37 protein-coding genes and 1 riboswitch are annotated in these 41,330 nt (G+C 71.8%); of the genes, 12 read left to right on the top strand and 25 right to left on the bottom strand.

Annotation, left to right across the window (positions count from 1 at the left end):
• Nucleotides 1–271: 271 nt before the first annotated feature.
• The 16 genes from AB0K36_RS30415 to rsmH all read right to left on the bottom strand — a co-directional run bounded on the left by AB0K36_RS30415 (nt 272) and on the right by rsmH (nt 18,706).
• Nucleotides 272–1,366, bottom strand: coding sequence for a DivIVA domain-containing protein (locus AB0K36_RS30415; RefSeq protein WP_364600416.1), 1,095 nt, complete (start codon nt 1,364–1,366; stop codon nt 272–274).
• 49 nt (nt 1,367–1,415) lie between these two features.
• Nucleotides 1,416–1,712, bottom strand: coding sequence for a YggT family protein (locus AB0K36_RS30410; protein ID WP_005318710.1), 297 nt, complete (start codon nt 1,710–1,712; stop codon nt 1,416–1,418).
• Between the two features lie 70 nt (nt 1,713–1,782).
• Nucleotides 1,783–2,388 (bottom strand): cell division protein SepF, encoded by a 606-nt coding sequence (locus tag AB0K36_RS30405; protein ID WP_159692903.1) that lies wholly within the window; start codon nt 2,386–2,388, stop codon nt 1,783–1,785.
• Nucleotides 2,389–2,513: 125 nt separating this feature from the next.
• The gene (locus AB0K36_RS30400) at nt 2,514–3,233 is read right to left on the bottom strand and encodes a YggS family pyridoxal phosphate-dependent enzyme (RefSeq protein WP_364600414.1); all 720 of its coding nucleotides are present in this window, start codon (nt 3,231–3,233) and stop codon (nt 2,514–2,516) included.
• On the bottom strand, nt 3,230–3,979 hold the full coding sequence (gene pgeF, locus AB0K36_RS30395; RefSeq protein ID WP_364600412.1) for a peptidoglycan editing factor PgeF: 750 nt from the start codon (nt 3,977–3,979) through the stop codon (nt 3,230–3,232). The genes AB0K36_RS30400 and pgeF overlap by 4 nt, the downstream gene beginning before the upstream one ends.
• Nucleotides 3,976–5,184: a cell division protein FtsZ gene (gene ftsZ / locus AB0K36_RS30390; RefSeq protein ID WP_364600410.1), complete on the bottom strand. Its 1,209-nt coding sequence runs from the start codon at nt 5,182–5,184 to the stop codon at nt 3,976–3,978. Before ftsZ ends, pgeF begins: the two co-directional genes overlap by 4 nt.
• Nucleotides 5,185–5,468: 284 nt before the next feature.
• Complete coding sequence (locus tag AB0K36_RS30385) at nt 5,469–6,284, bottom strand: cell division protein FtsQ/DivIB (RefSeq protein WP_364600408.1); 816 nt, start codon at nt 6,282–6,284, stop codon at nt 5,469–5,471.
• A gap of 13 nt (nt 6,285–6,297) precedes the next feature.
• Nucleotides 6,298–7,392: an undecaprenyldiphospho-muramoylpentapeptide beta-N-acetylglucosaminyltransferase gene (murG, locus tag AB0K36_RS30380; RefSeq protein WP_189475473.1), complete on the bottom strand. Its 1,095-nt coding sequence runs from the start codon at nt 7,390–7,392 to the stop codon at nt 6,298–6,300.
• 6 nt (nt 7,393–7,398) lie between these two features.
• Nucleotides 7,399–8,817, bottom strand: coding sequence for a putative lipid II flippase FtsW (gene ftsW, locus AB0K36_RS30375; protein WP_435877964.1), 1,419 nt, complete (start codon nt 8,815–8,817; stop codon nt 7,399–7,401).
• Nucleotides 8,818–9,515: 698 nt separating this feature from the next.
• Entirely contained in the window at nt 9,516–10,943 is a 1,428-nt protein-coding gene (murD, locus tag AB0K36_RS30370) for a UDP-N-acetylmuramoyl-L-alanine--D-glutamate ligase (RefSeq protein ID WP_364600404.1), read from the bottom strand.
• The gene (gene mraY / locus AB0K36_RS30365; RefSeq protein WP_159692889.1) at nt 10,925–11,995 is read right to left on the bottom strand and encodes a phospho-N-acetylmuramoyl-pentapeptide-transferase; all 1,071 of its coding nucleotides are present in this window, start codon (nt 11,993–11,995) and stop codon (nt 10,925–10,927) included. Before mraY ends, murD begins: the two co-directional genes overlap by 19 nt.
• Nucleotides 11,992–13,407 (bottom strand): UDP-N-acetylmuramoyl-tripeptide--D-alanyl-D-alanine ligase, encoded by a 1,416-nt coding sequence (locus AB0K36_RS30360; RefSeq protein WP_364600402.1) that lies wholly within the window; start codon nt 13,405–13,407, stop codon nt 11,992–11,994. The genes mraY and AB0K36_RS30360 overlap by 4 nt, the downstream gene beginning before the upstream one ends.
• A 4-nt stretch (nt 13,408–13,411) precedes the next feature.
• A complete protein-coding gene (locus AB0K36_RS30355) occupies nt 13,412–15,094 on the bottom strand; it encodes a UDP-N-acetylmuramoyl-L-alanyl-D-glutamate--2,6-diaminopimelate ligase (RefSeq protein WP_364600400.1) in 1,683 nt (560 codons plus the stop codon).
• A gap of 13 nt (nt 15,095–15,107) precedes the next feature.
• Nucleotides 15,108–17,087 (bottom strand): peptidoglycan D,D-transpeptidase FtsI family protein, encoded by a 1,980-nt coding sequence (locus AB0K36_RS30350; RefSeq protein ID WP_364600398.1) that lies wholly within the window; start codon nt 17,085–17,087, stop codon nt 15,108–15,110.
• A gap of 4 nt (nt 17,088–17,091) precedes the next feature.
• Nucleotides 17,092–17,694 (bottom strand): cell division protein FtsL, encoded by a 603-nt coding sequence (ftsL, locus tag AB0K36_RS30345; protein ID WP_364600396.1) that lies wholly within the window; start codon nt 17,692–17,694, stop codon nt 17,092–17,094.
• A gap of 55 nt (nt 17,695–17,749) precedes the next feature.
• Nucleotides 17,750–18,706, bottom strand: coding sequence for a 16S rRNA (cytosine(1402)-N(4))-methyltransferase RsmH (gene rsmH / locus AB0K36_RS30340; RefSeq protein WP_364600394.1), 957 nt, complete (start codon nt 18,704–18,706; stop codon nt 17,750–17,752).
• A 272-nt stretch (nt 18,707–18,978) separates the two neighbouring features.
• Between rsmH and AB0K36_RS30335 the strand changes: the two genes are divergently transcribed.
• The 4 genes from AB0K36_RS30335 to AB0K36_RS30320 all read left to right on the top strand — a co-directional run bounded on the left by AB0K36_RS30335 (nt 18,979) and on the right by AB0K36_RS30320 (nt 24,659).
• Nucleotides 18,979–19,524 (top strand): beta-class carbonic anhydrase, encoded by a 546-nt coding sequence (locus AB0K36_RS30335; protein ID WP_364600392.1) that lies wholly within the window; start codon nt 18,979–18,981, stop codon nt 19,522–19,524.
• A gap of 199 nt (nt 19,525–19,723) precedes the next feature.
• Nucleotides 19,724–20,770, top strand: coding sequence for an AAA family ATPase (locus tag AB0K36_RS30330; RefSeq protein WP_364600390.1), 1,047 nt, complete (start codon nt 19,724–19,726; stop codon nt 20,768–20,770).
• Nucleotides 20,770–22,128 carry a DUF58 domain-containing protein gene (locus tag AB0K36_RS30325; protein ID WP_189475489.1) on the top strand — a complete coding sequence of 453 codons (1,359 nt, stop codon included), beginning with the start codon at nt 20,770–20,772 and terminating at the stop codon, nt 22,126–22,128. Before AB0K36_RS30330 ends, AB0K36_RS30325 begins: the two co-directional genes overlap by 1 nt.
• Entirely contained in the window at nt 22,125–24,659 is a 2,535-nt protein-coding gene (locus tag AB0K36_RS30320; RefSeq protein WP_364600388.1) for a transglutaminase TgpA family protein, read from the top strand. Before AB0K36_RS30325 ends, AB0K36_RS30320 begins: the two co-directional genes overlap by 4 nt.
• 308 nt (nt 24,660–24,967) lie before the next feature.
• Here AB0K36_RS30320 and AB0K36_RS30315 read toward each other — a convergent pair whose 3' ends face one another.
• The 3 genes from AB0K36_RS30315 to AB0K36_RS30305 all read right to left on the bottom strand — a co-directional run bounded on the left by AB0K36_RS30315 (nt 24,968) and on the right by AB0K36_RS30305 (nt 27,402).
• Nucleotides 24,968–25,363 (bottom strand): SCO2097 family morphological protein, encoded by a 396-nt coding sequence (locus tag AB0K36_RS30315; protein ID WP_159692875.1) that lies wholly within the window; start codon nt 25,361–25,363, stop codon nt 24,968–24,970.
• Between the two features lie 247 nt (nt 25,364–25,610).
• Complete coding sequence (locus tag AB0K36_RS30310; protein ID WP_435877965.1) at nt 25,611–26,327, bottom strand: class I SAM-dependent methyltransferase; 717 nt, start codon at nt 26,325–26,327, stop codon at nt 25,611–25,613.
• 502 nt (nt 26,328–26,829) lie between these two features.
• A complete protein-coding gene (locus AB0K36_RS30305; RefSeq protein ID WP_364600384.1) occupies nt 26,830–27,402 on the bottom strand; it encodes an SAV_6107 family HEPN domain-containing protein in 573 nt (190 codons plus the stop codon).
• 162 nt (nt 27,403–27,564) lie between these two features.
• Between AB0K36_RS30305 and AB0K36_RS30300 the strand changes: the two genes are divergently transcribed.
• From AB0K36_RS30300 to AB0K36_RS30280, 5 genes are all read left to right on the top strand, one after another.
• Nucleotides 27,565–28,563, top strand: a complete 999-nt coding sequence (locus tag AB0K36_RS30300) for an ATP-binding cassette domain-containing protein (RefSeq protein ID WP_364600382.1) — start codon at nt 27,565–27,567, stop codon at nt 28,561–28,563.
• Nucleotides 28,535–30,622, top strand: coding sequence for a YhgE/Pip family protein (locus AB0K36_RS30295; protein ID WP_364600380.1), 2,088 nt, complete (start codon nt 28,535–28,537; stop codon nt 30,620–30,622). The genes AB0K36_RS30300 and AB0K36_RS30295 overlap by 29 nt, the downstream gene beginning before the upstream one ends.
• Nucleotides 30,623–30,651: 29 nt before the next feature.
• Nucleotides 30,652–31,263, top strand: a complete 612-nt coding sequence (locus AB0K36_RS30290; RefSeq protein ID WP_159692869.1) for a TetR/AcrR family transcriptional regulator — start codon at nt 30,652–30,654, stop codon at nt 31,261–31,263.
• A 476-nt stretch (nt 31,264–31,739) separates the two neighbouring features.
• Nucleotides 31,740–32,360, top strand: coding sequence for a DUF4126 domain-containing protein (locus tag AB0K36_RS30285; RefSeq protein ID WP_364600378.1), 621 nt, complete (start codon nt 31,740–31,742; stop codon nt 32,358–32,360).
• Between the two features lie 122 nt (nt 32,361–32,482).
• On the top strand, nt 32,483–33,979 hold the full coding sequence (locus AB0K36_RS30280; protein ID WP_364600376.1) for a phytoene desaturase family protein: 1,497 nt from the start codon (nt 32,483–32,485) through the stop codon (nt 33,977–33,979).
• Nucleotides 33,980–34,019: 40 nt separating this feature from the next.
• On the opposite strand, the gene AB0K36_RS30275 is transcribed toward AB0K36_RS30280, so the two are convergent.
• From AB0K36_RS30275 to AB0K36_RS30250, 6 genes are all read right to left on the bottom strand, one after another.
• Complete coding sequence (locus AB0K36_RS30275; RefSeq protein ID WP_364600374.1) at nt 34,020–34,889, bottom strand: hypothetical protein; 870 nt, start codon at nt 34,887–34,889, stop codon at nt 34,020–34,022.
• Nucleotides 34,890–34,941: 52 nt separating this feature from the next.
• Nucleotides 34,942–35,859, bottom strand: coding sequence for a methylenetetrahydrofolate reductase [NAD(P)H] (metF, locus tag AB0K36_RS30270; protein ID WP_364600372.1), 918 nt, complete (start codon nt 35,857–35,859; stop codon nt 34,942–34,944).
• 111 nt (nt 35,860–35,970) lie between these two features.
• Nucleotides 35,971–36,621, bottom strand: a complete 651-nt coding sequence (thiE, locus tag AB0K36_RS30265; protein ID WP_364600370.1) for a thiamine phosphate synthase — start codon at nt 36,619–36,621, stop codon at nt 35,971–35,973.
• An 84-nt stretch (nt 36,622–36,705) separates the two neighbouring features.
• A complete protein-coding gene (locus tag AB0K36_RS30260; RefSeq protein WP_189475512.1) occupies nt 36,706–37,071 on the bottom strand; it encodes an Rv2175c family DNA-binding protein in 366 nt (121 codons plus the stop codon).
• A 44-nt stretch (nt 37,072–37,115) separates the two neighbouring features.
• Nucleotides 37,116–38,381, bottom strand: a complete 1,266-nt coding sequence (locus AB0K36_RS30255; RefSeq protein ID WP_435877963.1) for an NAD(P)/FAD-dependent oxidoreductase — start codon at nt 38,379–38,381, stop codon at nt 37,116–37,118.
• A 42-nt stretch (nt 38,382–38,423) separates the two neighbouring features.
• The gene (locus AB0K36_RS30250) at nt 38,424–38,765 is read right to left on the bottom strand and encodes an avidin-fold protein (RefSeq protein ID WP_364600368.1); all 342 of its coding nucleotides are present in this window, start codon (nt 38,763–38,765) and stop codon (nt 38,424–38,426) included.
• Between the two features lie 51 nt (nt 38,766–38,816).
• Nucleotides 38,817–38,929: riboswitch (TPP riboswitch) on the top strand.
• Here AB0K36_RS30250 and thiO point away from each other — a divergent pair.
• From thiO to AB0K36_RS30235, 3 genes are all read left to right on the top strand, one after another.
• A complete protein-coding gene (gene thiO, locus AB0K36_RS30245; RefSeq protein WP_364600366.1) occupies nt 38,927–40,090 on the top strand; it encodes a glycine oxidase ThiO in 1,164 nt (387 codons plus the stop codon). It overlaps the preceding riboswitch by 3 nt.
• Nucleotides 40,087–40,377: a sulfur carrier protein ThiS gene (gene thiS, locus AB0K36_RS30240; RefSeq protein ID WP_364600364.1), complete on the top strand. Its 291-nt coding sequence runs from the start codon at nt 40,087–40,089 to the stop codon at nt 40,375–40,377. Before thiO ends, thiS begins: the two co-directional genes overlap by 4 nt.
• 6 nt (nt 40,378–40,383) lie before the next feature.
• Nucleotides 40,384–41,178 carry a thiazole synthase gene (locus tag AB0K36_RS30235; protein ID WP_189475521.1) on the top strand — a complete coding sequence of 265 codons (795 nt, stop codon included), beginning with the start codon at nt 40,384–40,386 and terminating at the stop codon, nt 41,176–41,178.
• Nucleotides 41,179–41,330 lie beyond the last annotated feature (152 nt).

The following is a 41,330-nucleotide window of genomic DNA, read 5'->3' as shown; positions in this document are numbered from 1 at the left end:
GCTGAAGTTGCCTGGCAACGTCAGCCTCGCCGGCGATTGAGGCGCGGGGGTGCGGGGGCGGAGCCCCCGAAACACCGCGCGCAGCGCGGTGGCGGGTCCGGGCGGAGCCCGGTTTCGGGAAGGGGCGGGGAGGGGAACAGCCCGCCGCAGGCGTCACCCGCCCAACGAACCCGCACCCGCCCACGCAAAAGGCCGGGCCCGGAGTGCTTTCGCACCCCGGGCCCGGCCCCGCAGTCTGCCGACGGCTACGCGCGCTGCGCGCGCGAGCCCGTCAGTTGTCGTCCTCGTCGATCAGGAAACCGCGCATCGGCGACGGCGCCTGCTGCATCGGCTGCGGCGCCTGCGGCCGCACCGGTGCCATCGGCTGGGTCATCGCCGGCGACATCTGCTGCTGGCCGCCGTACGACGGGCCGGACGGCGACGGCCCGTGGCCGCCCATCGTCTGGTTGCCGTAGGACGGGGCGCTCGCGCCGGCCGGTGCCATGGAAGGCGCCGGGGATGGCGGCAGCGACGCGGCCGCGGGCTGGCGCGGCGGGGCCAGGGAGTCGTCCGCCTGGGTCTCCAGCTGACGCAGCTGGCTCTCCAGGTAGGACTTCAGCCGGGTCCGGTACTCGCGCTCGAAGCCCCGCAGGTCCTCGACCTTGCGCTCCAGCGTGGCGCGCGCGGACTCGAGGGAGCCCATGGCGACGCGGTGCTTCTCCTGGGCGTCCCGCTCGAGGGCGTCGGCCTTGGCGCGGGCGTCCCGCTCCAGGCCCTCGGCGCGCGAACGAGCCTCGCCGACGATCTTGTTGGCCTCGGAACGGGCCTCCGCGATCGCCTGGTCAGCGGTCTGCTGGGCCAGCGAGAGCACGCGCGCGGCGCTGTCTCCGCCGGGTCCCTGACCCATCGGACCGGGGCCCTGCGGGCCGCCGTGTCCGCCCATGGGGCCGCCCATCGGGCCTCCCATGGGTCCGCCCTGCATCGGGCCGGGGCCCATCGGGCCTCCAGGACCCTGGGGGCCACCGTGGCTGGGACCGGCCGGCAACTGCGGTGCTCCGCCCGGCAGCTGGGGCGGACCCATCTGCGGGGGCTGCTGCTGGACCGGCGGTCCTGATATGGCGGCGGGCACGGGGGCACCGGGACCGCCCTGGCCGCGGCCGTCCTGCGGCTCAGGCGGTTTACGCATGCCCTGTTGCTGCTGGTTCTGCGCGGCGGCACGCGTCGCCGCGGCCAGCTTCGCGCGCAGGTCCTCGTTCTCGCGGAGCAGACGGGTCAGCTCGGACTCGACCTCGTCGAGGAAGGCATCGACCTCGTCCTCGTCGTAGCCTTCTCGGAGGCGGACGGTCGTGAACTGCTTGTTCCGCACGTCCTCGGGAGTCAGCGGCATCTCTTCTTCACCTCTACGTAGTCGTCGGCAGTCGGCAGGACCGTATCGCTCACATCGAGTTCCCCAAGCCGCGCACGATGGAGATCAGGATGTAGACGATGATCATCAGAACGAAGAAGGACAGGTCGAGTGCCACGCCCCCGAGACGCAACGGCGGGATGAATCGCCGCAGAAGCTTGAGCGGTGGATCGGTGACAGTGTAGGTGGCCTCCAGAACGACCACCATCGCCTTGCCGGGTTGCCATGAACGGGCGAACTGGAAGACGTAGTCCATGACGAGCCGGAAGATCAGCACGACAAGGAAGCACATCAGCGCGATGTAGACCACATCCAGTGCGACGCCCATCCCGCGCTTCCCTCTCCCCTGACTCTCGTCTTCGCCGGCCGTTCGGCCGGGTCGTTCCCGGTGTCTTTTCTCAGCTCTGGTTGAAGAACCCGCCCTCTGCGATGCGGGCCTTGTCTTCCGCCGTGACATCGACGTTAGCAGGCGACAACAGGAACACCTTCTGCGTCACTCGCTCAATGCTGCCATGCAGACCGAAGACGAGTCCCGCGGCAAAGTCGACAAGTCGCTTCGCATCCGTGTCGTCCATCTCCGTGAGGTTCATGATCACGGGGGTGCCCTCGCGGAAGTGTTCCCCGATGGTACGGGCCTCGTTGTAGGTCCGCGGATGCAGCGTGGTGATGCGGTAGGGCTCCCGCTCGGACACGACCTTGGGCATGATCACCGGTGCACTCTTCTCCATGCTCGGGCGTTCAGGTGTGATGGATGCCACGGGGGCGATCCGCGCCGGGCGTCCACTGTCGACCGGGAGGGAAACCGGCTCGCGCGGTGCGGGCGGCGCCGCCACCCGCACCGGCTCCTCACGCTCGATCTGGCGGGGAGGCTGGTGCCGCCGGTGCTCCCGCTCGGGCTCCGGCTCGGGTTCGAAGTCGTCATCGGGGTCGAAACCCCGGCCGTCGTACCCATCGTCCTCCACGAGGCCGAGGTAGACCGCCATCTTGCGCATCGCGCCGGCCATTCTCTGAGTCCTCCGCTCTGTGGTGGATCGGCATTCGTCACCAAGTGCCCGCGATCCACTCGGTCTGCCCCGCTTTGGGCGGGAATGACCATATTTTCTACTGTGGTCCGACTTGCTTCGCGACGTTACCCGAGCCGGGGTCGGACTCCGAGTACCGCCGTACCGACGCGCACATGTGTCGCTCCGGCCGCGACGGCCTGCTCGAGGTCCGCACTCATCCCTGCTGACACCATGTTCGCAGCCGGATGGGCCGCGCGCAGGCTTGATGAGAATTCCATCAGCCGCTCGAACGCCGCCTGTTGCCGTCCCGCGTACGGTCCGGCCAGCGGCGCGACGGTCATCAGTCCGTCGAGCCGCAGTCCTGGCGAGCCGGCGACCGCCGCCGCCAACTCCTCGATCCCGTCCGGCGCGACGCCGCCGCGCTCCCCCTGCCGGCCCGACTCGGCGTCCAGCGCGACCTGGATCAGGCAGCCGAGTTCGCGTTCCGCCCGCACCGCGGCGGCGGAGAGGGCGGAAACGAGCTTCGGGCGGTCGACGGACTGCACCACATCGGCATAACTCGCGACAGAACGGACCTTGTTGGTCTGCAACTGACCGACGAAGTGCCAGCGAAGGTTCAGATCCGCGCAAGCGGCGGCCTTCGGGGCCGCGTCCTGGTCACGGTTCTCCGCCACATGACGCACACCGAGTTCATGGAGCAGTCGCACATCGCTCGCCGGGTATGTCTTGGTGACCACGATGAGGGTCACCTCGTCCCGTTCACGGCCCACTGCCGCGCAGGCGGAGGCGATACGTTCCTCCACCGCCGCCAGATTCTTGGCGAGTTCGGTTCTGCGGTCGGTCATGGGGTCTTCCGGTCCTCCAGCCAGACGTATCCGGCGAGCCGTCCGGTCGTGCGGTCACGCCGGTAGGAATAGTGGTCGCTCGATTCCAGTGTGCAGACCCCGGACTGCCGGCGGTCGCGCACCCCGAGCGCCTCGAGCTGTGCGTGCACCCCGGCCGTGACGTCGACGGCCGGGGTCCCCCAGCTCGTCTCCGACCAGGCGGCCGGCTCGACGGCGGCCACTTGCGACCGCATCTGCTCGGGTACTTCGTAGCAGCGACCGCAGACGGCCGGTCCGGTACGGGCGATGATGCGCTCCGGTTCCGCGCCGAGCTTCCGCATCGCCTCGACGGCGGCGGGCACGACGCCCGCGATCATCCCGGGACGTCCCGCGTGCGCCGCCCCCACCACCCCGGCGACCGGGTCCGCGAGCAGAACCGGTGTGCAGTCGGCGGTGAGCACGGCGAGGGCGAGGCCGCGCCGTGCGGTGACCAGCGCGTCGACCGCCGGCACGTCCGGGGTCGGCCACGGCCCGTCCACCTGGGCGACGTCGTTGCCGTGCACCTGGTTCATCCAGACCACCGACTCCGGGGAGAGCCCCAGGGACCTGGCCGCGATCTCCCGGTTGGCCAGCACGGCTCCGGGGTCGTCGCCGACGGCGCCGCCCAGGTTGAGCTCCTCGTACGGAACGGCGCTCACCCCGCCCCACCGGTCGGTGAAGGCGAAGTGCGCGCCGCTCTCGTGTATCGCGTCGTGCTGCACCGTCACTTCAGGAAGTCCGGAACATCCAGCTCTTCCGCCTGGCTGTCCGGGTACGGACGGGCCGTCGGAACCTGCGCCGGGCCGGCCTGCGATCCCAGGTCGCTCGCAACCGGAGCCGGCTCGACGGGCGTGGGCTCCTCGCGCACGGGCACGGTGCCGAGCCCGGTGGAGCGCGGGCCGTCGCTACCGCGGGTCGGGGCCGGGGCCGGCTCGTCGCGCTTGTTGGAGGCGGAGCCGATCACGTTCTCCCGGCGGGTCGGCGGCTGACCGCCGTCGAAGCCGGCCGCGATGACCGTGACCCGGACCTCGTCGCCGAGCGCGTCGTCGATGACGGCGCCGAAGATGATGTTGGCCTCGGGGTGGGCCGCCTCGCTGACGAGCTGGGCCGCCTCGTTGATCTCGAACAGGCCGAGGTCGGAGCCGCCGGAGATCGAGAGCAGCACGCCGCGTGCGCCGTCGATGGACGCCTCGAGGAGCGGCGAGGAGATCGCCATCTCCGCCGCGGCCACCGCACGGTCGTCGCCGCGTGCGGAGCCGATGCCCATGAGGGCGGAGCCGGCCTCGGACATCACGGACTTGACGTCGGCGAAGTCGAGGTTGATCAGACCCGGGGTGGTGATGAGGTCGGTGATGCCCTGGACACCGGACAGCAGTACCTGGTCCGCCGACTTGAAGGCGTCCAGAACACTGACCTGGCGGTCCGAGATGGACAGCAGCCGGTCGTTCGGGATGACGATGAGGGTGTCGACCTCTTCGCGGAGTTCGGCGATGCCGTCCTCCGCCTGGTTCGCGCGCCGCCGGCCCTCGAAGGTGAACGGGCGGGTGACCACACCGATCGTGAGGGCACCCAGCGAGCGGGCGATGTTGGCGACGACGGGAGCGCCGCCGGTGCCGGTGCCGCCGCCTTCGCCGGCGGTGACGAAGACCATGTCGGCCCCCTTGAGGACCTCCTCGATCTCCTCGCGGTGATCCTCTGCCGCCTTGCGACCGACTGCCGGATTCGCTCCGGCGCCGAGGCCTCGCGTGAGTTCGCGGCCGACGTCGAGTTTGACGTCGGCGTCGCTCATCAACAGCGCCTGAGCGTCCGTGTTGATAGCGATGAACTCGACGCCCTTGAGACCGACCTCGATCATTCGGTTGATGGCATTGACACCACCGCCGCCGACACCGATGACCTTGATGACTGCGAGGTAGTTCTGCGGTGCTGCCACGTCGAAGGCCTCTCGCCTCGAGTTACGTGTCGCCGCCTCGCGGGGCCGCGCTGCGACGACTGATGTCGAATTGGGACGGCCCGACCAGCCGGCTGCCGACCCGAACCCTAACGCTGAAGTTTAGGGTTACCAGTGTGTCTGTTCCCTGGACTCTTCCGAACAGGACACTAAGTCGACAAGTGGCGCCCGTTCAACGAACACGCCGAACCTCCCGTTTTTCTTTTCACCCTATGTGATCACGCACAGCAATGACCAACCAGGGTGCTGGCCAGCACAGATGCGCGTCAACTCCCCGATGAGGCAGGGGCGCTGGGCGCGCTCACATCGAAGTGCCCGGCCTCGGGGGCTGCTTTCATGAGTGCTTCGAGCGCCCGCGCCTTCACCCCGCCCTCCCCCGAGCTGCCCCACACCACGGTGCGATTGCCGCTCAACTCCAGGGAGATGTAGTCGTATGAGACTACTTTCATGCTCTGCAGATCGGCTGCGACTTTCGCGGGAAGTTCACTTCTGACCCTGACCGCTTCCGCCACGAGCCGGTCCGGCCCGAATCGGTTCAGGCTTGGCGAGCCGTCAACTTCCATCCGTAGCAGGGGAACACCCGCGGGCGCCTTGCCGACCGTGGCGAACCGCACTCCGTTCGCGTCCACTTCGACGAACTTTGTTCCCTTTTCGAGCAGCAGGACCGGCTTTCGTTCGGTCACGACCAGTTCGATACCGTCCGGCCACGACCGTTCGACCGCCACGGAGTCGATACGCGGCAGTTCCTGCCGCAGCCTGGCTTCGATGGCGTCGGTGTCGACGGAGATGAGCGGCGCGCCCATCGGTACCGCCGCCGCGGCCCGGACCTCGCCGGGCGTGAGGACGTCGGTGCCTCTGGTCGCCACATGCTCGGCGCGCAGCCAGGAGGAGCCGTAGAGCAGCCAGACCGTACCGGCGATCAGGGCGATCGCGGCGAGGGCGATCAGCAGGGAGCGGGGGCCGGGCCGCCGGAAACGTCCGGCGGGAGTGTCCTCGCGGCGCGGGCGGGCCTTGCCGTCCGGTCCTTCCGGTCCGTCCGGGGGCTTGCGCGCACCGCGTTCCGCGGTGGTCGGTCCGGCCACGCTCCCTGCCTTCTCACGCCTGCCGGCGTGCAGCAATCGCCTCGTACACCATGCCGACGAGCAGATCGTCGGCGTCCCTGCGGCCGAACTCGGCGGCCGCACGCGACATCTCGTACAGCCGGTGCGGATCGGCGAGCACCGGAAGGACGTTGCCCTGGACCCACTCGGGGGTCAGTTCGGCGTCGTCCACCAGCAGTCCGCCGCCCGCCTTGACCACCGGCTGGGCGTTGAGCCGCTGTTCGCCGTTGCCGATCGGCAGCGGTACGTAAGCGGCGGGCAGGCCCACGGCGGAGAGTTCGGCGACGGTCATCGCGCCCGCGCGGCACAGCATCATGTCGGCCGCGGCGTACGCGAGATCCATCCGGTCCACGTACGGTACCGGCACATAGGGCGGCATTCCCGGCATGTTGTCCACGCGCGGCAGTTCGTTCTTCGGGCCGACCGCGTGCAGGATCTGGATCCCGGAACGCTGGAGCACCGGAGCGATCTGCTGGATCACCTCGTTGAGGCGGCGGGCGCCCTGCGAGCCGCCGGAGACCAGCAGCGTCGGCAGGTTGGGGTCGAGGCCGAAGGCGGCACGCGCTTCGGGGCGGACCCTCGCGCGGTCGAGCGTCGCGATGGTGTGGCGCAGCGGGATGCCGATGTACCGGGAGTTGCGGAGCTTGCTGTCGGGCGTGGCGACGGCCACGCCGGCGGCGTAACGCGAGCCGATCTTGTTGGCCAGGCCGGGGCGGGCGTTGGCCTCGTGGATGACGATCGGCACGCCGAGGCGCTTGGCCGCGAGGTAGCCGGGCAGCGCGACGTAACCGCCGAAGCCGACGACGCAGTCGGCCTTCGTCCGCTCGAGGATCTGCTCCGCCGCCTTGATGGTGCCCCGGAGCCGCCCCGGGACGGTGATCAGCTCAGGGGTGGGTTTGCGCGGCAGTGGAACGGCGGGGATGAGCGCCAGCTCGTAGCCGCGCTCAGGCACAAGCCTGGTCTCGAGACCGCGTTCCGTGCCGAGGGCTGTGATGCCCACGCTCGGGTCCTGCCTGCGCAGGGCGTCCGCGAGGGCGAGCGCGGGCTCGATGTGGCCGGCGGTCCCCCCACCGGCGAGTACGACATGCACCGAAATTCACCGCTCTCCGGACGGACGCTTCTTGACGCGCCGTCTCATCGTCTTCCATCTCACCCCGGGCCTCCGCACGGCCAGGGCCGCCTTTGCCGCGGGATCCTCTCGCGCGAAGGCGATCAGCAGCCCGACGGCGAACATCGTCGGCAGCAGCGCGGACCCTCCGTAGGAGAAGAGCGGCAGCGGGACGCCGGCGATCGGCAGCAGACCGAGCACCGCACCGATGTTGACCACGGCCTGGGCCGTGATCCACGTGGTGACGCCTCCCGCCGCGTACCTCACGAAGGGGTCCTCCGTGCGTCCGGCGACGCGGATACCCGCATAGCCTAGAGCCGCGAACAGGGCGAGCACCGACAGCGTCCCCGCCAGGCCCAGTTCCTCCCCGGCGATGGCGAAGATGAAGTCGGTGTGCGGTTCGGGTAGTTGGCCCCATTTTTCCACACTTGCACCGAGGCCGGAACCGAACCATCCGCCAGACGCAAGAGCATAGATGCCGTGGACGGCCTGCCAGCACTCGCCTTCCGGTCCGAGGTCGATCGCACCGATGCAGGACAGCCGGGACATCCGGTTCTCGTTGGTCCTGATCAGCAGCAGACCGACGAAACCGGCGATACCGAGCACTCCCGCGAAGAGACGGGTCGGGGCCCCCGCGAGCCACAGCAGACCGAAGAGGATCGCGGTGAGGATGATCGCCGTGCCCATGTCCCCGCCGAGCATGATCAGGCCGAGGAGCAGGAAGGCGACCGGGACCAGCGGCACCAGCAGGTGCTTCCACTGGGTCAGCAGCCGCCGGTCCTGTTTACGGGCGAGCAGGTCCGCGCCCCACAGGATCAGCGCCAGCTTGCCGAACTCACTGGGCTGCAGCTGGAAGGGGCCGCCGAGGTAGATCCAGTTCTGGTTGCCGTTGACCGCGTGCCCTATCCCGGGCACCTGCACCAGCACCATCAGGAAGACGGTGATCACCAGGAGGGGGTAGGACAGCGCCCGGTGCAGTTTGACCGGCATCCGGGAGGCGACCAGCAGCAGCACGGTGCCGATGACCGCGGCGACGAACTGCTTCTGGAAGAAGTACGAGGCGGGCAGCGAGTACTCCAGCGCCTGGATCATCGACGCGGAGTAGACCATCACCAGCCCGAGAACGGTGATCAGCAGGCTGCTGCCGAGGATCAGGTAGTAGGCCGTGAGCGGCCGGTCCCAGGCCCTGCGGGCCTGCTCGTACAGCCGCCGTGGCCCGCGGGGTCCGCCGACGCGGGGGGTACGCGGGGCACGTGCCCCGCCGCCCCGTACACGGGGCGCCCGCCGGACGTCCCCGCCGGTGCGGCTCCGCAGCGCGATGCCGGCTCCGCCGGCGAGGGCGGGCACGCGGCCTACAGACACGGCGCCGGCCGCCCCCGCGAGGGCGGGCACCGGCCCTGCGGGCACGAGCCCGGCGATCCAGGCTCCCGCGGCGCGTACCGCGCTCCCGGCGGCGGCTGCCCGGCCTGGCGCACGCCGGCGGGCCGCCGTGGCCACGCCCCGGGCAGGAACGTCCCCGTAGGCGGTGTCGGAAGCCGAGGGGACGGCAGGCGCGCGAACCGGAGCTGACCGCCGGGCGACGGTGGCGTCAGAGGCCGAGGGGACGGCAGGCGCATCCGCGCGGGGCACCGGAGCCGGCCCCCGGGCGTCGGCGGTATCAGGGGCCGAGGGGACGGCAAGCGCATCCGACGGGCGAACCGGAGCCGGCCGCCGGGCGTCGGCGGTATCAGGGGCCGCAGGCGCATGGTGCGGCGGCAGGGAAGAAACGTCCGCAGTCGCCCGCGCCACGGCGCTGGCCGCGTGCGGTGCCGCCGTGGCGGCAGCAGGCCCCTCCCCGGCCGCCCGCACCACGACGTCGGCCGCGTGCGGGGCCACCGTGGCAGGTGCGGACTCCCCGGTGGTCCGCACAGCGGCGTCGGTGGCAGGCGGGGCCACCGTGGCGGGAGCGGGCCCCTGCGGGGTGGTGCGGGCCGGCCGTCGCGGCGGGGCGGTCCCGGCTGCGGCGGGGACGGAGAGGGCGTCTCCCGGGCCCAGGGGCCCCTCGGTGGCCGGCATGGTCGCTGTCCCCTCCAGTCGTGCCCGGCGGCAGCCGGATCCCGCGGCTGTCAGGCGTGCTCGTCGGCGAGGGCCCGGACCGCTTCCGCGAAGGCCTCGCCCCGCTCGTTGTAGTTGGTGAACATGTCCATCGAGGCGCAGGCCGGTGCCAGCAGAACCGTGTCTCCGGGCCGGGCGAGCGAGGCCGCCTCCCGTACCGCCGCGGACATCGCCCCAGTGTCGGTCCGCTCGAGGTCGACGACCGGGACCTCGGGCGCGTGTCGCGCCAGGGCTTCGCGGATCAGCGCGCGGTCGGCGCCGATCAGGACGACGCCCCGCAACCGCTTCGCCGACGCGGTGACCAGTTCGTCGAAGGTGGCGCCCTTGGCAAGTCCCCCGGCGATCCACACGATCGGTTCGTAGGCGGCCAAAGAGGCCTCCGCCGCATGGGTGTTGGTCGCCTTGGAGTCGTCGACGTACGCGACCCCCTCGACCTCCGCGACGTGTTCGATGCGGTGCGCGTCGGGCCGGAAGGCGCGCAGCCCGTCCCGTACGGCCGCCGGCTCGACGCCGAACGCGCGGGCCAGCGCCGCCGCCGCGAGGGCGTTGGCGATGTTGTGCGGCGCCGGCGGGTTCACGTCCGCGACCTCGGCCAGCTCCTGCGCCTGCTTGTGGCGGTCGGCGACGAACGCGCGGTCCACCAGGATGCCTTCCACGACGCCCAGTTGGGACGGTCCCGGCGTCCCGAGGGTGAAGCCGATGGCCCGGCAGCCCTCTTCGACGTCCGCGGCACGCACCAGTTGCTCTGTCGCGGGGTCTGCGGCGTTGTAGACGCAGGCGACCGTGTTGCCCTCGTAGATGCGGCCCTTGTCGGCGGCGTACGCCTCCATGGAGCCGTGCCAGTCGAGGTGGTCCGGGGCGAGGTTGAGCACCGCGGCGGAGTGCGCGCGCAGCGAGGGCGCCCAGTGGAGCTGGTAGCTGGAGAGCTCGACGGCGAGCACGTCGTACCGCTCGTCGCCGAGGACGACGTCGATGATCGGTGTGCCGATGTTGCCGATCGCGGCGGTCCGCAGGCCGGCCGCCGTCAGGATCGAGGCGAGCATCCGGGTCGTGGTCGTCTTGCCGTTGGTGCCGGTGATCGCCAGCCAGGGCGCCGCGTCAGGGCCGCGCAGCCGCCATGCGATCTCCACGTCGCCGACGACGTCGACACCGGCGGCCGCCGCGGCGGCGAACAGCGGACTGGACGGCTTCCAGCCGGGCGAGGTGACGACCAGGTCGGTGCCGTCCGGCAGGGTTTGGGCGTCACCGAGCCGCACGACGACGCCCGCTGCGGCCAGTTCGGCCGCTCGCGCCTCGTGCGTCTCGCCGGCTCCGCCGTCCACGACGGTGACCCGCGCGCCGAGCCCGGCCAGGGCGCGGGCGGCGCTGACGCCGCTCACGCCGAGGCCGGCGACGGTGACGTTCATGCCCTGCCAGTCGCTCACTTGTCGGCTGCCCATCCCGCGTAGAAGAGACCGAGGCCCACGATGACGCACATGCCCTGGATGATCCAGAACCGGACCACCACAAGGACTTCGGACCACCCCTTCAGTTCGAAGTGGTGCTGGAGCGGCGCCATCCGGAAGACCCGCTTGCCCGTCATCTTGAACGAACCGACCTGGATCACCACGGACATCGTGATGAGGACGAACAGGCCGCCGAGGAGGGCGAGCAGGAATTCGGTACGGGAGCAGATCGCCAGGCCCGCGAGTGCGCCGCCGAGTGCGAGCGAGCCGGTGTCGCCCATGAAGATCTTGGCGGGAGAGGTGTTCCACCACAGGAAGCCGAAGCAGGAGCCCATCAACGCGGAGGCGACGACCGCGAGGTCGAGCGGATCCCGCACTTCGAAACACGCGTTGGGGTTCGTCAGGGTCACCGCGTTGGCGCAGGACTCCTGGAACTGCCACAGCCCGATGAACGTGTACGCGCCGAAGACCATCACCGAGGCGCCGGTGGCGAGGCCGTCGAGACCGTCGGTCAGGTTCACGCCGTTCGACATCGCGAGGATCATGAACAGCGCCCAGACGACGAACAGCACCGGGCCGATGGACCAGCCGAAGTCGGTGATGAACGACAGCTTGGTCGAGGCCGGGGTGTTGCCGCGCTGGTCGGCGAACTGCAGTGACAGCACGGCGAAGGCGATGCCGACGATCAGCTGGCCGGCCATCTTCGCCTTGGCCCGCAGACCCAGCGAACGCTGCTTGACGATCTTGATGTAGTCGTCGAGGAAGCCGACCAGGCCCATGCCGGCCATCAGGAAGAGCACCAGGACACCCGAGAACGTCGGGTCCTCACCGGTGATCACCTTGGCGAGCGCATAGGCGATGAGCGTGGCCAGGATGAAGGAGATGCCGCCCATGGTGGGCGTGCCCTTCTTCCCGGCGTGGCCGCGCGGGCCGTCGTCGCGGATGAACTGCCCGTATCCCTTGCGGGCCAGGAGCTTGATCAGCAGCGGAGTACCGATCAGGGTCAGGAAGAGACCGATGGCTCCCGCGAAGAGGATCTGCCTCATCGGACGGCACCCTCACCCTCGGGACCCTCGAGCAGCGCTTGTGCGATCCGCTCCAGACCGACCGACCTGGAAGCCTTCACCAGCACGACGTCTCCCGGGCGCAGCTCTCTGCGCAACAGGTCGACCGCCGCCTGCGCGTCGGACACGTGCACCGACTCCTCACCCCACGAACCCTCGTTGTATGCGCCCAGCTGCAACCAGGACGCTTCCCTGCCCCCGACCGCGACGAGCTTGCCGACATTGAGCCGGACGGCAAGCCGCCCGACCGCGTCGTGCTCGACGAGTGCCTCGTCACCGAGCTCGGCCATCTGCCCGAGCACCGCCCACGTACGACGTCCCTTGCCCATGGCGGCCAGCGCTCGGAGCGCGGCGCGCATGGACTCGGGATTCGCGTTGTAGGCGTCGTTGACGACCGTCACGCCGTCCGGACGCTCGGTGACCTCCATACGCCAGCGGGAGAGGGTGCCCGCCTCCGAGAGCGCGAGGGCGATCTCACTGGCGGACATGTCCAGCTCATGGGCGACGGCGGCCGCGGCGAGCGCGTTCGACACGTGGTGCTCACCGTACAGCCGCATGGTCACATCGCTGCACCCGGTGGGTGTGTGGAGCGTGAAAGTGGGTTGTCCGAGTTCGGTGAGACGGACATTCTCGGCGCGTACGGCGGCGTCGTCGGCCTCACCGAACAGCAGCACGCGGGCTTTTGTACGGGAGGCCATGGCGCGGACCAGCGGATCGTCGGCGTTGAGGACCGCGACTCCGCCGTCCTCTCCCGCCGGGGGAAGCGACTCGACCATCTCGCCCTTGGCCTGCGCGATCTGCTCGCGGCCGCCGAACTCCCCGATGTGGGCGGTGCCGACGTTCAGCACGAGACCGATCCGGGGCGGGGTCAGCTCGGTGAGGTAGCGGATGTGGCCGATTCCGCGCGCTCCCATTTCGAGCACCAGGTGCTCGGTCTCCTCGGTGGCGCGGAGCGCGGTGAGCGGCAGTCCGATCTCGTTGTTGAGGGATCCGGGCGTCCAGACGGTGGGTCCCTTGCGCTGGAGCACCTGCGCGATCAGGTCCTTGGTGCTGGTCTTTCCGGCCGAGCCGGTCAGCGCGACGACCTTGGTACCGAGGCGCTTGACGACGTGACGTGCCAGGCGCCCCAAGGCGCTCTGCACGTCGTCGACGACGATCGCGGGCACCCCGAGGGGGCGGGTGGCCAGCACGGCTGCCGCGCCTGCCGCCACCGCCCGCTCCGCGTAGTCGTGCCCGTCGACTTTCTCGCCCTGGAAGGCGGCGAAGAGGCTGCCGGGCTCGACCGCCCGGGAGTCGATGACGACGGGGCCGGTGACCGGTGTGGCCGGATCCGGTATGTCGTGCGACTGCCCGCCGACGATTTCGGCGATCTCGGCGAGGGAGAGGGCGATCAATGGGTCATCCCTGATTCTTCTTGGCGGCTGCGCTGCCGACGGCGCGTTCGATGGCGGCGCGCAGTACCTGGCGGTCGTCGAACGCGCGGACCACACCGGCGATGTCCTGGCCCTGCTCGTGGCCCTTGCCCGCGACGAGCACGGTGTCGCCGGCCTCGGCACGGGCGACCGCCGCGGCGATCGCCTCTGCCCGGTCCTCGTAGACCATCACGTCGCCGCGCTCGTGGACCGGCACCTCCGCGGCGCCCGCCAGCATCGTGGCGAGGATCGCGAGGGGGTCCTCACCGCGCGGATTGTCGGAGGTCAGCACGGCGGTGTCGGCCAGCCTCGCGGCGGCCGCGCCCATGGGGCCGCGCTTGGTCCTGTCACGGTCGCCGCCGCAGCCGAGCACGATGTGCACCTTGCCCTTGGTGACCTTGCGCAGGGAGCGCAGCACCGACTCCACGGCGTCGGTCTTGTGGGCGTAGTCCACGACCGCGAGGTACGGCTGGCCGGCGTCGACGCGCTCGAGCCGGCCGGGCACACCGGGTACCGCGGCGATGCCGTCGGCCGCGGTCTGCGGGTCGAGTCCGGCGACGGCGAGCGTGACGACGGCGGCCAGCGTGTTGGCGACGTTGAAGGGGCCGGGCAGCGGCGCCTGGGCGCGTACCCGCTCGCCCGCCGGGCCCACCGCGGTGAACGTCGAGCCGTGGGTGCCGACTTCGACGTCCTCGGCCCGCCAGTCGGCGTCCGGGTGGCCCTCCGCGGAGAAGGTGGTGACGGGCACGGTGGCCTCGTCGACGAGCCTGCGGCCGTACTCGTCATCAAGGTTGACGACTGCCTTCCGGCTGCGCTTCGGCGTGAACAGCTGCGCCTTCGCCTGGAAGTAGTCCTCCATGTCGGAGTGGAATTCCATGTGCTCGGGGCTGAGGTTGTTGAAGACCGCGATGTCGAAGACACAGCCGTCGACCCGGCCGAGCACCAGGGCGTGGCTGGAGACCTCCATGGCGACCGCGTCGGCGCCGCGCTCGCGCATGACCGCGAACAGCGCCTGAAGGTCGGTGGCCTCCGGGGTGGTGCGCTCCGACTTGATGCGCTCGTCGCCGATCCGCATCTCGACCGTGCCGATCAGGCCCGTGGAACGCCCGGCCGCCTTGAGGCCGCCCTCGACGAGGTAGGCGGTCGTGGTCTTGCCCGAGGTGCCGGTGATGCCGATCTGCAGCAGATCGTCGCCGGGGTGCCCGTAGATCTCGGTGGCGAGTTCGCCCATCCGGCCGCGCGGATTGTCCGTGACGAGGACCGGGAGGCCGGTCGCGTCGGCGCGTTCGGCGCCGCTCTCGTCGGTGAGGATCGCGGCCGCGCCCAGGTCCGCGGCCTGGGCGGCGAAGTCGGCGCCGTGGAAGCGGGCGCCGGGCAGGGCGGCGTAGAGGTCGCCCGGGCGTACCGCCCGGGAGTCATGGGTGATGCCGGTGATCTCCGCGGCGCCCGGTGTCTGCACCCCCAGTCGGGCCGCGAGCTCCGCGAGCTTCGTCGGGCGGGGCCGTTCCGGACGGGGCGCTCCCGTCTGTTTCGCGGGGGCGTCCTGCGGGGCGGTTCGGTACTGATCAGCTTGTGGCACGGCGGTGAGCGTACCGGGCGCACCGGGCCCGGGCGAAAATGAGGGGCGCTCCCCTGGCCGGTTCCCGGGATCGGGGGTGATCGTCGTCACTGGGTACCTCCGGTCACTCGCCGGGTTCGAAGGTCACGGGCAGCCGGGCCGGGCCCTTGCCGGTCGGGGCGACCTGCAGGGTCTTCAGCGCGAACTCCATGACCTTTTGGTAGATGGGACCGCAGATCTGACCGCCGAAGTAGCTCCCCTTGGTGGGGTTCTGGATGGCGCAGTAGACGGTGACCTGCGGGTCGTCGGCCGGTGCGAAACCGGCGAACGAGGCGGTGTAGCCCTTGTAGACGCCGAGTTCGGGGTCGACCCGGTTCGCCGTTCCGGTCTTGCCGGCGACGCGGTAGCCGGGGATGCGGGCCTTGGTTCCGGTGCCCTCCTCGTCGTCGACGACGGACTCGAGCATGGTCGCCAGGGTGTCGGCGGTCTTCTCGCTGACGACCCTGGTCCTCTCCGGTTCCTCGGCGGGGGTGAAGCGGCCGTCGGGGCCCCTGGTGCCGCGCACCAGCGTGGGTTCGACGCGTACGCCGCCGTTGGCGACGGTGGAGTACACGGAGGCCGCCTGTACGGCGTTGACGGACAGCCCCTGCCCGAACGGGATCGTGTACTGCTGCGAGGTGGACCAGTCCTTCGGCGGGGCGAGGATGCCCGGGGTCTCGCCCGGGTAGCCGAGCCCGGTGGGGCTGCCGAGGCCGAACTTGCGCAGGTAGGAGTGGAGCACCTTGTTGGCCTCCGGCTGCGACGTGCCGAGCTGCCCGGTGGCGAGGATCGTGCCGATGTTGCTGGACTTGGCGAGGACGCCGTTGAGCGTCAGGTACCAGGTGGGGTGGTCGATGTCGTCCTTGAAGAGCCGGTCGCCGCGGTGGAGCCGGTTGGGGACGACGACGTGCGTCGCGGGGGTGGCCTTCTTCTCCTCGAGCACGGCGGCCATGGACACCACCTTGGCGGTGGAGCCCGGTTCGAACGCGTCCTGCAGGGCGGCGTTGCCGAGGGAGGCGGAGGTGGCCTGGCCGAGGTCGTTGGGGTCGTACCCGGGGGCGTTGGCCATGGCGAGGATCTCGCCGGTACGGGTGTTCTGCACGATCACGTAGCCGCGGTCGGCCTTCGACTTGCCGACCTGGTCCTCGATGGCCTTCTGCGCGGCCCACTGGATGTCGCGGTCGATGGTCAGTTCCACGTCGGACCCGGGGACCGCGGGGACCTCGCGCGAGGTGGCGGTGGGCACGCGGCGGCCGCCGGACTGGGTGTAGGTGACGGTGCCGTCCTTGCCGGCGAGCGTCTCGTCGAGCATGGACTCGATGCCCCCGCCGCCCCGGTTCGAGGCGTTGACGAATCCCAGTATCCCGGCGGCGAGGTCGCCGTTGGGGTAGACGCGTTTGCTGCTGGGCTCCTGGAAGACGCCCGCCAGCACGTTCGCCCCGGGGCCGCCCTTGCTCTTGTCCGCGGAGGCCTTCTGCGCGTAGACGCTCTTGAGGTCCTTGATCTGGTTCCACACCTGCGGTGTCTGGCGGCGGGCCAGCACGGCGTAGCGGGAGCCGGGCTTCTTGAGCTTCGCGGCGAGCTCGCCCGGCTCCTTGCCGAGGATGGGGGCGAGCAGCTGGGCGGCCTGTTCCGGCGCGTCGGGGGCCTTGCTGTCCTCGGGCGTGAACATCTTCGGGTCGGCGGTGATGTCGTAGGCGTCCACGCTGGTGGCGAGCGCGACTCCGGCCCGGTCGGTGATCTCGCCCCGCTCGGCCGCGAGTGTGCGGCTGAGGTAGCGGTTCTTCTCGGCCTTGGCGGCGTAGGCGCTCGCGTCGACGGCCTGCACCTGGAGCAGCCGGACCACGAAGGCGAGCATCACCAGTGTCAGGCCCAGGCTGACCAGCCTCAGCCGGGGGCGCGGATTGCCGAGCCGTACGCGCCGGGGCGCCGGACGCCGGCCGGGGCGCGGCCTGCCGGCGGAGGGCCGCTGACCGGGCCGCTGCCCGGAGCGCTGGGGGGCTTGCGCGGAGGGCCGCCGGGCGGGACCTGGCACCCGGCGCCGCGGTGGTTCCTTGGGGGGCACTGCGTCACCTGCCGGGGATCGTCGGGTTCGGCTGCGGGGACGTACGGACGGACGGGGCGGAGCCGGGAGCCTCGGGAGCGGCGGGCGGTCCGGAGAGCCCCTGCGTGCCGGTGGAGCCCGCCGGCGCGGAAGGGGGTGGTGTCCGGACGGACGGCGACGGCGCTGCGGAGGGCCCGCCGGCCGCCGTGCCGGAGGGCTCGGCGGAGGGCTGCGCCGGGGGCGGGGGCGGCAGGGGCTCCGCGGTGGCCTTGCGCGGTACGCCGAGCACCTTGCCGTCCGGGCCGAGGAAAGCGGGACCGCCGCCAGGGACCATGCCGAGCTCGCGGGCGCGCCGCTCGAGGGCGTTGGGGGCCGAGTGACGGTCCACGTCCCGCTGGAGCGCCTGCTGCTCGTCGGTGAGTTCGGTGGTCTTCTTCTTCAGTTCGCTCAGCTCGAAGGAGCCCTGGCTGAGCGAGGAGTTCAGGAGCAGGAGTGTGATCAGCCCACCGGACAGCAGGAGCACGACCAGCAGGACGAAGGGGGTACGGGCCGCGGTGCTCGGCCCCGACGGCATCAGCCGCGTGAGCCGTACGGCCCTTCCCTTCAGCTGCTTGGCCGCTGTGCTCAAGGTGTCCTCCGGTTCGCTTCTCCGCCGGCCGTGCGCGGTCGCCCGCGCGCTGTGCTCACGCCACGTCCTCCCGGATGCGCTCCGCCCCCCTCAGACGTGCCGGGGCCGCCCGGCGGTTCTCGGCGACCTCTTCGTCGGTGGGCAGCTCCGCCCCCCGGGTCAGCAGCTTCAGCCGCGGCTGGTACTGCTCGGGCACCACGGGCAGGCCGGGCGGGGCGGTGTTCGCGGCACCGGCCGCGAAGACCTGCTTGACCAGCCGGTCCTCGAGGGAGTGGTACGACAGCACGGCGATCCGTCCACCGACGGCGAGCGCGGACACCGCGGCGGGAACGGCCCGCTCGAGCACCGCCAGTTCTCCGTTCACCTCGATCCGCAGGGCCTGGAACGTGCGCTTGGCCGGGTTGCCGCCGGTGCGCTTGGCGGCCTGTGGCAGCGCGTCGCGGATGAGCTCGACGAGCCGGGCGCTGTTGGTGAACGGTTCCTTCTCCCGCTCCCGCACGATGGCGGACACGATCCGCTTGGCCTGCTTCTCCTCGCCGTAGGCGCGCAGGATCCGCACCAGGTCGCCGGGGGGATAGGTGTTGAGGACCTCGGCGGCGCTCATGCCCGTCGTCTGGTCCATCCGCATGTCGAGCGGGGCGTCCTGGGCGTAGGCGAAGCCGCGGTCGGCCTCGTCGAGCTGCATGGAGGAGACGCCGAGGTCGAACAGCACGCCCTGGACGCGGGGAATCCCGAGGCGGGCGAGCACGTCGGGGAGCTCGTCGTAGACCGCGTGCACCAGGGTCGCCCGCTCACCGAACCGGGCCAGCCGCTCGCCGGACAGACGCAGGGCCTCCGTGTCGCGGTCGAGCGCGACGAGACGGGTCTGCGGGAACTGCTCGAGCAGTGCCTCGCTGTGGCCGCCGAGGCCGAGGGTGCAGTCGACGACGACTCCGCCCGGCGCCTGGAGGGCGGGGGCCAGCATGTCCAGGCACCGCTGGAGCATCACCGGGACGTGTCGGGTCTGGCTCATGCGCCCTCTCAGATCCGGCGCGGGCGGGTCATGGCCGGGCCGTGCGTACGCCGCGCACGCGGGGAATGTGCGGGGGGCCGGCGGATGTGTGGTCGGCCTCCGTGAACTTCGCGTCACTTTAGTCCACTGGTCCGGCCGGTCAATCAACCGGCCAGCGCGTCGCGCGGCCTGCCGTGTCAGGCTTGTGGGTTACCTCACAGCACGGGTCGTTGACGTTCTTTTGTCCGCTCTCACACCGGGCCCGTGCGGGCGGTGACCGTTACCTTCGTTGCATGTCGACTTCTGCGTACCAGCCTGCCGCCGACCCCGCACGCACCGGTGGCACCGTCACTGATCGTCTCGTCGAAGCGAACCAGCGCTACGCCGCGGAATTCCAGGACCCGGGGATGGACGCGCGCCCGGTCCTCAAGGTGGCCGTGGTCGCCTGCATGGACGCCCGTCTCGACCTGCACGCGGCGCTCGGACTGGAGCTCGGCGACTGCCACACGATCCGCAACGCCGGTGGAGTGGTCACCGACGACGTGATCCGCTCCCTCACCATCAGCCAGCGCGCGCTCGGCACCCGCAGCGTGATCCTCGTGCACCACACCGGCTGCGGCCTTGAGACGATCACGGAGGATTTCCGTATCGAACTGGAGGAGGAGGTAGGGCAGCGGCCCGCATGGGCGGTCGAGGCCTTCCGTGATGTCGACCAGGACGTCCGCCAGTCGATGCAGCGGGTGCGCACCTCGCCGTTCCTGCTGTACGCCGACGATGTACGCGGCTTCGTCTTCGACGTCACCACGGGCCTGCTTCGCGAGATCGACCCCGCTGAGTGAGCAGCTGAGCACGCGATATAGCACCTCAACCCCGACATATCCCGCCCACTTATCCACAGGCGAGTGACACAACGCGGCAACGCCAACAAGAATGCGGGTGTGACCCCTTCCGGACCTTCCGGAGGCGGCGTCCATGTTTCGGGGTTGGGCCGTGCCGTCTCAAGTGCGCCGGCCCTATGAAAGGGCCGAGGAGGGCCGGGTGACGACCTATGACGATCGAGCGAGCCTCACGGATCTGACCACCACAGCGGATCTTGTCCGCAGGTCGGTCGAGAGCGTGATCGAGGGCAAGCCAGAGGTCGTACGGCTTTCGCTGACGGTGTTGCTCGCGGAGGGACATCTCCTCATCGAGGACGTTCCCGGCGTGGGCAAGACGATGCTGGCCAAGGCGCTGGCGAGATCCATCGACTGCTCCGTGCGGCGTATCCAGTTCACGCCGGACCTGCTGCCGTCGGACATCACCGGTGTGTCGATCTTCGATCAGCAGCGGCGCGAGTTCGAGTTCAAGCCGGGCGCGATCTTCGCCCAGATCGTGATCGGCGACGAGATCAACCGCGCGTCGCCGAAGACTCAGTCGGCGCTGCTGGAGTCGATGGAGGAGCGTCAGGTCACCATCGACGGGCACAGCTACGAACTGCCCGCCCCCTTCATGGTGGTGGCGACCCAGAACCCGGTGGAGATGGAGGGCACCTACCCGCTGCCGGAGGCGCAGCGCGACCGCTTCATGGCGCGCGTGTCCATCGGCTACCCCAGCGCCGCGGCCGAGCTCCAGATGCTCGACGTCCACGGCGGTGTGTCGCCGCTCGACGATCTGCAGCCCGTGGCGCACGCCCACGACATAGTGAAGCTGATCGAGGCCGTGCGCGCCGTGCACGTCGCCGAGTCCGTGCGGCGTTACGCGGTGGAGCTGGTGTCGGCGACCCGCAGCCACCCCGATCTGCGACTGGGCGCCTCCCCCCGTGCCACGCTGCACCTGCTGCGCGCCGCGAAGGCGTCCGCCGCGCTCAGCGGCCGCGAGTACGCCCTGCCGGACGACGTGCAGGCACTGGCCGTACAGGTGCTCGCGCACCGGCTGCTGCCCACGGCGCAGGCCCAGCTGAACCGCCGCACCGCCGAGCAGGTCGTCCTGGACATCGTCCAGCGCACCGCGGTCCCGACGAGCGGCACCTCCGACGGTTCGTACACGGCCGGCCGGCCGGCCCAGCCGCCGCTCTACGGCCAGCAGCCCGGCGCCCGGCGGCTGTGATGTCGGCCGGAGCCGCCTCGACGGGCCCGGCGGCCACGGGCGGCGGCGGGGTGCGCGCGGCGCTCGGCGGGCTCACCACCCGCGGCCGCTCCTTCCTCGCGGCCGGCGTGGCGGCGGCCGTCTGCGCCTATGTGCTCGGCCAGAGCGACCTGCTGCGCGTCGGACTGCTGCTCGCCGGACTGCCGCTGATCTGTGTGGCCGTCCTCTACCGCACCCGCTACCGGGTCGCCGCGAGCCGCAGGCTGTCGCCCGCCAGGGTGCCCTCCGGTTCCGAGGCGCGCGTCCACCTGCGGATGGACAACGTCTCGCGGATGCCGACGGGCCTGCTGATGCTCCAGGACCATGTGCCGTACGTGCTGGGGCCACGGCCCCGCTTCGTGCTGGACCGGGTCGAGGCGGGCGGCCGCCGCGAGGTCTCCTACCGGGTCCGCTCGGACCTGCGGGGCCGTTACCCCCTGGGACCGCTCCAGCTGCGGCTGACGGATCCGTTCGGCATGTGCGAGCTCACCCGTTCGTTCAGCGCGTTCGACACCCTCACGGTCATTCCGCGCACGGAGACACTGCCGGCGGTACGGCTGGCCGGCGAGGCCTCCGGCTACGGCGACGGCCGGCAGCGCTCGCTCGCCCTGGCCGGCGACGACGACATCATTCCCCGTGCCTACCGCTACGGGGACGACCTGCGCCGGGTCCACTGGCGCTCCACCGCCCGCTACGGCGAGCTGATGGTCCGGCGCGAGGAGCAGCCCCAGCGGCCCCGGTGCACCGTGCTGCTGGACACCCGGCGTGTGGCCTATCAGGGCGCGGGCCCCGACTCGGCGTTCGAGTGGGCGGTGTCCGGCGCCGCCTCTGCGCTGATGCACCTGCTGGAACGCGGCTTCGCCGTGCGGCTGTTGACCGACACCGGAACCTCCGTGCCGGGTGAGGGCGCGGACGGGTTCGCCGGTTCCTCGCAGGAGTCCGCCGACTCCGCGGGTCTGATGATGGACACGCTCGCGGTCGTGGACCACTCCGACGGCGCGGGCCTGTCCCGTTCGTTCGACGTGCTCCGCGGCGGGAGCGAGGGTCTGCTGATCGCCTTCCTCGGCGATCTGGACGACGAACAGGCCGCGCTGACGGCCCGGATGCGTCAGCGCAGCGGCTCAGCGGTCGCGTTCGTGCTGGACAGCGGCACGTGGGTGACCGGCGGTGCCGCCCCTGGACCGCTCGAGAAGCGGGTCCGGCAGCTGCGTGAATCGGGCTGGACCGCGCTCGCGGTGACGCCCGGCGCACGGCTCACGGATCTGTGGCAGCAGGCGGCACGGGAACGCGTCGAGGCGTCCGGCGGCGGCACGTACGGTTCGCCGGGAGGTTGGTCATGAGCGGTCGCGCACGGCTCGCGGTGTGTGCCTTCGCCGCCACGCTGATGGCGGCGGGAGCCCTGCTGCCGCTGGTCGATCCGCCCAACTGGCTGTTCCAGGCCGGCTTCCTGCTGGCGGTACAGACCGGGGTGGGCGCGCTCGCCCGCCGGGTCCCGCTGCCCCGGCCGCTGACCGTGGCGGTGCAGACGCTGGTCACGCTGCTGCTGCTCACCGTGGTCTTCGCCAGGGGCCAGGCGTTCCTCGGTGTGCTGCCGGGACCGGACGCCTTCGTCCACTTCGGGGAGTTGCTGCGCGCCGGTGCGGACGACGTCGGCAAGTACGCGGTTCCCGCCCCGGACACCGACGGCATCAGGCTGATGGTGATCGGCGGCGTGCTGGTGATCGGCCTCGCCGTGGACGCGCTCGCGGTGACGTTCCGCAGCGCCGCCCCGGCCGGCCTGCCGCTGCTGGCTCTCTATTCCGTGGCCGCCGGACTCTCCGGCGGCGAGGCGAGCTGGCTGTGGTTCCTGCTGGCCGCGTCCGGCTACCTGCTGCTGCTGCTCGCCGAGGGCCGTGACCGGCTGTCCCAGTGGGGGCGCGTCTTCGGCGGCGGCGCGGGCACCCGCAACCGCTCCACGGGCGGCTTCGACCCGACGGAGGGCCGCCCGCAGGCACCGGTCAGGGCGGGCCGCAGGATCGGCGTCCTCGCGCTGGGTGTCGCGCTCGCCGTGCCGGCGGCGCTGCCCGCCCTGGACGGCGGTCTGATCGGCGGGGTCGGAAACGGTCCCGGCGGCGGTCCCGGCGGCGGCGGAGGCACGATCTCGGCCGTCAATCCGCTGGTCTCCCTCCAGGACAACCTGAACCAGCCCCAGAACCGCGAGGTGCTGCGCTACCGCAGCAACGCGCCGGACAACCAGGACATGTATCTGCGGATCCTGTCCCTGGACCGGTTCGACGGCACGTCATGGCGCTCGTCGCAGCGCAAGGTCACCGGTGTGCCGGAGCGGCTGCCCGAGCCGACCGGGCTGAGCCCCTCCGTCCAGGTCACCGAGGTCAGGACGAACCTTTCGGCGGCCGGGTCGTACAAGCAGGACTGGCTGCCGATGCCTTATCCGGCGACGGCGGTCGCCATCGACGGCCGCTGGCGCTACGAGCCGGCGGGCCGGACGCTGGTGGGCGACCGGGGCCAGACGACCGCGGGCGCCCAGTACTCGGTCAACAGCCTGATCGTGAAGCCGACCCAGGAGCAGCTGGCGGACGCCCCGGCACCCCCCGCGGCGCTCCTGCAGGAGTACACCCGCGTCCCGGACGCGCTGCCCGGCGACGTCCGGCAGACCGCGGCCACGGTGACCCGGGGCGCGGCGAACGACTACGAGCGCGCCGAGAAGCTCGAGGAGTGGTTCGCGGACACCGGCGGCTTCACGTACAACACCGACGTCCGGTCGGGTACGGGCGTCACCGCGATCAGCCGGTTCCTGAAGCAGAAGGAGGGCTTCTGCGTCCACTTCTCCTTCTCGATGGCGGCGATGGCCCGCACGCTCGGCATCCCTGCCCGTGTCGCGGTGGGCTTCCAGCCGGGCACCACGCAGTCGGACGGCACGGTGTCGGTCGGCCTGAGGGACGCCCACGCCTGGCCCGAGCTGTACTTCGAGGGTGTGGGGTGGACCCGCTTCGAGCCGACGCCGAGCCGCGGCTTCCGGCCCGAGTACACGCAGGAGCAGACGCCGTCCGGCGGCGCCTCCGACCCGGCGCGGCCGGAGGAGGGCAGCTCCGCGGCCCCCGAGCAGTCCAACCGGCCCGAGGACGACGCGTGTCCCCGCCAGGAGCGGCAGCTCGGCGAGTGCGGGGCGGCCGACCCTCGTGACGTCCAGCCGCCGACGGCCGACGACTCGACACTGGGCACGGTGCTGCTGGCGACCACCGGGGTCGTGGGCGGGCTGTTGCTGCTGGCCGTGCCGCTGCTGTGGCGGCTCGTGACCAGGTCCCGGCGGCTGGGCGTGTCCGTGCGCCGGCCGGCGAAGGGCGCGGCGGGTTCGCCAGGTGGGGCTCCGGGCTCCCCGGGAGCCTCGGCCGTGTCCTTGGACGCGGACGGCGGGGCGGTCGACGGCCGTACGGCCGTCGACGATCCGGGCCGCACCCTGGCCGCCTGGCAGGAGGTCACCGACTCCGCGTGGGACGTCGGCATCCTTCCTGACGAGTCGCTGACACCTCGCAAGGCGGCGGCGCGCATCGTCAGGCTCGGCAAGCTGGAGGACGAGCCCGCCGCGGCCGTGCACCGGGTGGCCCGCTCCGTGGAGCAGGTCCTGTACGCGCCGGTCCCGAGGGCCGGAACGGGTCTCGCGGACGACGCGCGGGAGATCCGGGCCGGTCTGATCCGCACGGTGGGCTTCCGGACCCGGATGCGGGCCTTGCTGCTGCCCCGCTCCTCCGTCAGGGTCGTCTGGGCCCTGTCGGAACGCTGGTCTGCCTTCACGGACCGGTGGAACGTGCGGCGGCTACGGCTCGACCGGTGGACGGCGTTCCTGCGCCGCCCGACCCGTCAGCGCGGCTGACCCGGCCCGTCCGTTCCCGCCCTGCTCCCGCCCCGGCCCCGGGCCCGTCCACACGGGTCCGGGGCCGGGGCGGTGGTGCGCCGGGCGGTGGTAGCGCGCCTGCGCACGGGCGCGCTGAGCACGAGGCTTTCCGTACGAGCGCGGCCCAAGAGCCGGGAAGCGAGCCGGGAAGCGAGGTCAGGAACACCGGCCGGGAGCACGGGCCGGGAGCATGACTGAGGGGCGACGCTCGAAAGCGTCGCCCCTCACTCGTACTGCGAACTTGTGGGCCGGAGGGTCCACTCGTCGTCCGGTGGGGACCGGACGGCTCAGTGACCGCCCTGCTCGTCGCGGCGGCGCTGCCACCGCTGCTCGATCCGGTCCATCACCGATCTGCGCTGGTGCGACTGCCGGCGACCGTGTCCGCCGGATGTCTGCTGCTGTTCACCCGGCTTCGGCGCCTTGCGCCAGCCCGTGACCGCGAGAACCGCACAGCCGAGCATCACCAGGAAGCCCACCACACTGATCCAGATCTGCTGGGCGACCATTCCGGCCATGAGGAGCGCGATACCCACCAGGAAGCCTGCGACTGCTTGGTAGACCCGTCGCCGGGTGTACGTACGCAGCCCGCTTCCCTCGAGCGCTGTCGCGAACTTGGGATCTTCGGCGTACAGCGCTCGCTCCATCTGCTCGAGCATTCGCTGCTCGTGCTCCGAGAGCGGCACGGAGTCCTCCTCGTCGTCGGTCGCGGGGGCGACCGGTAAGCGGCCCTTCCAGGATAGGCAGGGATTCGCCCCCGTGAAACCCGCCCTCTCGCAAAACGCCCTCCGGGCCGCCATGCCCGATCGGGGTGCTGAGGCGTAGATTCCCCAACCTCCGATCAGTCATGCCGGATGGTGTCCCCCGATCATACGGTGCGAAGCCCGGCGACGGAGGGTCTGTGGCGTACTCCATCTGCGGCTGCGCCGCTGATCAGCCGCGCTTCTCGCCCAGGACGTGCAGCTGGGTCGCGACGGAGTGGAAGGCCGGCAGTTCGGCGGCGGCGGCTTCCAGCTTCAGCAGCGCGTCCAGCGCACCCGGTTCGGTGTCCACGAGTACGCCGGGAACGAGGTCGGCGAAGACCCGCACTCCGTGCACGGCGCCGACCTCGACACCGGCCTGTGCGACGAGCTCCGTGAGCTGCTCGGCCGTGAAGCGGCGGGGCACCGGGTCGCCCGTGCCCCAGCGCCCGTCGGGGTCGCTCAGCGCCTGGCGGGCCTCGCTGAAGTGCCCTGCGAGGGCGCGGGCGAGGACGGCGCCGCCCAGCCCGGCGGCGAGCAGGCTGAGCGCTCCGGCGGGCCTGAGGGCCTCCACCGCGTTGCGCACGCCCTCGGCCGGGTCGTCGACGTATTCGAGGACGCCGTGGCAGAGGACGGCGTCGTAGCCGCCGCGCTCGACCACGTCGAAGAGGCCGTGGATGTCGCCCTGGACGCCGCGCACCCGCTCGGCGACCCCGGCCTCGGCCGCCCGGCGCTCGAGCGCGAAGAGAGCGTTCGGGCTGGGGTCGACGACGGTGACCCGGTGGCCGAGCTCTGCGGCGGGCACGGCGAAGTTCCCGGTGCCGCCGCCGGTGTCGAGGATGTCCAGCGAGTCCGTCCCGGTCGCCTTGACCCGGCGGTCCAAGGCGTCCCTGAGGACCTCCCAGACCACGGCGGTACGGAGAGAGGCGCGAGAGGGGCGCGGTGGGGTCTCCCCACCGGTGGGGGACGGTTCCGACACGGCAGTTGGCTCCTCGGGCGATGTGCTGGTTGGCCTGCTCCCACCCTATTGCCTCTGCCGTGCGGGCCGACGTTCCGTCTCATCCCGAGGCATCCCGACTCCCGCCTTCCCTCTACGGCACCCCTCCCCGGCCCCGCCCCGTGGCCGGTCCTACGGCCCCCGCACGGATCCCCCACCGGTCCCCCGGCCGCCCCCGTCCCGATCCCCCACCGGTCCCGGCCGGCCAGTGCCCGCCCCGCCCGGCGCCGCCCGGCGCCGCCCGGCGCCGTGACCGGCCCCTGCGGGCCCCGGCCCGATCCCCCAGCGCTCCCCCGGCCGCCCCCCAAGCCGGTCCCTGCCAGCCCCGTCCCGATCCCACCGGCCCTCAGGACACCCCCAGCCGGTCCCGGCCGGCCCGCACCGGCCGCCCCCTCCCGCCCTCCTTGCTCGCCGCTCAGCCGGCGACGTCCCCGCGCCGCGTCGCCGCCCCGTCCCCGGGCGTTTCCTGATCCGGCTGCGACACCCTGGGCCGGGGCAGGGCCGGCTGAAGCACCAGCAGGCGCTCCACCAGGCGCAGGAACATGGCCGCGTCCCTGAGAAGGTCGTCGGCGTCGCGATGGCTGGCCGCACCCCGTATGCCCGCCTCTGCGCGGGCCCGGCGCTCGGCGCCGGAGGCAAAGAGCAGGCTCCATTCGGACAGCTCCGGCGCTATCTCCGGCAGCACCTCCCAGGCGCTGCGGATGCGCTGCCTGCGCCGCGCGCCGGTCTCGGGGCGGCCGCGGGCGGCGAGCACCGCGGCGGCCGTGCGCAGAGCGGCCAGATGTGCCGTGGCGTACCGCTCGTTCGGCTGGTCCAGGGTCGCGGCCTCGTCGAGTCCGCTGCGGGCCTGGGCGAGCAGATCGAGGGCGGCGGGCGGCGCGGAGGACCGGCGCAGGACGGGGTGCACGTCGTGTGCCGGGCCGGTCGATGAGGGGGCAGGGCCGGTGGCGCGGCGCCGGTGAGCGGCGGCTGCTGAGTAGCTGGCCATGACGAGCCTCCTGTCGTCGTGTGACGGCGCTGTGGCCGTATGTGTCCATCGTGGAGGCACCCACTGACAATCGGCCCTGACCTGCCCTTTTGCCTCGATCAAGGGTTCGGGGGTAGTTTTTGGACTGACTAGTCAGTCCAAAAAATGGCGGAGGGACGCTGGATGGGGATCGGGGTGGGGCAGGTGGACAGCCCGCGGGGCGCGGCCATGAGCACCGAGGACTTCGGGTTGAGAGGCCCGCGCGGCTGGGCCTTCCGCTCGGTGGACATCGACGCGGAGCCGGGCGCGCTCGTCGCGATCGAGGGCCCGTCGGGCTCCGGACGCACCTGCCTGCTGCTCGCTCTGACCGGACGGATGCGCCCCACGGACGGCCGGGCGGAGGTCGCCGGCCTGCAACTGCCGCGCAGGATGGCCGCGGTGCGCCGGATCAGCGCGCTCGGTCCGGTGCCGGGGGTCAGCGATCTCGACCCCGCGCTCACCGTGGCGGAGCACCTGCGCGAACGGGCCCTGCTGCAGCGACGGTTCGACGGTTCGTTCCGGGCTCTGTTCCGGCCGCGTGCGGAGCGGACGGCCGCCGCGGCCGAGCGTGTCGAGAAGGCGCTGGCAGCCGCCGGACTCGATCTCGCGACGCTGCCCAAGCGGGAACGCACGGCCGTTCGCGACCTCGAGCGGCTCGAGGAACTGCGACTCTCCGTGGCCCTGGCGCTGATCGGCGGCCCCCGGCTGCTCGCGGTCGACGATGTGGGCCTCAAGCTCTCCGACACCGAACGGGCGGCGGCCTGGGACCTGTTGCGCTCCGTCGCTGACAGCGGGACGACCGTGGTCGCGGTGTGCAGCGAGGCACCGGAGGACGCCGTCGTCGTACGCACCCGGCCCACCGGGACCGACTCGGACGGCGAAGACGGCGAAGACGGCGAAGACGGCGGCAACGACGCCGGTGCCACCGGCGAGAGCGCCGCCGAGGGCAGCGCCGCCTACGACGACGAGAGCCCCGCCGGAAGTCCGGCCGAAGAGACCGGCAAGGACACCGGCCACGAGGTCGGCACCAAGACCGAAATCGGCAGCGGCACCGGCACCGGCACCGGCACCGGCAAGGACAACGACGTGGACACCGACGAGGAGGGGGCGGCCGATGCGATCGCCGAAACTGGCCGCGCTTGAGCTGAAGCGCTTCGGGCGGGGAAAACTGCCTGCCGCCGCGATCGTCGCGGTCATGCTGCTGCCGCTGCTCTACGGCGCCCTGTACCTGTGGTCCTTCTGGGACCCGTACGGCAGGCTCGACAGGATTCCCGTCGCCCTCGTCAACGACGACAAGGGCGCCACCGCGTCCGGCAAGAGGATCACCGCCGGTGACGAGATCACCAAGGGCCTGCTCGACAGCGACGTCTTCGAGTGGCACGAGGTCGACGACGCCCAGGCCCGCAAGGGTGTCGAGGACGGCACGTACTACCTGTCGCTGACCATGCCGGAGGACTTCAGCCGGCGCATCGCGTCCAGTTCGGGCGACTCCCCCGAGACCGGTGCCCTCCAGGTCCGCACGAACGACGCGAACAACTACATCGTCGGGCAGATCTCGCGGACGGTCTTCTCCGAGGTGCGCACCGCCGCGTCGACCGACGCCTCCCGGTCGTTCCTCGACCGCATCTTCATCAACTTCTCCGACATCCACGAGGCGACGGAGAAGGCGGCGAAGGGCGCCGACAAGCTGAAGAGCGGGGTGGGGAAGGCCAAGAAGGGCTCGGAGGACCTCGCGGACGGGCTGAAGGACGCGAAGGACGGCAGCGGCAAGCTCGCCGGAGGCATCACGAAACTCCACAAGGGCGCCGGCGATCTGGAGAACGGCTCCCGTCAGGTCGCCGACGGCACGCAGGTGCTCGCCGACAAGGTCAACGGCTATGCCGACAAGGCGCGCCCGTACCTGAAGGACAACGGGAAGTCGATCGGTGACACCGCCCGGCTGGTGTCCGACTCGTCACGGGCCGTCCAGCGCAATCTCGGCCTCCTGACCGAACGGGCGCCCGGCGCCGCGCTCCGCGCCCACAGGGCCGCCGACGCGCTGAACGAGATCCACCGGGCGCAGTGCGAACAGGCGCTGCTCCCCGACCCGAAGGCGTGCCCCGAGCTCAAGCGCGCCAAGGACACCGCGGCGGACGTCGCCAAGATCGCCGACGACCTCAATGTGTTGATCGGCAACAGCAACGGCGAACTCAAGACACTGAAGAAGCACCTCACCGACCTCGAGAAGAAGGCCGACGACCTGGCCCGTCGTGCTCCGAAGCTGGACGAGAACCTGGAGTACGCCGTCGGCAAGATCAACGAGCTCAACACGGCCGCCCACAAGGTCGCCAAGGGAGCGAACCGGCTGCACACCGGTCTCACCACCGCCAAGAAGGGGTCCACCGACCTCGATTCGGGTGTCGGCGACCTCAAGAAGGGCGCGGGCGAGCTGGACGGCGGGCTGTTCCGGCTCGCCGACGGCTCCACGGAGCTGGCGGTCGGGCTCAACGACGGCGTCCACAAGATCCCGGACTACGACAAGAAGGACCGTGACCGCCGCACCGAGGTCATGGCCGACCCGGTCCGGCTGGCCGGCAAGTCCCTCCACTCGGCGCCCAATTACGGCACCGGATTCGCCCCGTACTTCATCCCGCTCTCCCTCTGGGTCGGTGCGATGGTCGCCTACATGATCATTCAGCCGCTCAACCGCCGGGCTCTGTCCACCGGGGCGTCCGCCTGGCGGATCGCCCTGGCGGGTCTGCTCCCGGTGGCGGCGATCGGGCTGCTCCAGGTCGGGGCACTGATGTCCGTCCTGCACTGGGGTCTCGGGCTGAAGACGGCCCACGCGGCGGGCACCGTCGGCTTCCTCGCCCTGGTCACCTGCTGCTTCGCGGCGATCATCCAGTGGCTCAACGCCCGCTTCGGCGCCGCGGGCCGGATCCTGGTCCTCGCGGTCCTGATGCTCCAGCTGACGTCGGCGGGGGGCACTTATCCGGTCCAGACGAGTCCCGGCTTCTTCAACGCGATCCACCCGTTCCTGCCGATGACCTACGTCGTCGAGGCGCTGCGCAGGCTCATCACGGGCGGCGGACTCGGTCCGGTGTGGCAGGCGTGTGCGGTGCTGCTGGCCTTTTCGGCCGGTGCGCTGGCCCTGACCGCCCTCTCGGCCCGGCGCAAACAGGTCTGGACGCTGGACCGACTTCACCCGGAGCTGAGTCTGTGACCGCGCCCGGACCTGTGAGAATCGGTGTCATGGACAGCAGCAGCAGACGCCGGGCGACGCGCGCGAAGCTCTACGAGGCCGCCGTGACGCTCATCGCGGAGCAGGGCTTCTCGGCCACCACGGTCGACGAGATCGCCGAGCGCGCCGGGGTCGCCAAGGGCACGGTCTACTACAACTTCAAGAGCAAGACCGAACTCTTCGAGGAGCTGCTGCGCTTCGGCGTCGGCCTCCTCACGGCTTCGCTTCAGGAGGCCGCCGACCGTACGGCCGAGCGCGGCGGCTCCAAGGTCGAGGCGCTGGACGCCATGATCAGGGCCGGTCTGGTGTTCATCGACCGCTATCCGGCCTTCACCCAGCTGTACGTGGCCGAGCTGTGGCGCACCAACCGGGCCTGGCAGTCCACGCTCCTGGTGGTGCGACAGCAGGCGGTGGCCGTCGTGGAGACGGTCCTGCGCGAGGGTGTGGAAGCGGGCGAGCTGAGCGAGGAGGTCGACATTCCGCTCACGGCCGCCGCGCTGGTCGGCATGGTGCTGGTGGCGGCACTGGACTGGCAGGCGTTCCAGCGGGAGCGGTCGCTCGACGACGTCCACGGGGCGCTCTCGCTGCTGCTGCACGGCCGGGTGAGCGGCCGCCGGGACTGAGTCCGACCCGCGCGGCCCACAGCAGGCGCCACGAAGGCCCCATGGAGCCACGCGAAAATTCCCGGCACCGGGAGCGCGGACAACGAAACGCCGGCCGGCTGGTCGTCCAGCCGCCCGGCGTTCGCGTTTCCCCGTTCCCCCACCCCCGTGGTCCGGAGAGCCCGACCCCCGTTGTCCCCGGTGGTCGTGGGCCCTCCGTCCTGCAACCCCCGTGGTCCGGAGAGCCCGACCCCCGTTGTCCCCCGTGGTCGTGGGCCCTCCGTCCTGCAACCCCCGTTCCGTCAGGGGAGCCGCACCGTTCCGCCGCCCCGTGTCGTCGGTGCCGGTGCCGCGCCCCTTCCGTGGTCCCCACTCTTCCGTCCGGGCAGGCCCGGCCCCATCCGCGCGGATACTCATCTCGGCGGCTAGGTACGGATACTCAGCACTCCGCGCTCAACCCCACCCGCGGCCGCCGCCGGGTGGTTACGATCGCGTCCGTGTCCGTACTCCCTCTCGTCTTCACCAGTGGCTGGGCCAGCGGGATCAACGCCTACGCGGTGGTCCTGATGTTCGGCGTGCTCGGCGCGACCGGCGTCTCCGACCAGGTGCCGCAGGCGCTCCAGCGCCCCGATGTCCTGATCGCCGCCGGGGTGTTCTTCCTGTGCGAGGCGGTGGCGGACAAGGTTCCGTACGTCGACTCGATATGGGACTCGGTCCACACCGTGATCCGGCCCGTGGCGGGGGCCGTGGTCGCCGCGCTGCTGGCGGGTGAGAGCGGTTCGCTGCCGGAGCTCGCGGCGGGAGCCGTGGGCGGCTCGACCGCGCTGATCAGTCATCTGGTCAAGGCGGGGACCCGGATGGCGATCAACACCTCGCCTGAGCCGTTCAGCAACATCGCCGTGAGCGTCGCGGAAGACCTCGGGGTCGCCGGGATCATCTCCTTCGCGGTCTTCAATCCGGTGGCCGCCGCCGTCATCGCCGGCACGCTTCTCGTACTGGGCATCGTCACGGTGCTCTTCCTGGCCTCGAGGATCCGCCGGTTCCTGCGGCGCAGGGCGCAGCGCCGGGAGGAGAAGCGGACAGGCGCGGTGGGCGCCCACCGAGCGCCGGACTGGTGAGCGAGCGCAGCCGGGCCGTGCGCACACCGGCCGCGAAACCGGTGGTCGGGTGAGCGAGCGCAGCCCGGCCGTGCGCGCACCCGGCCACGAATCCGGTGGTCGCGGGTAATAAAGTCGCGGTCATGGCACGGATTGCGGTGATCGGCGCCGGGATGGGCGCGATGGCGGCTGCCGCCCGGCTGGCCGTGGCAGGCCACCGGGTGACGGTGTACGAGCGTCTGGCGACCCACGGCGGCTCGGTGGGCCGCTTCGAGCGCGACGGCTTCGCCTTCGACACCGGGCCCGGTCTGCTTCACCTCCCGGCGGTCTGGCGGGACCTGTTCGTCAAGACCGGCAAGGAACCGCTGGAGAAGTGCGTCGAGCTGACGCAGGTGGACCCGGCGAGCCGGCACGTCTTCGCCGACGGTACGGACGTCAGCCTCCCCAACGCGTCGAGAGCCGGCACCCTCGCCGCGCTCGAAGCGGCGCTCGGGCCCGGTTCCGGCGAACGCTGGGGCGAGTTCCTCAATCGCGCCCGGGACGCCTGGGAACGCTCACGCCGTCCACTGCTGGAGGAGCCGCTGCCCGCGGACACCGCCTTCCTGTCGAAGGACCCCTACCCGGCGTTGCGGCAGGGCCTGTTGCGGCGTCCCGCCCGCACGCTCGCGGAGATCGGCACGCGCGAGCTGCGCGACCCGCGCCTCGCCGCACTGCTCGACAGCCACGCCGTGGCGTACGGCCTCGACCCCCACAGCGCGCCCCCGTCCGCCGCGGTGCTGCCGTACATGGAGCAGACCTTCGGCTCCTGGTACGTCAAGGGCGGCCTGCGCGCCCTCGCCGACGCGGTGTACGAGCGCTGCGTGGCCAGGAAGGTGGAGTTCGTCTTCGAAGCCACCGTGACCGGCGTGCTGGAGAAGGACGGCCGCGCCGTCGGCCTGGAACTGGACCGGGGCGGGCCGGTGGAGGCGGACATGGTGGTCTCCGGGGCCCCGGTGCCGTCGCTGTTCGAGAACCGCGTCGTGACGTGGGCCCGTCCCGACGACCGACAGCCCGCACGGTCGCGGCCGGGCACCGGCCGGCTGACCGTCCATCTCGCGCTGCGCGGCGGCCGGCCGCCCGGCACCGTGCACCGCACCACGGTGCACGCCCCGGACCTGGCGGCGGAGTGGGACGCGATCCGCTCCGGTCGGACCGGCCCGCGGCCCACCGTGGTCGTGACGCGGCCGGACGACCCGCTGCTGCGGCCGGACGACGACCACGAGACGGTGACGCTGACGTCCACGGTGGCGGCCGAACCGGCCGGTGGGCAGAGGTGGACGGATATCGCGGACGGGGCCGCCGACAGGATGGTGGCGGCGGCGGAGGCCGCTGTCCCCGGGCTGCGTGAGCGGATCCTGTGGCGCGTGGTGCGCACTCCGGAGGACACCCGCCGCGACACGGCTTCCGCCGCGGTCCCGGCCCCGGCGCTCGCGGGGTCGTCCGGCGCGTTCCTGCCGGCGAGGAACACCTGCCCCCTGGAGGGTCTGTATCTCGCCGGGGGCTGGGCACATCCCGGGGGCGGGCTGGCCCACTCGGGCATGTCCGGTGCGCTGGTGGCCGGGCTCGTCGTCGAGGGCGCGGACTTCCGCGGCTCCCGCTGAACGGCCGCGGCCGAGCCCGGCCGGCCGCCGCCGCCGAAGCTCAGTAGCGGTACTGCTGCTGTTCGTTGTACCCGTTGTCGTAGTACGCGGGGGGCTGCTCCTGCTGGTCGCCCTCACGCTGCTGCGGCACCCACACGCCGCCGGGCGGGGTCTCGCTGTAGCCCTCCTGCTGCCCGTAACCGGCGTACTGCTGCTGGTCGCCGTAGCCGCCGCCGTACGTGTCGTAGGTGCTGTACTGCTGGCCGCCCACATAGGGGTCGGAGTACGTGGCGTACTGCTGGCTGTCGGTGCCGTAGTCGTACTGGCCGGCGTACGTCGCCGCTTCCGCCGGCTGCGGCTGCGCGTAGCCGTGGTCGTCGTACGCGTTGTAGGCGCCGTAGCCCGAGCCCTGCGCGGCGTAGCTCTCGTCTCGGGTGCCCGCCTGCTCCGCGTCGGGCCGGGCGGCGTACGCCGCTTCGGTGTAGACGCCGTACTGGCCGGTGTCGTCGGGCAGCGGCTGCGGCTCGTAGACAGCGGGGCCCGTGGCGTCCGCCGCCGGACCGGCCATGTCGTAGGGCTGCTCGGCCGAGTCGTACGAGAGGTCGGTGACCTCGAGCGTGGGCTCCCTCGTCGCTTCCCGGTCCGCGCCGGACCGGCGCCGCCTGCTCACACCGGGGCTGCCGCCGATGGCCCAGCCGGTGGAGAAGCCACGCCGGAAGGAGAGGGTCACATAGGTCTGGCCGACCGCGAACGCCATGGCGCCGAGGGCGATCACCACCACGGAGGGCAGCAGCACGCCTATGACGACGCCCAGGAAGCCGCCGAACGCGAGCAGCCGCCAGCGCAGCCGCGCCTTGTACTGCAGCAGCACCTCACCGAGCAGCCACAGCGCGACGATGCCGAACGCGATATAGAGGACCGTCCAGCCCATGTCCGCCCCTCTCCTGCGGCCGCCGGCCCCGGGGCGGGGCGGGTACGACCGGTCACGACTGCTCGTGCAGTCCGAGATTCTCGTAGATTTCGAGCGTCGCGGTGGAGTTGTTGAGCGTAATGAAGTGCAGCCCCGGGACACCCTCGGCGAGCAGCCTCGCGCAGAACTCCGTCGCGAACTCGATGCCAATGGAGCGTACAGCGGCCGGATCGTCCTTGACCGCGAGGATGCGCTCTTTCAGCTCGGCCGGGAAGTGCGCGTTGCTGAGCGTGGCGAAGCGTTCGATCTGCTTGACGCTGGTGACGGGCATGATCTCGGGAATGATCGGGGTTTCGCAACCTGCCGCGGAGACCCGGTCACGAAGTCGCAGATAGTCCTCGGGCACGAAGAACATCTGCGTGATCGCGTAGTCGGCGCCGGCTCGGCACTTCTCCACGAAGTGACGGGTGTCCTCGTCCCAGTCCTTCGAACGGGGGTGCATCTCGGGGAAGGCCGCGACGCCCACGCAGAAGTCGCCGGACTCCTTGATGAGCCGGACCAGGTCGGCCGCGTACCGCACGCCCTCCGGGTGCTCGACCCACTCGCCCATCGGGTCGCCGGGCGGGTCGCCGCGCACGGCGAGGATGTTGCGGATGCCCGCGTCGGCGTACTGGCCGATCATGTTGCGCAGTTCGGCGATCGAGTGGTTGACCGCGGTGAGGTGCGCGACCGGCGTGAGGGTGGTGTCCGCGGCGATCTCCTGCGTGGCCTTGACCGTGCCGGCGCGGGTGGAGCCGCCGGCGCCGTAGGTCACGGAGACGAAGTTCGGGGCGACCGCCTCGACCCTGCGCAGCGCGTTCCACAGGTTCCGCTCGCCCTTTTCCGTCTTGGGCGCCCAGAACTCGAACGAGTACGACGTCTTGCCCGTCGCAAGCATGTCGCGCACCGTGCGTGCGCGATCCGTTCTGGTGGAAGCAGTACCGAGGGCCATACCGGCAGGTTAGCCAGACAGCGGGGATCCTCGAACCGAATCAGGGAAATATGTCGGTTTTGCCGGTGTCTTGTCCATCCCTTGGACAGAGATGGACGATCACCGTCACCGTCAGGCGGTCCGCTCCCTGACCCGCTTCGCCAGGTCGGCGGCGGCCGCGGCCGGATCGCCGGCCTCGGTGATCGCCCGTACGACGACGACCCTGCGCGCACCCGCGTCCAGCACCTCGTCCAGATTGGCGGCGTCGATACCGCCGATCGCGAACCACGGACGGTCACCGGCCAGCCCCGCCGTGTACCGCACCAGGCCGAGACCGGGGGCGTGCCGTCCGGGCTTGGTGGGAGTGGGCCAGCAGGGGCCGGTGCAGAAGTAGTCCACACCCGGCTCGACGGCGGCGGCGGCCGCCTCGGACTCGCTGTGCGTCGAGCGGCCGATCAGCACGCCGTCCCCGAGGATCGCGCGGGCGGCCGGCACCGGCAGGTCGCCCTGGCCCAGGTGCAGCACGTCCGCGCCGATGGCGTGCGCCACGTCGGCGCGGTCGTTCACCGCGAGGAGCTTGCCGTGCCGGCGGCAGGCGTCGGCGAAGACCTGGAGGTGCTCCAGCTCCTCCGCGGCCTCCATGCCCTTGTCACGGAGCTGCACGATGTCCACGCCGGACGCCAGCACGGCGTCGAGGAACTCGGGCAGGTCGCCCTGCCGCTTACGGGCGTCCGTGCACAGATAGAGCCGGGCGTCGGACAGCAGCGCGTGAGCCGTGGACATGAGGCGATCCCCCCGTTGGGCGGCGGACGCACGGGCCGGACGGCCCGGGCCGTGCGTCCGCCGGCGATGATGGTTTCCGTCGGTTCAGACGGCGAGCGCCTGGGCCCGGCGCTTCACCTCCGTGCCGCGATTCTCGCTGAGCGCCTGGGCAGGCGTGCCCGGCAGGGTCGGGTCGGGGGTGAAGAGCCACTCGAGCATCTCTTCGTCGGAGAAGCCGTCGTCCCTCAGCAGGGTCAGGGTCCCGGAGAGGCCCTTGACCACCTTGTTGCCGTCGATGAAGGCGGCAGGCACCTGGAGCGCCCTGTTCTCACCGCGGCGCACGGCGATCAGCTGGCCGTCCTTGACCAGCTGCCGCACGCGCGTCACCTCGACATCGAGCATTTCCGCGATGTCCGGCAGGTAGAGCCAGGCGGGGACGAGGGCATCGATCTTTGCGTCAATCTCGGTCACGGGGACAAGCCTGCCATCCAGGGCCGACAGTCGGTAGCCAGGACCTACCGTGCCGCCGCCTTCAGAGGTACGGAAGGGTCGGCCGCCCGCGCCGGATCCAGCTCGGTCCCGGACACGATCAGCTTGCGGCCCTGCGCCAGATCCCTGGGCCTGCCCACCGTCAGCAGGGCCACCAGGACGCCCTCGCGCAGCCACAGCACCGACCAGGTGTCCTCCGCCGGACTGCCGCGCCACAGCAGCGTGTCGGCGGCGCCGTGGTGGCCCGCGTACTGGACGAAACGGCCGAACTGCTCGGACCAGAAGTACGGCACCGGGTCGTACGCCTCAAGGGCCCGCGGCTCCGGCTCCTGGTCGCCGGCGATGTTCGCCGCGACCGTACGCGGACCTTGGAGCGCGTTGTCCCAGTGGTGGACGAGCAGCCGTTCGCCGTAACGGCCGGACGGATAGGAGGCGCAGTCCCCGACGGCGTACACGTCGGGAGCGGAGGCACGCAGATAGCGGTCGGCGACCACCGCGCCGTCCGGGCCGAGTTCGATGCCGGAGCCCGCGAGCAGGGAGGTGGCGGGGCGGGCGCCGATACCGACGACCACGGCGCCGGCCGGAATCCTGCGCCCTCCGGCCAGGACGACGGCTCCCGGCTCGACGGCTTCCACCCGGGCGCCGGTGACCAGTTCGGCCCCGTGCTGCTCGTACCAGGCGGCCATCGGGGCCGCGACCTCGGCGGGCATGGTCCCGGCGAGCGGGCGGCCCGCGGCCTCGACGACGGTGACGCGGCACCCGGCCTCGCGGGCGGCGGTCGCGAACTCGGCGCCGATCCAGCCGGCGCCGACCACGACGATGTCGTGCTGCTCGGTGAGCAGCGGCCGCAGCCGGGCGGCGTCGTCGAGCGTACGCAGCAGATGGACACCGGGAACGCCGACGGTGCCGGGCAGGGTGACCGGCTCGGCGCCGGTCGCGAGGACCAGCACGTCGTACGGGACAGGGCCGGACACGGTGTCGACCTCGTGCGCGCCGGTCCGCACCCGGGTCACCTCGAGGCCCAGGCGCAGTTCCACGCCGAGTGCCTCGAAGTCGATGTCGAAGGCGGAGTCCTCCGCCTTGCCGAGCAGGATCGCTTTGGACAGCGGCGGTCTGTCGTACGGCTGATGCGGCTCCGCGCCGATCAGGGTGACCGTGCCGGTGAATCCCTGCTCGCGAAGGGCTACCGCGGTCTGCACGCCGGCCATGCCGGCGCCGACGATCACCACGCGCCGCCGCGCCGCCGTCCGCTGCCCCTCGTCCGCCCGCGTCTGATGCTGCCGTTCGTCCACCCGCACACCTTACGTACCTGACTGGGGGTCAGCAGGGCGCGGTCAGGAAGCGAGCTCCTCCACGACGCTCGTCCCGCTGCCCTCCTGGGACTCCCACCGCCAGCTCTCCTCCAGCCGCACCCGGCCGTCCGGCAGATCGACGACGGTGGAGAGGCAGTGGCCGGACGAGGTCCCGCCGTTCGTCTTGAGCTGCACGTAGCGGAAGTCCAGCCGGTCACCGGTCCTGGTGCCCACCAGGTGGCCGCGGACCACGTCGCCGCCCTCGTATTCGGCCCAGATCCGGCCCTGCTCCTCGTGGTACGTGAACCGGGTCCGCGTGCCGACCTGGCCCGGGGCCTGGTCGGCGACCGGGGAGAGAACAAGACCGTCGAGCGACTTCGCCACTGCTGCGGCTCCCTTACAACGCGTCGGGGCGTGCGGTTAGGGTGGCCACCGTAAGGCACTCGCGGGAGCCCGGACGTACCGGGCTGAGAGGGAGGCTGGACGGCCTCCGACCGTACGAACCTGATCCGGGTCATGCCGGCGAAGGGAGGGGCTGGACGCCCATGTCTCGTACACCGAGCCCAGACGTCCTCGTCATCGGGGGCGGCATCATCGGCCTGGTCACGGCCTGGCGCACCGCGCAGCGGGGCCTGCGGGTCGCCGTCGCCGACCCGGAACCGGGTGGCGGGGCCGCGCAGGTCGCCGCCGGGATGCTGGCCGCCGTCACCGAACTGCACTACGGCGAGCAGACGCTGCTCGGCCTCAACCTCGAATCCGCGCACCGCTATCCGGCCTTCGTCGCCGAGCTGGAGGAGACGTCCGGCCGGCGGGTGGGCTACCGCTCCTGCGGCACGCTCGCCGTCGCCCTCGACGCCGACGACCGGGCGCATCTGCGTGAACTCCACGCCCTCCAGCACCGGTCGGGGCTCACGTCCGAGTGGCTCACCGGCCGCGAATGCCGCCGTCTCGAGCCGATGCTCGCCCCCGGCGTCCGCGGCGGACTGCGGGTCGACGGCGACCACCAGGTCGACCCCCGCCGGCTGACCGCGGCCCTGATCACCGCCTGCGAGCGGGCCGGGGTCGACTTCCGCCGCGGCTGGGCGGAGCGACTGCTCGTGACGGACGGCCGGGCGACCGGGGCGGTCCTCGCCGACGGCGCCGAGGTGTACGCGGGACAGGTCGTCCTGGCCGGCGGCAGCATGAGCGGACGGCTGGAGGGGGTACCGAAGGACGTGCTCCCGCCCGTACGCCCGGTGAAGGGCCAGGTCCTGCGACTGACCGTGCCACGCCCCTACGCGCCGTTCCTGTCGCGCACGGTGCGCGCCGTGGTCCGCGGCAGCCATGTCTACCTCGTGCCACGCGAGGACGGCGAGCTGGTGGTGGGCGCGACCAGCGAGGAGCTCGGCTGGGACACGACGGTCACCGCGGGCGGGGTGTACGAGCTGCTCCGCGACGCGCACGAACTGGTGCCGGGGATCACCGAACTGCCCCTCGTGGAGACCCGGGCGGGACTGCGCCCCGGCTCCCCCGACAACGCGCCGCTGCTGGGCCTCACCGAGCTGCCCGGACTGCTGCTGGCGACCGGGCACTACCGCAACGGCGTGCTGCTGACGCCGGTCACCGGCGATGTGCTGGCCGACGCGCTGACGACCGGTGAACTGCCCGAGGTGGCACGGCCGTTCTCACCACGCCGCTTCTCGTCCGTCCTTCAGGAGCAGCCCGCATGAACCCTTCCGTCAACGTCGACGACAGCGCCGACGCCGCTGTCGCCTCGCCTGCCGCCGACCCCGCCGCCGCCGGCGCCGGCGACACGATCCGCGTCCTCGTCAACGGCGAGGCCCGGGACATCGCGGCCGGCACCACGCTGGACGTCGTCGTCGCAGCGCTCTCCGCAGCGCCCTCCGGGGTCGCCGCCGCCGTCAACGAGGCGGTCGTCCCGCGCGGCGAATGGGCCGCCACCCCGCTCGGCGACGGGGACCGCGTCGAGATTCTCACCGCAGTGCAGGGAGGCTGAACGGCCATGGCCGACGACCGTTTCACGCTCGGAGGGACCACCTTCGACTCCCGTCTGATCATGGGCACCGGCGGGGCGCCCAGCCTCGACGTGCTCGAGAGGTCGCTCGTCGCGAGCGGCACGGAACTGACGACCGTCGCGATGCGGCGCCTCGACCCGACGGTCCAGGGGTCTGTGCTGTCCGTCCTGGACCGGCTCGGCATCCAGGTCCTGCCGAACACCGCCGGCTGCTTCACCGCCGGCGAGGCGGTGCTCACCGCCCGCCTGGCCCGGGAGGCCCTCGGCACCGACTGGATCAAGCTCGAGGTCGTCGCGGACGAGCGGACGCTGCTGCCGGACGGCGTGGAGCTGCTCGACGCGGCGGAGACGCTCGTCGACGACGGCTTCACCGTGCTGCCGTACACGAACGACGATCCGGTGCTCGCCCGGAAGCTCCAGGACGTGGGCTGCGCGGCGATCATGCCGCTCGGCTCGCCGATCGGCTCCGGGCTCGGGATCCGCAATCCGCACAACTTCCAGCTGATCGTCGAACAGGCGGACGTCCCCGTCGTCCTGGACGCGGGCGCCGGCACCGCGTCGGACGCCGCGCTGGCGATGGAGCTCGGGTGCGCGGCGGTGATGCTGGCGTCGGCGGTGACGCGGGCGCAGGAGCCGGTCCTGATGGCGGAGGCGATGCGGCACGCGGTGGAGGCGGGCCGACTGGCGTTCCGCGCGGGCCGGATCCCGCGACGCCACTTCGCGGTGGCGTCCTCGCCGCACGAGGGGCGGGGAGCGCTGGACCCGGAGCGGCCGGCGTTCTGAGACGGCGGGTGCGGGTGCGTGGCGCCTGCGGCGGGCTTGTTCCCCACCCCGCCCCTTCCCGAAACCGGGCTCCGCCCGGACCCGTACCGCGCTCCGCGCGGTGCCCTCAAACGCCGGGCGGGCTGGATTTCGCTCTGCGAAATCAGCCCCGC

The sequence above is a fragment of the Streptomyces kurssanovii genome (assembly GCF_040677245.1).
Taxonomy (GTDB): Bacteria; Actinomycetota; Actinomycetes; order Streptomycetales; family Streptomycetaceae; genus Streptomyces; species Streptomyces kurssanovii.
The sequence above is the reverse complement of the archived record's forward strand: the minus strand, read 5'-3'. Positions and strand labels throughout refer to the sequence as shown.

Bases quoted from the DNA above. Each gene is read 5' to 3' on its own strand.
- AB0K36_RS30415 (WP_364600416.1), bottom strand. From the start codon at position 1,366: ATGCCGCTGACTCCCGAGGACGTGCGGAACAAGCAGTTCACGACCGTC.
- AB0K36_RS30410 (WP_005318710.1), bottom strand. From the start codon at position 1,712: ATGGGCGTCGCACTGGATGTGGTCTACATCGCGCTGATGTGCTTCCTT.
- AB0K36_RS30405 (WP_159692903.1), bottom strand. From the start codon at position 2,388: ATGGCCGGCGCGATGCGCAAGATGGCGGTCTACCTCGGCCTCGTGGAG.
- AB0K36_RS30400 (WP_364600414.1), bottom strand. From the start codon at position 3,233: ATGACCGACCGCAGAACCGAACTCGCCAAGAATCTGGCGGCGGTGGAG.
- murD (WP_364600404.1), bottom strand. From the start codon at position 10,943: ATGGGCAGCCGACAAGTGAGCGACTGGCAGGGCATGAACGTCACCGTC.
- mraY (WP_159692889.1), bottom strand. From the start codon at position 11,995: ATGAGGCAGATCCTCTTCGCGGGAGCCATCGGTCTCTTCCTGACCCTG.
- rsmH (WP_364600394.1), bottom strand. From the start codon at position 18,706: ATGAGCCAGACCCGACACGTCCCGGTGATGCTCCAGCGGTGCCTGGAC.
- AB0K36_RS30335 (WP_364600392.1), top strand. From the start codon at position 18,979: ATGTCGACTTCTGCGTACCAGCCTGCCGCCGACCCCGCACGCACCGGT.
- AB0K36_RS30325 (WP_189475489.1), top strand. From the start codon at position 20,770: ATGTCGGCCGGAGCCGCCTCGACGGGCCCGGCGGCCACGGGCGGCGGC.
- AB0K36_RS30320 (WP_364600388.1), top strand. From the start codon at position 22,125: ATGAGCGGTCGCGCACGGCTCGCGGTGTGTGCCTTCGCCGCCACGCTG.
- AB0K36_RS30305 (WP_364600384.1), bottom strand. From the start codon at position 27,402: ATGGCCAGCTACTCAGCAGCCGCCGCTCACCGGCGCCGCGCCACCGGC.
- AB0K36_RS30300 (WP_364600382.1), top strand. From the start codon at position 27,565: ATGGGGATCGGGGTGGGGCAGGTGGACAGCCCGCGGGGCGCGGCCATG.
- AB0K36_RS30295 (WP_364600380.1), top strand. From the start codon at position 28,535: ATGCGATCGCCGAAACTGGCCGCGCTTGAGCTGAAGCGCTTCGGGCGG.
- AB0K36_RS30290 (WP_159692869.1), top strand. From the start codon at position 30,652: ATGGACAGCAGCAGCAGACGCCGGGCGACGCGCGCGAAGCTCTACGAG.
- AB0K36_RS30280 (WP_364600376.1), top strand. From the start codon at position 32,483: ATGGCACGGATTGCGGTGATCGGCGCCGGGATGGGCGCGATGGCGGCT.
- AB0K36_RS30275 (WP_364600374.1), bottom strand. From the start codon at position 34,889: ATGGGCTGGACGGTCCTCTATATCGCGTTCGGCATCGTCGCGCTGTGG.
- metF (WP_364600372.1), bottom strand. From the start codon at position 35,859: ATGGCCCTCGGTACTGCTTCCACCAGAACGGATCGCGCACGCACGGTG.
- thiE (WP_364600370.1), bottom strand. From the start codon at position 36,621: ATGTCCACGGCTCACGCGCTGCTGTCCGACGCCCGGCTCTATCTGTGC.
- thiO (WP_364600366.1), top strand. From the start codon at position 38,927: ATGTCTCGTACACCGAGCCCAGACGTCCTCGTCATCGGGGGCGGCATC.
- thiS (WP_364600364.1), top strand. From the start codon at position 40,087: ATGAACCCTTCCGTCAACGTCGACGACAGCGCCGACGCCGCTGTCGCC.
- AB0K36_RS30235 (WP_189475521.1), top strand. From the start codon at position 40,384: ATGGCCGACGACCGTTTCACGCTCGGAGGGACCACCTTCGACTCCCGT.